This window comes from Streptomyces sp. CG 926 (assembly GCF_003148825.1).
In the GTDB taxonomy this organism is placed as follows: Bacteria; Actinomycetota; Actinomycetes; order Streptomycetales; family Streptomycetaceae; genus Streptomyces.
The window spans coordinates 230,687-288,357 of sequence record NZ_QGGZ01000001.1 but is presented as its reverse complement, the minus strand read 5'-3'; the positions used below and the strand labels follow the sequence as shown (position 1 = coordinate 288,357).

The 57,671-nt window shown below is 72.1% G+C and carries 50 protein-coding genes, 2 tRNA genes and 1 riboswitch (1 of these 53 cut by a window edge); of the genes, 40 read left to right on the top strand and 12 right to left on the bottom strand.

The genetic code is table 11. From position 1 onward, the window contains the following. Positions 1-21 precede the first annotated feature (21 nt). Genes shc through BCL76_RS01100 form a run of 4 tightly spaced genes read left to right on the top strand, consistent with a single transcriptional unit; the run spans position 22 to position 5,496 of the window. Positions 22-2,379: a squalene--hopene cyclase gene (gene shc / locus BCL76_RS01115; RefSeq protein ID WP_258309185.1), complete on the top strand. Its 2,358-nt coding sequence runs from the start codon at positions 22-24 to the stop codon at positions 2,377-2,379. Then, positions 2,379-3,044 carry a phosphorylase family protein gene (locus BCL76_RS01110; RefSeq protein ID WP_109777358.1) on the top strand — a complete coding sequence of 222 codons (666 nt, stop codon included), beginning with the start codon at positions 2,379-2,381 and terminating at the stop codon, positions 3,042-3,044. The genes shc and BCL76_RS01110 overlap by 1 nt, the downstream gene beginning before the upstream one ends. 5 nt (positions 3,045-3,049) lie before the next feature. Next, the gene (gene hpnH, locus BCL76_RS01105) at positions 3,050-4,081 is read left to right on the top strand and encodes an adenosyl-hopene transferase HpnH (protein WP_109777357.1); all 1,032 of its coding nucleotides are present in this window, start codon (positions 3,050-3,052) and stop codon (positions 4,079-4,081) included. Next, positions 4,078-5,496: an aspartate aminotransferase family protein gene (locus BCL76_RS01100; protein ID WP_109777356.1), complete on the top strand. Its 1,419-nt coding sequence runs from the start codon at positions 4,078-4,080 to the stop codon at positions 5,494-5,496. The genes hpnH and BCL76_RS01100 overlap by 4 nt, the downstream gene beginning before the upstream one ends. Before the next feature lie 49 nt (positions 5,497-5,545). Here the strand turns inward: BCL76_RS01100 and BCL76_RS01095 are convergent, their stop codons facing one another. Then, entirely contained in the window at positions 5,546-6,337 is a 792-nt protein-coding gene (locus tag BCL76_RS01095) for a tyrosine-protein phosphatase (protein WP_109777355.1), read from the bottom strand. A 315-nt stretch (positions 6,338-6,652) separates the two neighbouring features. Then, a riboswitch (cyclic di-AMP (ydaO/yuaA leader) is annotated at positions 6,653-6,828 on the top strand. A gap of 2 nt (positions 6,829-6,830) precedes the next feature. Here BCL76_RS01095 and BCL76_RS01090 point away from each other — a divergent pair. From BCL76_RS01090 to BCL76_RS01040, 11 genes are all read left to right on the top strand, one after another. Then, entirely contained in the window at positions 6,831-7,805 is a 975-nt protein-coding gene (locus BCL76_RS01090) for a M23 family metallopeptidase (RefSeq protein ID WP_109777354.1), read from the top strand. Between the two features lie 163 nt (positions 7,806-7,968). Next, complete coding sequence (locus tag BCL76_RS01085; RefSeq protein ID WP_109777353.1) at positions 7,969-8,754, top strand: SGNH/GDSL hydrolase family protein; 786 nt, start codon at positions 7,969-7,971, stop codon at positions 8,752-8,754. Between the two features lie 190 nt (positions 8,755-8,944). Further along, the gene (locus tag BCL76_RS01080) at positions 8,945-10,186 is read left to right on the top strand and encodes an MBL fold metallo-hydrolase (protein ID WP_109777352.1); all 1,242 of its coding nucleotides are present in this window, start codon (positions 8,945-8,947) and stop codon (positions 10,184-10,186) included. A gap of 373 nt (positions 10,187-10,559) precedes the next feature. Further along, positions 10,560-12,440, top strand: a complete 1,881-nt coding sequence (locus tag BCL76_RS01075) for an ATP-binding protein (RefSeq protein WP_109777351.1) — start codon at positions 10,560-10,562, stop codon at positions 12,438-12,440. A 38-nt stretch (positions 12,441-12,478) separates the two neighbouring features. Then, positions 12,479-12,913: a roadblock/LC7 domain-containing protein gene (locus tag BCL76_RS01070; RefSeq protein WP_109777350.1), complete on the top strand. Its 435-nt coding sequence runs from the start codon at positions 12,479-12,481 to the stop codon at positions 12,911-12,913. Continuing rightward, entirely contained in the window at positions 12,910-13,323 is a 414-nt protein-coding gene (locus tag BCL76_RS01065; RefSeq protein WP_109777349.1) for a DUF742 domain-containing protein, read from the top strand. Before BCL76_RS01070 ends, BCL76_RS01065 begins: the two co-directional genes overlap by 4 nt. Further along, the gene (locus BCL76_RS01060; protein ID WP_109777348.1) at positions 13,301-13,957 is read left to right on the top strand and encodes a GTP-binding protein; all 657 of its coding nucleotides are present in this window, start codon (positions 13,301-13,303) and stop codon (positions 13,955-13,957) included. The genes BCL76_RS01065 and BCL76_RS01060 overlap by 23 nt, the downstream gene beginning before the upstream one ends. Next, a complete protein-coding gene (locus BCL76_RS01055; RefSeq protein WP_109777347.1) occupies positions 13,954-14,499 on the top strand; it encodes a GAF domain-containing protein in 546 nt (181 codons plus the stop codon). The genes BCL76_RS01060 and BCL76_RS01055 overlap by 4 nt, the downstream gene beginning before the upstream one ends. Positions 14,500-14,571: 72 nt before the next feature. Then, positions 14,572-14,934, top strand: coding sequence for an MmcQ/YjbR family DNA-binding protein (locus BCL76_RS01050; RefSeq protein ID WP_109777346.1), 363 nt, complete (start codon positions 14,572-14,574; stop codon positions 14,932-14,934). Positions 14,935-15,050: 116 nt separating this feature from the next. After that, positions 15,051-15,124: transfer RNA gene (locus BCL76_RS01045), tRNA-Pro, on the top strand. A 248-nt stretch (positions 15,125-15,372) separates the two neighbouring features. Then, positions 15,373-16,104 (top strand): class I SAM-dependent methyltransferase, encoded by a 732-nt coding sequence (locus tag BCL76_RS01040; RefSeq protein ID WP_309136786.1) that lies wholly within the window; start codon positions 15,373-15,375, stop codon positions 16,102-16,104. Positions 16,105-16,453: 349 nt separating this feature from the next. On the opposite strand, the gene BCL76_RS01035 is transcribed toward BCL76_RS01040, so the two are convergent. Further along, positions 16,454-17,248, bottom strand: a complete 795-nt coding sequence (locus tag BCL76_RS01035) for an IclR family transcriptional regulator (RefSeq protein ID WP_109777344.1) — start codon at positions 17,246-17,248, stop codon at positions 16,454-16,456. A gap of 395 nt (positions 17,249-17,643) precedes the next feature. Here BCL76_RS01035 and BCL76_RS01030 point away from each other — a divergent pair, with 395 nt between their 5' ends. The 4 genes from BCL76_RS01030 to BCL76_RS01015 all read left to right on the top strand — a co-directional run bounded on the left by BCL76_RS01030 (position 17,644) and on the right by BCL76_RS01015 (position 23,282). Beyond that, positions 17,644-19,059: a phenylacetate--CoA ligase family protein gene (locus BCL76_RS01030; RefSeq protein WP_109777343.1), complete on the top strand. Its 1,416-nt coding sequence runs from the start codon at positions 17,644-17,646 to the stop codon at positions 19,057-19,059. Then, complete coding sequence (locus BCL76_RS01025; protein WP_109777342.1) at positions 19,056-19,979, top strand: hypothetical protein; 924 nt, start codon at positions 19,056-19,058, stop codon at positions 19,977-19,979. Before BCL76_RS01030 ends, BCL76_RS01025 begins: the two co-directional genes overlap by 4 nt. Positions 19,980-20,094: 115 nt before the next feature. Beyond that, positions 20,095-21,693 (top strand): phospholipase D family protein, encoded by a 1,599-nt coding sequence (locus BCL76_RS01020; protein WP_109777341.1) that lies wholly within the window; start codon positions 20,095-20,097, stop codon positions 21,691-21,693. Positions 21,694-21,836: 143 nt separating this feature from the next. Beyond that, positions 21,837-23,282, top strand: coding sequence for a glyceraldehyde-3-phosphate dehydrogenase (locus tag BCL76_RS01015; protein WP_109777340.1), 1,446 nt, complete (start codon positions 21,837-21,839; stop codon positions 23,280-23,282). A gap of 4 nt (positions 23,283-23,286) precedes the next feature. Here BCL76_RS01015 and BCL76_RS01010 read toward each other — a convergent pair whose 3' ends face one another. After that, entirely contained in the window at positions 23,287-24,567 is a 1,281-nt protein-coding gene (locus BCL76_RS01010; RefSeq protein ID WP_109778279.1) for an MFS transporter, read from the bottom strand. 100 nt (positions 24,568-24,667) lie between these two features. Between BCL76_RS01010 and BCL76_RS01005 the strand changes: the two genes are divergently transcribed. Continuing rightward, positions 24,668-25,642, top strand: a complete 975-nt coding sequence (locus tag BCL76_RS01005; protein ID WP_109777339.1) for an ArsR/SmtB family transcription factor — start codon at positions 24,668-24,670, stop codon at positions 25,640-25,642. A gap of 47 nt (positions 25,643-25,689) precedes the next feature. On the opposite strand, the gene BCL76_RS01000 is transcribed toward BCL76_RS01005, so the two are convergent. The 3 genes from BCL76_RS01000 to BCL76_RS00990 all read right to left on the bottom strand — a co-directional run bounded on the left by BCL76_RS01000 (position 25,690) and on the right by BCL76_RS00990 (position 28,737). Then, positions 25,690-26,880, bottom strand: coding sequence for an MFS transporter (locus tag BCL76_RS01000; RefSeq protein WP_109777338.1), 1,191 nt, complete (start codon positions 26,878-26,880; stop codon positions 25,690-25,692). A 58-nt stretch (positions 26,881-26,938) separates the two neighbouring features. Continuing rightward, the gene (locus tag BCL76_RS40275; protein WP_109777337.1) at positions 26,939-27,970 is read right to left on the bottom strand and encodes an NUDIX hydrolase; all 1,032 of its coding nucleotides are present in this window, start codon (positions 27,968-27,970) and stop codon (positions 26,939-26,941) included. A 143-nt stretch (positions 27,971-28,113) separates the two neighbouring features. Next, positions 28,114-28,737, bottom strand: a complete 624-nt coding sequence (locus BCL76_RS00990) for a LysE/ArgO family amino acid transporter (protein WP_109777336.1) — start codon at positions 28,735-28,737, stop codon at positions 28,114-28,116. Positions 28,738-28,806: 69 nt separating this feature from the next. Here BCL76_RS00990 and BCL76_RS00985 point away from each other — a divergent pair, with 69 nt between their 5' ends. From BCL76_RS00985 to BCL76_RS00950, 8 genes are all read left to right on the top strand, one after another. Beyond that, entirely contained in the window at positions 28,807-29,715 is a 909-nt protein-coding gene (locus tag BCL76_RS00985; protein ID WP_109777335.1) for a LysR family transcriptional regulator ArgP, read from the top strand. Positions 29,716-29,799: 84 nt separating this feature from the next. Next, positions 29,800-30,192 carry a TOBE domain-containing protein gene (locus tag BCL76_RS00980; protein WP_109777334.1) on the top strand — a complete coding sequence of 131 codons (393 nt, stop codon included), beginning with the start codon at positions 29,800-29,802 and terminating at the stop codon, positions 30,190-30,192. A gap of 147 nt (positions 30,193-30,339) precedes the next feature. Then, positions 30,340-31,422: a magnesium/cobalt transporter CorA gene (corA, locus tag BCL76_RS00975; RefSeq protein WP_109777333.1), complete on the top strand. Its 1,083-nt coding sequence runs from the start codon at positions 30,340-30,342 to the stop codon at positions 31,420-31,422. A gap of 130 nt (positions 31,423-31,552) precedes the next feature. Then, entirely contained in the window at positions 31,553-32,368 is an 816-nt protein-coding gene (locus BCL76_RS00970; RefSeq protein WP_109778278.1) for a chitosanase, read from the top strand. A 315-nt stretch (positions 32,369-32,683) separates the two neighbouring features. Next, positions 32,684-33,037, top strand: coding sequence for a DUF805 domain-containing protein (locus tag BCL76_RS00965; RefSeq protein ID WP_109777332.1), 354 nt, complete (start codon positions 32,684-32,686; stop codon positions 33,035-33,037). Positions 33,038-33,262: 225 nt separating this feature from the next. Next, complete coding sequence (locus BCL76_RS00960; RefSeq protein ID WP_109777331.1) at positions 33,263-35,482, top strand: NADP-dependent isocitrate dehydrogenase; 2,220 nt, start codon at positions 33,263-33,265, stop codon at positions 35,480-35,482. A 191-nt stretch (positions 35,483-35,673) separates the two neighbouring features. Then, a complete protein-coding gene (locus BCL76_RS00955; protein ID WP_109777330.1) occupies positions 35,674-36,207 on the top strand; it encodes a GNAT family N-acetyltransferase in 534 nt (177 codons plus the stop codon). Positions 36,208-36,259: 52 nt separating this feature from the next. After that, complete coding sequence (locus tag BCL76_RS00950; protein WP_109777329.1) at positions 36,260-37,036, top strand: hypothetical protein; 777 nt, start codon at positions 36,260-36,262, stop codon at positions 37,034-37,036. 40 nt (positions 37,037-37,076) lie between these two features. Here the strand turns inward: BCL76_RS00950 and BCL76_RS00945 are convergent, their stop codons facing one another. Beyond that, complete coding sequence (locus BCL76_RS00945; RefSeq protein ID WP_146228288.1) at positions 37,077-37,523, bottom strand: hypothetical protein; 447 nt, start codon at positions 37,521-37,523, stop codon at positions 37,077-37,079. A 449-nt stretch (positions 37,524-37,972) separates the two neighbouring features. On the opposite strand from BCL76_RS00945, the gene BCL76_RS00940 reads away from it, so the two are divergent. After that, on the top strand, positions 37,973-39,640 hold the full coding sequence (locus BCL76_RS00940; RefSeq protein ID WP_258309182.1) for a glycoside hydrolase family 71 protein: 1,668 nt from the start codon (positions 37,973-37,975) through the stop codon (positions 39,638-39,640). A gap of 56 nt (positions 39,641-39,696) precedes the next feature. Here BCL76_RS00940 and BCL76_RS00935 read toward each other — a convergent pair whose 3' ends face one another. Further along, positions 39,697-40,068 (bottom strand): YybH family protein, encoded by a 372-nt coding sequence (locus BCL76_RS00935; protein WP_109777327.1) that lies wholly within the window; start codon positions 40,066-40,068, stop codon positions 39,697-39,699. A 97-nt stretch (positions 40,069-40,165) separates the two neighbouring features. Between BCL76_RS00935 and BCL76_RS00930 the strand changes: the two genes are divergently transcribed. Continuing rightward, positions 40,166-41,116: a LysR family transcriptional regulator gene (locus BCL76_RS00930; protein WP_109777326.1), complete on the top strand. Its 951-nt coding sequence runs from the start codon at positions 40,166-40,168 to the stop codon at positions 41,114-41,116. Beyond that, positions 41,113-42,273 carry an aminotransferase class V-fold PLP-dependent enzyme gene (locus BCL76_RS00925; protein ID WP_258309180.1) on the top strand — a complete coding sequence of 387 codons (1,161 nt, stop codon included), beginning with the start codon at positions 41,113-41,115 and terminating at the stop codon, positions 42,271-42,273. The genes BCL76_RS00930 and BCL76_RS00925 overlap by 4 nt, the downstream gene beginning before the upstream one ends. Here the strand turns inward: BCL76_RS00925 and cobF are convergent. Next, positions 42,260-43,012 (bottom strand): precorrin-6A synthase (deacetylating), encoded by a 753-nt coding sequence (gene cobF, locus BCL76_RS00920; protein WP_109777325.1) that lies wholly within the window; start codon positions 43,010-43,012, stop codon positions 42,260-42,262. The genes BCL76_RS00925 and cobF overlap by 14 nt on opposite strands. Positions 43,013-43,030: 18 nt before the next feature. Between cobF and BCL76_RS00915 the strand changes: the two genes are divergently transcribed. Genes BCL76_RS00915 through BCL76_RS00900 form a run of 4 tightly spaced genes read left to right on the top strand, consistent with a single transcriptional unit; the run spans position 43,031 to position 46,350 of the window. Next, positions 43,031-43,786, top strand: a complete 756-nt coding sequence (locus BCL76_RS00915; protein WP_109778275.1) for a (Fe-S)-binding protein — start codon at positions 43,031-43,033, stop codon at positions 43,784-43,786. Then, positions 43,783-45,315, top strand: a complete 1,533-nt coding sequence (locus BCL76_RS00910) for a lactate utilization protein B (protein WP_375137868.1) — start codon at positions 43,783-43,785, stop codon at positions 45,313-45,315. The genes BCL76_RS00915 and BCL76_RS00910 overlap by 4 nt, the downstream gene beginning before the upstream one ends. Beyond that, on the top strand, positions 45,312-45,953 hold the full coding sequence (locus BCL76_RS00905) for a LutC/YkgG family protein (protein ID WP_109777324.1): 642 nt from the start codon (positions 45,312-45,314) through the stop codon (positions 45,951-45,953). Before BCL76_RS00910 ends, BCL76_RS00905 begins: the two co-directional genes overlap by 4 nt. A 4-nt stretch (positions 45,954-45,957) precedes the next feature. Continuing rightward, entirely contained in the window at positions 45,958-46,350 is a 393-nt protein-coding gene (locus BCL76_RS00900; RefSeq protein ID WP_109777323.1) for a VOC family protein, read from the top strand. Here BCL76_RS00900 and BCL76_RS00895 read toward each other — a convergent pair. Next, complete coding sequence (locus BCL76_RS00895) at positions 46,347-46,820, bottom strand: DUF309 domain-containing protein (RefSeq protein WP_258309179.1); 474 nt, start codon at positions 46,818-46,820, stop codon at positions 46,347-46,349. The genes BCL76_RS00900 and BCL76_RS00895 overlap by 4 nt on opposite strands. Positions 46,821-46,928: 108 nt before the next feature. Between BCL76_RS00895 and BCL76_RS00890 the strand changes: the two genes are divergently transcribed. Beyond that, positions 46,929-47,002: transfer RNA gene (locus BCL76_RS00890), tRNA-Pro, on the top strand. 187 nt (positions 47,003-47,189) lie between these two features. Here BCL76_RS00890 and BCL76_RS00885 read toward each other — a convergent pair. Beyond that, the gene (locus tag BCL76_RS00885; protein ID WP_109777321.1) at positions 47,190-50,873 is read right to left on the bottom strand and encodes an NACHT domain-containing protein; all 3,684 of its coding nucleotides are present in this window, start codon (positions 50,871-50,873) and stop codon (positions 47,190-47,192) included. 529 nt (positions 50,874-51,402) lie between these two features. Between BCL76_RS00885 and BCL76_RS00880 the strand changes: the two genes are divergently transcribed. The 3 genes from BCL76_RS00880 to BCL76_RS00870 all read left to right on the top strand — a co-directional run bounded on the left by BCL76_RS00880 (position 51,403) and on the right by BCL76_RS00870 (position 54,823). Continuing rightward, positions 51,403-52,452 (top strand): PucR family transcriptional regulator, encoded by a 1,050-nt coding sequence (locus BCL76_RS00880; protein ID WP_109777320.1) that lies wholly within the window; start codon positions 51,403-51,405, stop codon positions 52,450-52,452. Between the two features lie 196 nt (positions 52,453-52,648). Further along, positions 52,649-53,158 (top strand): hypothetical protein, encoded by a 510-nt coding sequence (locus BCL76_RS00875; RefSeq protein ID WP_109777319.1) that lies wholly within the window; start codon positions 52,649-52,651, stop codon positions 53,156-53,158. Between the two features lie 141 nt (positions 53,159-53,299). Continuing rightward, positions 53,300-54,823 carry a flotillin family protein gene (locus BCL76_RS00870; RefSeq protein ID WP_109777318.1) on the top strand — a complete coding sequence of 508 codons (1,524 nt, stop codon included), beginning with the start codon at positions 53,300-53,302 and terminating at the stop codon, positions 54,821-54,823. Positions 54,824-54,933: 110 nt separating this feature from the next. On the opposite strand, the gene BCL76_RS00865 is transcribed toward BCL76_RS00870, so the two are convergent. Further along, positions 54,934-56,421 (bottom strand): SulP family inorganic anion transporter, encoded by a 1,488-nt coding sequence (locus tag BCL76_RS00865; protein WP_375137867.1) that lies wholly within the window; start codon positions 56,419-56,421, stop codon positions 54,934-54,936. A gap of 376 nt (positions 56,422-56,797) precedes the next feature. Between BCL76_RS00865 and BCL76_RS00860 the strand changes: the two genes are divergently transcribed. Continuing rightward, positions 56,798-57,671, top strand: the 5' portion of a protein-coding gene (locus tag BCL76_RS00860) for a DUF5933 domain-containing protein (RefSeq protein ID WP_375137882.1). 419 nt of this gene lie beyond the right edge of the window; 874 of the gene's 1,293 nt are visible here — the first part of the coding sequence; it begins with the start codon at positions 56,798-56,800; the stop codon falls past the right edge of the window.

Below are 57,671 nucleotides of genomic sequence, written 5' to 3'. Positions count from 1 at the left end.
ACACTGTTCTAAGGGGAAGCCATGACAGCGACGACCGACGGCAGCGCCGAGGGCGCCGGCGCCGGCAGCGAATCCACCCCGGGCCTCCCGGCGGCCCCCGGCGTGGGGCCCGCCCGCGGCCCGGCCGCCGAAGTGGGGCCCCCGGCCCCGCCCCACGCGGCCCGGCCCCGCGTCGAGTACGGCGACGCGTCGGGCGCGGCCGGCCCGCGCGCCGACTACGGCCCGCCGGGCCCACCCGGAGCGGACGGCGGCCGGGTGCGCGTGGGCAGGGTCGGGGACCGGCCGGGCACGACGCGGGCACCCGGCGCGGCGCCGCCCGGCTTCGGCCCGGAGGCCCGTCCACGGGACGAGCCCGCAGGCCGCGTGCGCGTGAGCGTGCTCGCGGACGTCCCGGCCGGTCCGGGACCGGACCGGGCGGGCACGGCCCGGACCGCCGCGGACCTGCCCGAGCCGCCGGCCGGCACCCGGCCGCTGGTGTACGAGGCCGCCGCGCGCGCCACCCGGAACCTGCTGGACCGCCAGGATCCCGAGGGCTGGTGGAAGGGCGACCTGGAGACCAACGTCACCATGGACGCGGAGGACCTGCTGCTCCGGCAGTTCCTCGGGATCCGGGACGAGGCCACCACCCGGGCGGCCGCCCTCTTCATCCGCGGCGAGCAGCGGGAGGACGGCACCTGGGCCACCTTCCACGGCGGACCGCCCGAACTGTCCGCCACCATCGAGGCCTACGTCGCACTGCGCCTCGCCGGGGACGCGCCGGACGCCCCGCACATGAGCCGCGCCTCGGCCTGGATCCGGGCCCATGGCGGGATCGCCGCCGCCCGCGTCTTCACCCGGATCTGGCTGGCCCTCTTCGGCTGGTGGAACTGGGAGCACCTGCCCGAACTCCCGCCCGAGCTGGTCTTCCTGCCGCCCTGGGTGCCCCTGAACATCTACGACTTCGGCTGCTGGGCCCGCCAGACCATCGTCCCGCTCACCGTGGTCTCCGCGCTGCGCCCGGTCCGCCCGGCCCCCTTCGCCCTCGACGAGCTGCACGCCGACGCGCGCACGCCCCACCCGGTCAGGAGACTCGCCCCGCTGACCAGCTGGGACGGCGCCTTCCAGCGGATGGACAAGGCCCTGCACGTCTACCGCCGGTTCGCCCCGCGCCGGCTGCGCAAGGCCGCGATGGCCACCGCCGGCCGCTGGATCGTCGAACGCCAGGAGAACGACGGCTGCTGGGGCGGGATCCAGCCGCCCGCCGTGTACTCGGTCATCGCCCTGCACCTGCTCGGCTACGACCTCGGACATCCGGTGATGCGCGCCGGACTGGAGTCCCTGGAGCGGTTCGCGGTGTGGCGCGCGGACGGCGCCCGGATGATCGAGGCCTGCCAGTCCCCGGTGTGGGACACCTGCCTCGCCGCGATCGCCCTGGCCGACGCGGGTCTGCGCCCCGACCACCCGGCGCTGGTCAGGGCCGCCGACTGGATGCTCGGCGAGGAGATCGTCCGCACGGGCGACTGGGCCGTACGCCGGCCCGGCCTCGCCCCCGGAGGCTGGGCGTTCGAGTTCCACAACGACACCTACCCCGACATCGACGACACGGCCGAGGTGGTCCTCGCCCTGCGCCGGATCAAGCACCCGGACCCGGCCCGGGTCGAGGGGGCCATCGCCCGCGGGGTGTCCTGGAACCTCGGCATGCAGTCGAGGAACGGGGCGTGGGGCGCCTTCGACGCCGACAACACCAGCCCCCTGCCGAACAAGCTGCCCTTCTGCGACTTCGGCGAGGTCATCGACCCGCCCTCGGCCGACGTCACCGCCCACGTGGTGGAGATGCTCGCCTTCGAGGGCCGGGCGAAGGACGCCCGGACCCGACGCGGCATCGACTGGCTGTTCGCCGAGCAGGAGGCGTTCGGCGGCTGGTTCGGCCGCTGGGGCACCAATTACGTCTACGGGACCGGCTCGGTGGTCCCGGCCCTCGTCGCCGCCGGGATCGCCCCGGGGCATCCCGCGATCCGGCGGGCCGTGCGCTGGCTGGAGTCCGTACAGAACGAGGACGGCGGGTGGGGCGAGGACCAGCGCTCCTACAAGGACCCGTCCTGGGCCGGGAAGGGCGCCTCCACCCCCTCGCAGACCGCCTGGGCGCTGATGGCCCTGCTGTCGGCCGGCGAACGCGAGGGCAAGGCCGTCGAGCGGGGCATCGCCCACCTCGTGGAGACCCAGAAGGAGGACGGCACCTGGGACGAGCCGTACTTCACCGGCACCGGCTTCCCCTGGGACTTCTCCATCAACTACCACCTGTACCGGCAGGTGTTCCCGCTCACCGCGCTCGGCCGCTACCTGTACGGGGAACCGTTCGCCCCGGCCGGAGCGCACCCGGCAGCGGCAGGGGAGGCGTGATGCCCGCCGCCGACGGGGACCGGGGCCGCGGGACCGACCCGCTGCTGGTGGCCTGCGCGCTGCGCATCGAGCAGGTGGCGCTGCGCAGCGCCGGCGGCGGCTCCGGGCGCGGATCGGCCGGCGGGCACGTCCTGCTGCGCACCGGGATGGGCCCGCGCGCGGCCGAGCGGGCGCTGGGCCGCGCACTGGAGCGGCCGGGCATGGACCGGGCCGCCGTCCTCGCGACGGGCTTCTGCGCCGGGCTGGTACCCGGCATGCACCCCGGAGACCTCGTCGTCGCCGAGGAGACCCGGGACCCGCGGGGGATCGTCCCCTGCACCGGCAGCGCCCTGCTCGCGGAGGCACTGGCCCGGGCCGCGCCCGGCCGGACCGTGCACCGTGGCGCGCTGACCGGATCCGACCACGTCGTCCGCGGCCAGGAGCGCGCGCAGCTGCGCGCCACCGGCGCCGTCGCGGTCGACATGGAGTCCGCGGCCACCCTGTGGGCCGCCACCCGGGGAGGTGGACGTCCGGTTGCGGCCGTCCGGGTGATCGTGGACGCTCCGGAGCACGAGCTCGTCCGTATCGGCACGGTTCGCGGGGGAATATCGGCCTTCCGTGTCCTGCGTGCCGTACTGCCCGCGTTTCATGAATGGCACCGTTCGTTGCTGCTCCCCAGGAGGTGAGCCAGATGGCCATGCCGCTGCGCCAGTCCATCAGGGTCGGGACGTATCTTCTCGAACAGAAACTCCGCAAGCGCGAGAAGTTCCCCCTGATCGTCGAGCTGGAACCGCTCTACGCCTGCAACCTGGCCTGTGAGGGGTGCGGGAAGATCCAGCACCCGGCCGGGGTGCTCAAGCAGCGCATGCCGGTCGCCCAGGCGGTCGGCGCCGTGCTGGAGTCCGGTGCGCCCATGGTGTCCATCGCGGGCGGCGAGCCCTTGATGCACCCGCAGATCCACGAGATCGTCCGGCAGTTGGTGGCGAGGCGGAAGTACGTATTCCTCTGCACCAACGCGATGCTGCTGCGCAAGAAGATCGAGAAGTTCACCCCTTCCCCGTATTTCGCCTTCGCCGTGCACATCGACGGTCTGCGCGAGCGCCACGACGAGTCGGTGGCCAAGGAAGGCGTCTTCGACGAGGCGGTCGCCGCCATCAAGGAGGCGAAGAGGCGCGGGTTCCGCGTGACGACCAACTCCACCTTCTTCAACACCGACACCCCGCAGACCATCATCGAGGTACTCAACTACCTCAATGACGACCTCCAGGTCGACGAAATGATGATCTCGCCCGCCTACGCCTACGAGAAGGCACCCGACCAGGAGCACTTCCTCGGCGTCGAACAGACCCGAGAGCTCTTCAGGAAGGCATTCGCGGGAGGCAACCGTCGGCGCTGGCGGCTCAACCACTCCCCGCTCTTCCTGGACTTCCTGGAAGGAAAGGCCGATTTCCCGTGCACGGCCTGGGCCATTCCGAATTACTCCCTCTTCGGCTGGCAGCGCCCCTGCTATCTGATGAGCGACGGATACGTACCGACGTACCGCGAACTCATCAACGACACCGACTGGGACAAGTACGGCCGAGGGAAGGACCCGCGCTGCGCGAACTGCATGGCGCACTGCGGCTACGAGCCCACCGCCGTCCTCGCGACCATGGGCTCCCTCAAGGAATCCCTGCGCGCGGCCCGGGAAGCGGTCGCCGGCAACCGGGACACGTCGGCATGACCGGGCGGCCACGGGAGGAAGGGGGCGGCCGGGGCCAAGGCTTCGACCTCGGCGCCCTGCTGGCCGAACGCGGGTCGGAGCGGTACGAGCTGCACGCCCGGCACCTCAACCACCAGCTGCCCCGCATGCTGCACACCATCGGCTTCGACAAGGTCTACGAGCGGGCCGAGGGCGCCCACTTCTGGGACGCCGAGGGCAACGACTACCTGGACATGCTGGCCGGGTTCGGGGTCATGGGCCTGGGCCGGCACCACCCGGTCGTGCGCCGGGCCCTGCACGACGTCCTGGACGCCCAGCTCGCCGACCTCACCCGCTTCGACTGCCAGCCGCTGCCGGGACTGCTGGCCGAGAAGCTGCTCTCGTACAGCCCGCACCTGGACCGGGTCTTCTTCGGCAACAGCGGCACCGAGGCGGTGGAGACGGCCCTGAAGTTCGCCCGGTACGCCACCGGGCGCCCCAGGATCCTCTACTGCGACCACGCCTTCCACGGGCTGACCGCGGGCTCCCTCTCGGTGAACGGGGAGAGCGGGTTCCGCGACGGCTTCGCACCGCTGCTCCCCGACACGAGGATCACGCTCGGGGACCTCGCGGCCCTGGAGCGGGAGCTGAAGCGCGGGGACGTGGCCGCCCTCGTCGTCGAGCCGATCCAGGGCAAGGGGGTCCTGGCCGCCCCGCCCGGATTCCTGCTCGCCGCCCAGGAGATGCTGCACGGGCGGGGGGCGCTGCTCATCGCGGACGAGGTGCAGACCGGCCTCGGACGTACCGGTGACTTCTACGCCTACCAGCACGAGCCGGGGGTGGAACCGGACCTGGTGTGCGTGGCGAAGGCGCTCTCGGGCGGATACGTCCCCATCGGAGCGACCCTGGGCAAGGACTGGATCTTCAAGAAGGTCTACTCGTCCATGGACCGGGTGCTCGTCCACTCCGCGAGCTTCGGTTCCAACGCCCAGGCCATGGCGGCCGGCCTCGCGGTCCTGTCCGTCATGGAGGACGAGGAGGTCGTGGCGAACGCCCGGGGCATGGGCGACCTGCTGCGCGGGCGCCTCGCCGCCCTGGTGGACGAGTACGAGCTGCTGCACGAGGTGCGGGGGCGCGGGCTGATGATCGGCATCGAGTTCGGCCGGCCGTCCTCGCTGGGCCTGCGCAGCCGGTGGACCATGCTGCAGGCGGCCCGCAAGGGACTCTTCGCGCAGATGGTAGTGGTTCCCCTGCTGCAGAAGCACCGGATCTTGACCCAGGTCTCCGGGGACCACCTGGAGGTGATCAAGCTGATCCCGCCGCTGATCGTGGACGAGGGGGACGTGGACCGGTTCGTGGGCGCCTTCCGTGAGGTCATGGACGAGGCGCACGGCGGGTCCGGGCTGATCTGGGACTTCGGCAGGACACTGGTGAAGCAGGCCGTCGCCACGCGCTGACGGCCCGCCCACCCCGTGGGGGAACCGGTCGGGCCGGTTCCCGTCCGCGTCAGACGAGGAGCCGGTCGCGCAGTCGGTCGAGGGTCTCGGGCGTCAGCCCGAGGCCCTCCGCCAGGTAGCGGTCCACCCCGCCCCACACCTCGTCGATGGTGTCGAAGGCGGCCACCAGGTACTCGGCGCGGGCGTCGAAGAGCGGCGCGAGCAGCTCCATCACCTCGGGGGAGCGGGCACCCGCCGACTCGTCGGTGCGGCGTACGCGATAGCGGCGGTGCGGGGCGTTCGACTCCAGGTAGTCCGTCACGATCGCCGCGCGCTCGACGCCCAGCGCGAGCAGGGTGACGGCGATCGACAGGCCGGCCCGGTCCTTGCCGGCCGCGCAGTGCATGAGCGCGGGGACGCTGTCCTCGGCGAGGGCGTGCACGACCCGGCTGTGCTCGGCGGTGCGCTGCCGGATGATCCCGCGGTACGAGTTCGACATCCGGGCCGCGGCCTTGCCGTCGCCCAGGATCTCGCGCAGCTGGACGAGGTCCCCGTCGCGGACCAGCCGCCAGAACTCCCGGCCGTCGGCCGGGTCCGAGAGCGGGATGTTGACGTTCCGGACGCCGGGCAGCTCGACGTCCGGCCCCTCCAGCGCGTGGTCGGCGACGTTGCGGAAGTCGAAGATGGTGTGGAGCCCGAGCGATGCGAGGAACTCTGCATCGCTTTCGGTGGCATGTGCGAGATGTCCGCTTCGGTACAGTCGTCCCGTCCTGACCGTTCGTCCGTCAGAAGTCGGCAATCCGCCCACATCGCGGAAATTGCGCACTCCGGACAGCTCCGGCTCCTGTATCTGCTGGGTCAAAGCAACTCCTCCGCCACGTGGTGGGTCCTCTGTCCGAATTACACTACTTGGCGCCAACTTGCCATATCCGGAGGCGAGATCGGGTACGCCCCCGTGAGCCAGATCATACGGTGACCGTGAGTGCCTGATCGTCAAAGGTGAATGGCCCCGTCGGAGGGGCTGTTGGCGGTGCGGAATGGACGGAGGGTGACGGTCGTTCCGTCGCTCCCTCATCCCTGTTATTCCGTCAGGGAATTCGCGGCTTGTTCCGTGCGGCCGCAAGGGATTACCTTCGCGATCGATCCGGGTGGACCGCCAAATCCTGCCGCCTCCCGGAAACCGCATCCGACCTATTCGCGCGGCAGGAGCGGGGGAACCAGGTAAGCCGCTGTTCCGGAGATCTTTTCACCGGGACGGCTCGGGGTGAAGTCGTTCATGTTCCGTACATGTACGGCCGGACATCTCCAGTCCGAACCCGACAGCTCACCTCGCAGGCGCCGGAGAGGAATTCGTCATGCCTGCAAAGGGTAAGCACCGCCGTCCCAAGTCCCTTTCCCTTTCCCGCGGTTTCGCCGTCGCCGGAACCGGTGGCGCGGCCCTCGCGCTGCCGCTGATCGGTGCCGCCGGCGCCCACGCGGCCGGCGCCCCGACCGCCGCCCCCGCGGTGACCCCCGCGGTGGCGACGCAGGCTCCCCTCGCTCTCCGTTCGGCGCCCGCCGCCGTGCAGACCGCCCAGACCGTCTACACCGTCGTGCCGGGCGACTACCTCTCCAAGATCGCCGCCGAGCGCCACCTGTCCGGCGGCTGGGAGCAGCTGTACGCCGACAACCGCGAGGCCGTCGGTGGCAACCCGTCGCTGATCCACCCCGGCCTGAAGCTCCACCTCGGCGGTCCCGGCGAGCCGGCTCCGTCCGAGGCCGAGGCCGCCCCGGCCCCCCAGGCGGAGGCCGAGGCCGACGCGAAGCCGGCCGAGCAGGCCGCGCCGAAGCCGGGTCGCGAGCACGCCGAGCAGGCCGCCCCGGCGCAGCCGGAGGCCGCCGCCGAGCCCCAGGCCGAGGCCCCCGCCGCCGCCCCGCGGTCCGCCGCCGGCTTCGTGGCCCCGGTCGGCGGTGGCATCTCCACCCAGTACAAGGTCGCCGGCAGCATGTGGTCCTCCGGCTACCACACCGGCGTCGACTTCATCGCGAGCATGGGCACCACCGTCAAGGCGGTCGGCGCGGGCACCGTGGTCTCCGCCGGCTGGAGCGGCTCGTACGGCAACGAGATCGTCATCCGGCACGCGGACGGCAAGTACTCCCAGTACGCCCACCTCTCCCAGCTCTCCGTCTCCTCCGGCCAGAGCGTCACCGCCGGCCAGGCCATCGGCCTCTCCGGCTCCACCGGCAACTCGACCGGCCCCCACCTGCACTTCGAGATCCGTTCGACCCCGTCCTACGGCTCGGACATGGACCCGATCGCCTACCTCCGCGCCAACGGCGCGAGCCTCTGACGGCACCCGCCGTCGGACCACCGACACGCGTGAGGCCGGGACCCGAGGGGGGTCCCGGCCTCACGTGTACTTATTCCTTATCTCCCGCGTGGTAGAGATCACGGTCCGTCAACCCCTTATTACGTTGGCGTAGGTTGCTTGCGGGAGTGAAGGATGGTCTTTCGTGGCAGCGACGACGACGAAACTCAAGACCATCGGCTCGTACGCGGCGATCGGGGACAGCTTCACCGAGGGTGTGGGGGACCCGGGACCCGGGGATTCTTATCTCGGCTGGGCGGACCGGCTCGCCGTGCTCCTATCCGATCAGCGCGAAGAGCATGACTTCCGGTATGCGAATCTGGCCGTGCGGGGGAAGCTTCTCGACCAGATCGTGGCCGACCAGCTCCCGAGAGCCAAGGCCCTCGCACCGGACCTGGTGACCTTCTGTGCGGGCGGCAACGACATCATCCGGCCCGGGACCGACCCGGACGACGTGGCGGAGCGGTTCGAGGCGGCCGTGGCCGACCTCACCGGGGCCGTCGGACAGGTCATGATCACCACCGGCTTCGACACCCGGGGCGTACCGGTGCTCAAGCACCTGCGCGGCAAGGTGGCGACGTACAGCGCGCACGTCCGCGCCATCGCCGACCGCTACGACTGCCCGGTGCTCGACCTCTGGTCGCTGAAGTCCGTACAGGACCGACGGGCCTGGGACACCGACCGGCTGCACCTCTCGCCCGAGGGACACACCCGGGTCGCGCTGCGCGCCGCCCAGGTGCTCGGGCTGGACGTGCCGGCCGACCCCGACCAGCCGTGGCCGCCGGAGCGGCCGCGCGGCTCGGTGGACGTGACCCGGGACAACATCCAGTGGGCGCGCGAGCACCTCGCGCCGTGGATCGGCCGCCGGCTGCGCGGGGAATCCTCCGGGGACCACGTGGAGGCGAAGCGGCCGGACCTGCTGCCGCTCTAGGTCGGCCGTTCCGGATCCTGCCGGGCGCCGGGCGGTCATGGGCCGGCAAGATCGGCGGGAGACGGCCCGGGAGTGTCCGCGACACTTCCCGGCGGGTGCGGGAGCCGGAAGCGGAATCCTTCGGGGTCGGTGTGCGTTGGGATGGTCGTAGAGCGACGACCGTCCTGACCCCATCCTCCCTGGAGGCGCTTTGACCGGCTCCCGTCCCTTGCGTCCGCGGCTGCGTGCCCTGCGGCCCGAAGCCTTCGGTGCGGACCCGTCCGGTGCCCGGCTGGAGCGGATCCGCCGCTCGCCGAACTTCGCCGACGGCGTCTTCCAGAACCCGGTCGGGGCCCGGAATCGGCCCTCGGGCTCGATGGCGGAGTTCGCCAAGATCTACTTCCACCGGGAGCAGCGGGTGCGGCGCAGCCCCGCGGCGCCGATCCCCGTCCATCCGACGACCCTCGCGGACCTGGCGAAGCCGCCCGCGAGCGGCCTGCGACTGACCTGGATGGGCCACTCCAGCGTGCTCGCGGAGATCGACGGGCGCCGGGTGCTGTTCGACCCGGTGTGGGGCGAGCGGTGCTCCCCCTTCCCCTTCGCCGGACCCAAGCGGCTGCACCCGGTCCCGGTCCCGCTGGCCTCGCTCGGCCGGGTCGACGTCGTGGTCATCTCGCACGACCACTACGACCACCTCGACCTGCCGACGATCAAGGCGCTCGCCGGTACGGACACGGTCTTCGCCGTTCCGCTGGGCGTCGGCGCGCACCTGGAGCGTTGGGGAGTACCGGCCGACCGGCTGCGCGAGCTGGACTGGAACGAGAGCACCAAGGTCGCCGGTCTCACCCTGACGGCCACCCCCGCCCGGCACTTCTGCGGCCGTGGCCTGCGCAACCAGCAGCACACCCTGTGGGCTTCGTGGGTCGTCGCGGGCGACGAGCACCGGATCTACCACAGCGGGGACACCGGCTACTTCCCCGGATTCGAGGAGATCGGCGCCGAGCACGGGCCCTTCGACGCCACCATGATCCAGATCGGTGCGTATTCGGAGTACTGGCCCGACATCCACATGACGCCCGAGGAAGGCATGCGCGCCCACCTCGACCTGCAGGGCGGCACCCCCCACGGCACGATGCTGCCGATCCACTGGGGCACCTTCAACCTGGCCCTGCACCCGTGGGACGAGCCGGGCGAGGGCACGCTGGCCGCGGCCGACGGGGCCGGAGCGGCCGTCGCGCTGCCGATCCCGGGTCAGCCCTTCGAGCCGAACGCCGCCGACGCCCCGCGTCTGCCCTGGTGGCGGCCCTTCGTCGCCGGGACGCCGGCGGGCGGCCGGGTCGACGGCCCCTCGGCCGTACCCACGCCGGCCGCCGGGTCGGTGGCGGGGACGGCGGCCCGGGTGGGATCCGCGGCAGCGGGCGGCCAGGAGAAGCAGGAGTCCGTCGGGTCGTAGCGAACGGGCCCGGACGGAGCTCACGGCCGCCCCGGCACGTCGGGGCGGCCGCCGGTCGTCCGGGTCCGCTGCCCGGGTCCGCTGCCCGGATCCGTTGCCCGGGCCCGCTGCCCGGGTCCGTCGTCCGGACCGGTCGTCCGGGCCCCGCTTCCCGATCGACCCGGCTGCCGTGGGGCGGCGCCGGGGCGCTCCCAGGGCCTGACCGGCGCATTCGGGCTGCTGTACGAGCGCTCCACCGGGAGCGGGAAGCACCCCCGCGAAGTTCGCCAACTGGCAGTCCGGGGTGCTGCGGTGGGGTCTAGCGTGGGTATTCGGTGATCAACACCGGGCCCCGGGAACGCTGGGGGCCGGGCCCCACGTACCGAGGACGCAGATGTCCGGACTCCGCGCCGCCCGCCACGCACCGTCGAGACACGCCGTCACCGGTCCCAGCCGGCAGATACGCCCCCTGCTGGTGCGCGCCGCCGTACTGCCCACGCTCGCCGCCGCGCTCAGCGGAGCCGCCGCGGTGATCTTCACCCTCCAGCTCGGCGGGGGAGCCGGCGACCGCGACGCCCGACTGTGGCCGGTGCTCACCGGCTGCGCCCTCCTCGTGGTGGGCGCCCTTGCCGCGGCCCTGCTCGGGGCCCAGCGCGCCGGTAAGGCCGTACGGGACCGGTGCGAGGCGCTGCGCCGCTCCAGCGTGCGCGGCCGGGGCGAGCTGCGCACGGCCGCCGACCGGCTGGAACGGGGCGAGACCCCGCCCCGGCCGGTGCGGGGCGGACCGAGCACGCCGCCGCCCGGCGGGGACCCGGCCGGGATGGACGAGTTCTGGCTGCTCTCGCAGGAGCTGCGCGGTGCCCGCGAGGAGGCGCACACGACCCTCCTGCGGTTGGCCGGACCGGCCGCCCCGACCGACAGCGAGCGCAAGGTCGAGGTCTTCGTCAACCTCGCGCGCCGGCTCCAGTCCCTCGTGCACCGGGAGATCTCGCTGCTGGACGAGCTGGAGGACACGGTCGAGGACCCGGACCTGCTCAAGGAGCTCTTCCACGTCGACCACCTCGCCACCCGCATCCGCCGCCACGCCGAGAACCTGGCCGTACTGGGCGGCGCCGCCTCCCGCCGCCAGTGGACCAGGCCCATCGACCTGAGCGAGGTGCTCCGCTCCTCGGTCGCGGAGGTCGAGCAGTACACCCGGGTCAAGGTCGTGCCCCCGGCCGGCGGCAGCGTGCGCGGACACGCCGTCGCGGACGTGGTGCACCTGCTGGCCGAACTGGTCGAGAACGCCACGGTCTTCTCCGCGCCCGACACCGATGTGGTGCTGCGTGCCGAGCGGGTCACCGCCGGGATCGCCGTCGAGGTGGAGGACCGGGGGCTGGGCATGCCGGCCGAGGAACAGCACCGGATGAACGCCCTGCTCGCCGACCCGGACCGGATCAGCGTCCGGAACCTGCTGGCGGACGGCCGGATCGGCTTGTTCGTGGTGGCGGCGTTGGCCCGCCGGCACGGGATCGCCGTCGAGCTCAAGTCGAACATCTACGGTGGCGTGCTCGCCGTGCTGGTCCTGCCGCAGGAGCTGCTGGGCGCCGAGGCGCCCACTGCGGCCGACGCGGCGGGGGGCTCGCGGGCCACCTCGTGGGGGAGCGGGCAGGGGGCGGCGACGCCGCCGCTGGAGCCCGTACGGATGCCCCCGCCGGCGCCCCTGCCCGAGGGATGGCAGGCGTCTGGGGGCCCGGGAGCCGCCGCCCCGCACGACCCCGAGCCGCACGCAGCACCGGCGTCCGCACCCGCACCCGCCGCATCCGCACCCGCCGCCGCACCCGCGTCGGCGTCCCCCTCCCCCTCCCCGTCCACCCCCGTGCCCCGCCCCCGGCCGGAGCCCCGGCCGGGGTCCCACCCCGCGCCCCTGCCCGCACCCCGGTCCGCGGAGGCGGACGGCCTCGGAGCGGTGGCCTGGTCGGCGCCCGTAGCCGATCCGCGGGGCGGGCCCGCCCCGGGCCCGTCGACCGGAGCCGTGGCCTGGTCGGCGCCCGAGCCCGAAGCGCAGCCCGCGCCCGGTTCCGTACCCGACGTACTCGACGTACCCGGCGTACCGGACTCGGGTGACCGGCCGCGGCTGCCCCGGCGCCGGGCCCAGGAGCACCTCGCACCCCAGCTCCGCGAGGCCCCCGCCCCCCGGCGGGCCGCGGACCCCGAGCAGCCGGTGCACGACCCGGGCCTGATGGCCGCCTTCCAACGGGGTTTCGGCCTCGCCCAGTCGGAGAACCAGGTATGACCCCGACCCCTCACCTCATCAGCAAGGAGCGCACCCCCATGGGCGGCGAAGTGGCGACGAAGACCGGCAGCCGGCTCTCCGACCTCGATTGGCTGCTCAGCGGCCTGGTGCAGCGCGTGCCGTACACGCGAAGCGCCGTGATCCTCACCGCCGACGGGCTCGTGACCTGCGTGCACGGACTGGACGCCGACAGCGCCGACCACCTGGCCGCCCTCGCCTCAGGGCTGTACTCACTGGGCCGCAGCGCCGGCTCCCGCTTCGCGGACGGCGCCGAGGTACGACAGGTCGTGGTCGAACTCGACACCGCGCTCGTCTTCGTCTCCGCCGCCGGATCCGGTACCTGCCTGGCCGTCCTCGCCGACCGGGAGGCCGACGCCGGGGTGCTCGGCTACGAGATGGCGATGCTGGTCAAGAGCGTGCGTCCGTACCTCGCGGCCCCGCCGCGACGGCCCGCCGCCGACGTGGAGCGATGAGGTCCCGCGGGACGGGGGCGTACGCGAAGGGACGGGACACACCGTGGCTCGACGACACGGCGGGCCGCGTGATGCGCCCGTACACCGCCAGCGGGGGGCGGACCCGGCCGGGCTTCACGCTCGACCTGCTCTCGCTGGTGACCGCGACCGGGGTGAGGCCGCACGTCCCGCTCGGGACCGAGCACACCCTGGCCCTGCGGATGTGCGCGGGCGCCTCCGGTGTCACCGTCGCCGAGGTGGCCGGGCAGTTGCGGCTGCCCGCCGTCGTGGTGAAGGTGCTGCTGTCCGATCTGATGGAACACGGGGCCGTCATGGCGCGGGCACCGCGGTTCCCGGGCGGCGGCTCGTACGCCGCCGACGACCGGTCCCTGCTCCTGGCGGTGCTCGATGGCCTACGTGAACGACTGTGACGCCCCCGCCCCTGCCCCCGGGCGGGCCGCGCATCCGGCCCGGGCCGCCGCGGCGCCGCCCGCGACCTTGAAGATCCTCGTCACGGGCGGGTTCGGGGCGGGCAAGACCACCTTCGTCGGCGCGGTGAGCGAGATCGAACCGCTGAGCACGGAGGAACTCCTCAGCGGGGTCGGCGCGAGCCGCGACCCGCTGCACGGCGTCGAGGAGAAGACCACGACGACGGTCGCGCTCGACTTCGGGCGGATCACTCTGGACGAGCGCCATGTGCTCTACCTCTTCGGCACCCCGGGACAGCACCGGTTCTGGTTCCTCTGGGAGGAACTGTGCGCGGGGGCGCTCGGGGCGGTGGTGCTGGCCGACACCCGCCGCCTGGCCGACTGTTTCCCCGCCGTGGACTTCTTCGAGCGGCGGGGGATCGGCTTCATCGTCGCCGTCAACGAGTTCGACGGCGGTCACCGCTACGGGCCCGACGAGGTCCGCGAGGCGGTAGGGCTCGGGCCCGAGGTGCCCGTCGTACGGTGCGACGCGCGTCTGGCGAGCTCCGGGACGGGGGCGCTGGTCGCCCTCGTCCGCCATCTGCTCTGCATGTCCGCAGTCAGCTCTTCGTCCTCGGAGTCGGGGGAACCGCCATGACGTACTACGAATCGACCGGACACCTGCTGCTCACACCGGTCGACCGGGAGGCACCCGCACGCGCCGTCCGGCTGCGCGAGCTGGGCCTGGGGGAGCGGACGGACACCGAACTGGACGCCTTCGCACGACGCGTCGCCGACGCCCTCGGCGCACCGTACGCGGGGGTCAACTTCGTCGGCGAGGAACGCCAGTTCTTCGCCGGGCTGCACCATGGCGCACAGGCCGCGGCGAGCGGCTACCCGGCGCGGGTACTGGCCCGGGACCACGGCTACTGCCCGCACGTGGTGGTGCGGCGGCGGGCGCTGGTCCTGGAGGACGTACGGGACTTCGCGCGCTTCGCGGGCAACGTGGTGGTGGACGAGAGCGGGGTGCGCTCGTACGTGGGCGCACCGCTGACGGACCGGCGCGGGATCGTCCTGGGCACGGTGTGCGCGGTGGACGTGGTGCCCCGGCGGTGGGGTACGGAGGGACTCGCCACCGTGAAGGCCCTCGCGGCGGAACTGGTGGCCCTGGTGCACGAGCGGGAGGACCGGCGGGGGTGAGCGCGATTGTCGGCGGCGCGCGCTACGGTCGCCGGACGAGGGTTCGGCGGAGGCTGGAGAGGAGCCACGGGGATGGCCACAACCGCGCAGGACGTCCGACTGATCGCACTGTCGCTCCCGGACAGCACGGAGAAGCTCGCCTGGGGCATGCCGACCTTCCGGGTCGGCGGGAAGATCTTCGTCTCGCTGGCCGACGACGACAGCACGATCGGGGTGAAGTGTCCGAAGGAGGACCGGGCGGAGCTGATCGCGGCCGAGCCGGAGAAATTCTTCCTGCGCGCCGGCCACGACGACAACTACGCCTGGATCCGGGTCCGGCTCGCGGCCGTGACGAACGAGGCCGAGCTGCGCTCCATCCTGACCGACTCCTGGCTCCAGGCGGCCCCCAAGCGCCTGATCGCCGCCCATCCGGAGCTGAGCGGCGCCGCGGGCTGAAGGCCGCCACCGGGCCGCGCGGACCCGGAGGCCGAAAGGTGCGCGCAACCACCCCACGAAGTGCGGTATCGTTCTCCTGCGCGTTCAACCAGGGGAAACCCCAGGTCAGCGCGCATCGGGACGTGGCGCAGCTTGGTAGCGCACTTGACTGGGGGTCAAGGGGTCGCAGGTTCAAATCCTGTCGTCCCGACTGTGCTTTGTGCACGTCGGAGGCCGTTCTCTCATCTCTGAGGGAGCGGCCTTTTCGTGTGTCCTGGGGGTGTGGCCGTGGGGGCGCGAGGGAGTCGGGCACGCGCCGGTCCGGCGCCGGTGGGTTCCCTGCGGCCGGGACGCCGGCGCGGCAGGATGGCTCCAGGGGGTGGTCTTCCGGAGAGGCATGGGCCGATGTGGGTGGCTGGTGAGGCGTACGAGCCGTATGTGGGGCGATGGAGCCGCTCGGTGGCACGCCGCTTCGTCAGCCTGCTGGACGCGGCTCCTGGGGGGAGCTGGCGCGACATCGGGTGCGGCACGGGTGCGGTGACGCAGGCCGTGCTGGATCTTGCCGAACCGGAGACCGTCGTCGGCATCGATCCGTCCCCCGGCTACGTGCAGTACGCACGGAGGACCGTCACCGACCCGCGGGCGCACTTCGCCCTGGCCGACGCGGTGAACCTGCCCTTCGCCGACGCCACCGCGTCGGTCGCCGTCAGCGGGCTCGTGCTGAACTTCGTGCCGGACCCGCCCCGCGCGGCGGCCGAGATGGTGCGTGCGGTCCGGCCCGGGGGGCTGGTGGCGGCGTACGTCTGGGACTTCGAGGAGGGCGGTATGGAGACCATCCGCGCATTCTGGGACGCCGCGTCCGCCCTGGATCCGGACGCCCGGGCCCTGGACGAGGCCGTCAGGTTTCCGCTGTGCGGACGGGCGCCGATGAGGGAGCTGCTGGTCGGCGCGGGGCTGGAGGGCGTCGAGGTGGACGCGATCGGTGTCCCCACCCGGTTCTCGGGTTTCGACGACTTCTGGCAGCCGTTCCTGGGCGGGCAGGGGCCGGCGCCGGCCTACGTGGCCTCCCTGCCGCAGGAGCGTCGCGCGGAGCTGCGCGAGCGGTTGCGGTCGACGCTGCCCCGGGCGGCGGACGGCTCGATCGAGCTGCGGGCGCGGGCCTGGGCCGCACGGGGCCGGCGCACGGCATGACCGACGGGCCGCTCCGGAGTGTTCCGAAGCGCCCCATCGATCCCGCCGCAGGCCGGCTCAGGCCCGCTCGGCCCCGCTCGGGCCGCTCAGGCCCAGGTCAGGTGGTCGTGCCGGCGTCCGCCTCCCGTCGCGTGACCGCGCACAGCGCCCGGACCACGGACGGACCGACGGCGATCAGGATCACGGACCACCACGGGTGGACGGCAGCCGCAGGAAATTCGCGATCGCGCCGAGTCCGTCGACGGCGCGGTCACCCTCCGTCGGCATTTCGGCGGCGGACAGGGCCGTTCCGGAGGACTCCGGAACGGCCCCTCGTCGCCCGGGCCCGGCAAGATCCGGAAGAGACGGCCTAGTGCGGACCCGCCAGGACCGGGTGCGGGGCGCGCGGGCCCGGAGGGTGGGACGGCCGCTCGCCGTGGGACCGGGCCGCGGTGGCCGGCCGGCGGGCCAGGTTCGCGCTGATCATCGCCGCGGCGCGGGCCACGGACTCGCCCAGCGATGCGGTCTGCCGTGGGTCGAGGCTGGTCGCCGCCACAGCGGCGACCACCTGCCCCGACGCGGACAGGATCGGCGCCGACACGCACGAGAGGGTGCTCACGCACTGCCCGTACTCGAAGGCGAGCCCCCGCTCCCTGACCTGCGCGACCTCGCGGGCCCACGAGGAGGCCGTCCGCCCCTCGGGCGGGTCGCCCACCGGGGCCGAGGCCGCCAGGATCAGCTCGGCCGCGCTTCCGGGGGGCAGTACGACGCCCGACCTCAGCGGAAGCACGTCGTCCACCTCGCCGCGCAGACCAGCGACCACGATCGTCCGTCCCGCCTCCGCCACCGACAGGCTGAGGCTCAGCCGGCCGTTCGCGGAGGCGAGCTCACGCAGCGGCAGGGCCGATGCCGCGCGCAGCGCCCGCGCCGGGTGCCACGCCTGCCCCAGCCGGAAGGCCCGCGCCCCGAGCCGGTAGCGGCCGGAGCGGCTCTGCACCGCACCCAGCGCGACCAGCTGCCCCAGTAGCCGGTGGGCGGTGGCCTTCGGTAGTTCCGCGTCGGTGGCCAGGCGGGTCAGCCCGACCTCCTCTCCCTCCGCGAGCACCTCCATCAACGCGAAGGCACCTTCCAGTACGCCCCGCCCCTCTGTGCCGGATCTGGCCATGGGCGGTCCCCCTTTCACGCCTGGCCCCATCGGTCGGACGGAACCAGAACTCCCCGTTCGTACCGGCTCGTCGGAGGTATCGCTGGTGCCGTCCCCCGTTCACCGGTCCGTTGAATGGACCAGATCATTGCCCGTGCATTGCGATCGCGCCATTGTCTTCTTGTCCAAGTGACGGAACGTTACGGCGACTTCGCGGGAGCCCGACGGACCGTCCGCCCGGAACGAACAAGGAGGATCCGATGAGTGCGATCAAGACGAGCGCCAAGCAGTTCAAGTACGTCATGGGCGCCATGACGGCGGTCTTCTTCTCCACCTGTTCCGCCAGCTGACGAAGAAGTGAGGGGTGGGGGCGGCGCGTCGCCCCCACCCCTTCGCCACGCCCCAGGGAGGTACGAGTGCTGGAGACCGGTGTCCGCCAGGTACGGGTGGCCATGGCGATGGTGTTCGGCCGGCGGCTGAACGTACGGGCCGTCGAGCGGCTGGTCGCCGACGCCCTGCGCACGTTGGAGGAGTTCGGGTCGCTGGGCGACGACGTCGACGAACTGGCCGACGGGCCGTTCGCCGATCCCGACGAGCGTCGGGACCTGCAGGACCGCGCGCTCCGGCGGACCGTGCGCAGGCTCGCCAAGAGCTCCCCGTTCTACCGGGAGCGGCTCGCAGGCATCGACCTCGACGGCGTCACCGCCCGGACGCTCACCCGGATCCCGGTGACCCGCAAGGCCGACCTCGTCGAACGCCCCGCCGACTTCCTGTGCGGCGCCCCCTACCTGGCGACCCAGACGACCGGCACCACCGGCCGCCCCGTGCAGATCTGGCTCTCCCGCTACGAGATGGAGCTGTGGCCCGCACTGATCGCCCTGTCCCTGGTGTTGCGCGGCGACCTCGGGCCCGGCGACCGGATGCAGATCAACCTCAGCTCCCGGGCGACGGCCGCCGTGCAGGAGGACGTGGAGGTGTGTCGGCTCGCCAACGCCTCCTGCCACGTCGTGGGACAGGTCCCGCCGGACGAGTCCGTCGAGCACCTGCTGGCCGCGGGCGGGGGCACCCGGCCCACCATCCTCACCGGCAACCCCAGCTACCTCGGGCAGATGGTCACCGCCGCCCGGCGACGCGGCCACGGACCGGAGGACTTCGCGCTGCGCGCGATCTACGCCGGCGGGGAGATGCTGTCGCGGAGCCTGTCGGACGCGCTACGCGAGACCTTCGGCGCCAAGACCGTGGGGGACGCCTTCGGCATGACCGAACTGCTCCCGGTCGGCGGCCGCACGTGCAGCGAGCGGCATCTCCACATCGACCCCAACATGGGCTACACCGAGGTCCTCGACCTGGAGACCGGCGAGCCCGCCGGCCCCGGTCGGCTCGGCGAACTCACGATCACCCCCTACTTCCCCTACCGGGAGTGCATGCCGGTCCTGCGCTACAACACCGGTGACGTGGTCCGCACCCTGGAGGGCGAGCCCGCATGCGAACTGGCGGCCGTACCCGCCGTCTCCCACATCCTCGGCAAGGCCGGCGCGCTGCACCGCACCGTCGAGGGCATCGTGACCCCGCGCGACATCGTGGAGGCCTTGGACGGCACCCCCGGCCTGCCGTTCCCGCTGCGCCACCGGGCGGAGGTCGGCGCCGACGGCCGGCTCCACGTGGAGGTCGCCTCCAAGGAGGTCACCGAGGCGGAGGTGACCGAGCGGCTGCGCGCCCGGGCCGTCGATGCCCGCGTCACGGTCCTACCGGTGGACGAGGAGGAGGCCGCGCGCCTCTTCCCCCTCCGCTGCGACCTGCTGGAGCACACCTTCACCCGGAGCCACGCATGAGCGTCTTCTTCCAGCTCGCGGTCACCCTCGCCCTGGCGGTCGGTGTGTGCGCCGGCGCGATCGCGTACTTCCGTGCCGTACGCACGCCGAGACCGCCCGTCGGCGTCTTCAACGGCAGCGACATCTTCATGATGATGGGCTTCGTCCTGGCACTGCCGTACATCTACCTGACGCTGCCGGGAGCGGTCCTGCCGGTGGTGCTCGCCCTCGTCTTCGCGGGCGGGCTGTCCGTCGGCTACCAGCCCGTGATCGGGAACGCTCCACTGCGCCGGTCGCTGATCGCCGTACTGATCGCGAGCGTGCTCGGCTGCCACCTGGCCTTCGGCGAGACCGCGCCGCCGTACTGGGTGGCGAACAGCGTCGTCGTCGTACTGATCGTGGTCTCCGCCACCAACCTCAACGTGCAGGGCGGCATGCGGCTGAAGAACGTCGCGTGGTTCCTGCTCGCGCTCACCGCGTACGACGCCTTCTTCGCCTGGGTCGTCCCGCTCACCCAGGAACTGTCCGACGCCGTCCAGGGGTATCCGTACGCCCCCGCCGCGGGCCTGCGCATCGGCGAGGACCTGGGGGCGGTGGTCGGCATGGGCGATCTGCTGGCGTACGCGCTGTTCACCACCACCGCCTACAAGGCGTACGGGACGCGGGGGCTGCGGACCGGGATCGCGCTGGTCACCCTCTTCGGCGCGGTGACCCCGGTCGCCACCCTGCACCTCCTCGCCGCGATCGGCGATCACGCGCCGACCCTCGTCCCGGCCCAGGTGTTCTTCGGCCCGGCGGCCTTCCTCGGCTACCGCTACCTGCGCCGGAGCGGCCCGGAGCGGCGGATGGCCGACGTGCCGCGCCGCGGGACGGCCACGACCCGTGGGGCCGCCGGCCGGGTGGGCCCGGCCCGTGGAGCCGAGGCCGAACCGGTGCGCTGAGGGGCCGCTTCCGACGGGCCCTTCCGACGGGCCTTCCGAGGGGCCCGGCCGCGCGGACGCGGCTAGCCTGGGACTGCGGTACCCCAGCGCGATCGCGCGATCGGAGGGTCGGGCGATGACCCGTGCCGACTGGCTTCTGGAACCCGGTGAGCGGGGCAACCCGGCGACGCGCCTGGACCGGCGCCGCCCGGACGGCGCGGCCTGGTCCCGCGGGAACCTCGTACGCCCCCTGGTCCACGGAGCCGTCTACTTCGCGGAGCTGCTGGCGGCCGTCCGCGCGATGGGCCCGGGCGATCTGCTGCTGTTCACCGACTGGCGCGGCGACCCCGACGAGCGGCTCGACGGACCCGGCACGGAGATCGGCTCGGTCCTGTGCCGGGCGGCCGAGCGCGGTGTCGTCGTGAAGGGCCTGCTGTGGCGTTCCCATCTGGACGGTCTTCACTTCAGCCAAGAGGAGAACCTTCGCTTCGGCAAGGAGCTAGCGGAGGCCGGAGCCGAGTGCCTGCTCGACATGAGGGTGCGACCGGGCGGCTCCCACCACCAGAAACTCGTGGTGCTGCGCCACCCGGGCCGCCCCGAGCTGGATGTCGCCTACGTCGGCGGCATCGACCTCTGTCGCAACCGCAACGACGACGCGACGCACGCCGGCGACCGCCGGTCACTGCCCTTGGCCCCCGCCTACGGGCCGCACCCGCCGTGGCACGACCTCCAGCTGGCCCTGCGCGGCCCGGTCGTCGGCGACGTCGAGGCCGTCTTCCGCGAGCGGTGGGAGGATCCGGCTCCGCTCAGCCGGAGCCCGCTCACCCGGCTGCGGGAGCGCGCGCACCGTGAGGACACCAGCGCCGACCCGCTGCCGCGACAGACCCCCGACCCGGCGCGGTGCGGCGCGCACACCGTCCAGCTGCTGCGGACCTACCCGAACCGGCTGCTGCGCGGCTACCCCTTCGCCCCCGACGGCGAGCGCAGCATCGCGCGGGGGTACACCAAGGCGCTGCGCCGGGCCCGGGCGCTGATCTACCTGGAGGACCAGTACCTGTGGTCGCCCCGGGTGGTGGACTGCTTCGCCCGGGCACTGCGCAGCCATCCGCGGTTGCGGCTGATCGGGGTCGTCCCCACGATCCCGGAGCAGACCGGTCCGCTGACGCTGCCGATGAACCTGATCGGGCGGGTCAAGGCCCTGGACGAGCTGCGCGAGGCCGGCGGCGACCGGGTCGCGGTGTACGGCCTGGAGAACCGGGCCGGAACCCCCGTCTACGTCCACGCGAAGGCGTGCGTGATCGACGACGTATGGGCCTCCGTCGGCTCGGACAACATCAACCTCCGTTCCTGGACCCATGATTCCGAGCTGAGCTGTGTCGTGTACGACGAGCGCACCGACCCGCGGAGCCCGGCCGATCCCGGCGGTCTCGGCGACGGGGCGCGGGTCTTCGCCCGCGAGCTGCGCCTGGAACTCATGGCCGAGCACACCGATGCCGGGACGACCGACGCACTGTGCGACCCTGTGTCCGCTTTCGAACTCTTCGCGCGGAGCGCCGCCGCGCTGGACGCCTGGTACGAGGGCGGCCGCCACGGCCCGCGGCCACCGGGCCGGCTGCGCCGGTACGCCCGGCCGGAGCTCGGGACGGCGCGGCGGATGCTCGTCACCCCGCTGCACCGGGTGCTCGTGGACCCGGACGGCCGCCCGCTCGGGATGAGGCTCCGCCGAAGGTTCTGAGGCACCTTCCAGCAGCAAACCATTGCTAAAACGTACAAATTGATGTCACATAGTGCCCGTTCCCGACACGGTGGGTACCGCTTAAGTGACCAAAATGGCGGCGGGTTAGCATATGAGCACCGCCTAGCTCGAAAGATAATCCTGTGACTGTCAATGAGGACTCGTTCACCAGCTGGAAGAACCGCGAGGAGATCGCGGAGTCGATGATCCCGATCATCGGGAAGCTGCACCGGGAGCGGGACGTCACGATCCTGCTCCACAGCCGCTCCTTGGTGAACAAGTCGGTGGTCAGCATCCTCAAGACCCACCGATTCGCCCGTCAGATCGCCGGTGAGGAGCTCTCGGTCACCGAGACGCTGCCGTTCCTGGAGATCCTGACCACGCTCGATCTCGGCCCGTCCCAGATCGACATCGGCATGCTCGCCGCGGACTACAAGAGCGACGACCGCGGTCTCTCGGTCGCCGAGTTCACCGCCGACGCCGTCGCCGGCGCCACCGGCGCGAACAAGATCGAGCGTGGCGACGGCCGCGACGTCGTCCTGTACGGCTTCGGCCGCATCGGCCGCCTCGTCGCCCGCCTGCTGATCGAGAAGGCCGGCTCCGGCAACGGCCTGCGCCTGCGTGCCATCGTCGTCCGCCAGGGCGGCGACCAGGACATCGTCAAGCGCGCCTCGCTGCTGCGCCGCGACTCGATCCACGGCCAGTTCCAGGGCACGATCACCGTCGACGAGGCGAACAGCACGATCATCGCCAACGGCAACACCATCAAGGTGATCTACGCGAACGACCCGTCCGAGGTGGACTACACCGAGCACGGCATCAAGGACGCCATCCTCATCGACAACACGGGCAAGTGGCGCGACCGTGAGGGTCTGTCCAAGCACCTGCGCCCCGGCATCGACAAGGTCGTGCTGACGGCTCCGGGCAAGGGCGACGTCCCGAACATCGTCCACGGCGTCAACCACGACACCATCAAGCCGGACGAGCAGATCCTTTCCTGCGCCTCCTGCACCACCAACGCGATCGTCCCGCCGCTCAAGGCCATGGACGACGAGTACGGTGTCCTGCGCGGTCACGTGGAGACCGTCCACTCGTTCACGAACGACCAGAACCTGCTGGACAACTACCACAAGGCCGACCGGCGTGGCCGCTCCGCGCCGCTCAACATGGTCATCACCGAGACCGGCGCCGCCTCGGCCGTCGCCAAGGCGCTGCCCGACCTGAAGGCCCCGATCACCGGCAGCTCGATCCGCGTCCCCGTCCCGGACGTCTCGATCGCCATCCTGAGTCTGCGCCTGGGCCGTGAGACCACCCGTGACGAGGTCCTCGACTACCTCCGCGACGTCTCGCTGCACTCGCCGCTCAAGCGCCAGATCGACTTCACCACGGCTCCCGACGCGGTCTCCATGGACTTCGTCGGTTCGCGCCACTCCTCGATCGTCGACGCGGGCGCCACCAAGGTGGACGGCGACAACGCCATCCTCTACCTCTGGTACGACAACGAGTTCGGCTACTCCTGCCAGGTCATCCGTGTGGTCCAGCACGTGTCCGGCGTCGAGTACCCGACCTACCCGGTTCCGGCGGTCTGATCCGTCAGAACGCTCGCCGTCCGACCGGCTGCTTCGACAGGCGGGGTGACGGCGGGCGGGGCATCGATGCCGACGCGCATCGGTCGCCCCGCCCGCCGTCCCCCGCCTGTCGTGCGTCCCGCCCCCGTCCACGTGACGCCGACAGATGGCGGGCCAGAGCGATCCCGGCCAGGACGGCCACGAGCACGCACACACCCGGCCAGCCGGCGCTGCCGTGGACCCGCACGCCCAGCCAGGATCCGGCGCTGCCGCCCAGGTACGCACAGGTCATGTACGCGGTGTTGAGCCGGCTGCGGGCATCGGGGCGCAGGGCGTACACCCGGGCCTGGTTCGCGAGCATGCCGCACTGCATCGACACGTCGAGCAGCAGCGTGCCGACCGCCAGCGCGGCCGCACCCGCCGGCCCACCACCACCGCCCGCGGCGAGGACCGCGGCCGACAGCAGGACCCCGAGCAGGCAGCCGAGGTTCACCCGGTCCGGTCCCACCCGGTCCACCAGCCGCCCGGCGTACGGGGTGCACAGCATGGTCACCGCGCCCACCAGGGCGAGCACCCCCACCGCATGCGCGCCCAGGCCGTACACCGGGCCGGTGAGCAGCAGCGCCAGGCAGGTCCAGACGGCCGAGAAGGCGCCGAACACCGTCGCCTGGTAGAGGCAGGAGCGGCGCAGTTCCGGCTCGGCGCGCAGCAGGCGCAGCGGCTCGGCCAGCAAGGCCGCGTACCGCTGCCGCGAGGTCGGGACGGTGACCGGCAGGGTACGGGCCAGGACCGCCGCGAGCAGTAGAGCCACGGCCCCGGCCACCAGGTACGGGGCCCGCCACCCCAGCCATTCGCCGAGCGTCCCGCCGAAGGTGCGGGCCAACAACATGCCGCCGGTCGAACCGCTCAGCAGGGTGCCCAGGACGGCTCCCCGGCGGTCGGCGGCCACCAGACCCGCCGCCAGCGGACCGATGACCTGCGCGGCCACGGTGGTCGTGCCGACGACGGCCACCGCGGCGATCAGCGGGGCCAGCCCCGGCGCGCACCCCGCGAGAAGCAGACCGACGCCGGTGAGGGCGAGCAGGGTGACGAGGAACGGGCGGTGCGGCAGCCGGTCGCCGAGCGGCACCAGCAGGAAGATCCCCGCCGTGTAGCCGATCTGGATCGCGCTCACCACCAGGGCGGCGGAGCCGGGCGACTCGTGCAGCGCCGCGCCGACCAAGGGGCTGACGGCCTGCGGGAAGTAGACGGTACCCACGCCGACGGCGCAGGTCAGGGTGAGGAGCAGGAGCAGGCGGCGGCTCATCCCGGACCGCATGTGAACGGTCCGCGTCGCCGGGGGACTTGTCATGGGGGGAGTTCACGGCACGTCCGCCCCCGCGCCAATGGATGTAGCGTATGGCTCAATGATCAGCTTCGAACTCGGCGTCGAGGACCTCGCCGACACCCGATTCGCCCTGTCGCCGCTGTACGAGACCGTGCTCAGCCTGCGCGTGCTGCGCGAGCCGGGCCTCTCCGCCCTCCACCTCCCGTGGCGCCGACAGGTCCTCGGCGCACTCGACGGGCTCGACATCGAACTGCTGATGTCCGTGGTCGCGGTCCGGCGCACCCTGCCCGACTTCCTGACCCCGAGGCCCGCGAGCTTCGCCCCCTCCTTCGAGGAGGAACTGGCCACCGTCCGCCGGACACCCCCCGACCTGGTCCGTCGCGACCTGGTGGCCGCGCACGACCCCGACCCGCTCCCCGCCCCGCTGACCGCCGCCCTCGCCCCCGGGGACGGGCCCGTCCTCGCGCTCCGCGACGCTCTCTGCGTGGTGCTGCACCAGTACTGGGAGGCCGCCGTCCGACCGATGTGGCCGCGGATGCGCCTCCTGCTGGAGGCCGACATGACCTACCGCGCGCGCCGGCTGGCCATGGGCGGGGCCCGCCTGCTCTTCTCCGACATGCACCCGAACCTGCGCTGGCAGGGCGGTGTGCTGCATATCGGGCAGATGCTCAACCGGCACCGCGTGGTGGCGTCCGGCCGTGGGCTGCTCCTCGTACCGTCCGTGTTCGCGCACAAGCCCGCACCGCCGGTCAGCCCCGAGGAAGCACCGACGCTGGCCTACCCGAGCCGCGGTGTGGCGACGCTGTGGGCGCGCGAGCCCGGCGCCGACACCGCCGCCCTGGTGTCCCTGGTCGGCGCGCCCAAGGCGCGGCTGCTCGGTCTGCTCGACGAGCCGCTGCCCACGATCGAGCTCGCCCGGCGCCTCGGGGTCACCGCGAGCGCCGTCTCCCAGCACCTGGGCGTGCTGTACGCCACCGGGCTCGTCTCCCGGGCACGCCACGGACGGCAGGTCCTCTACCGCCGCAGCCCCCTCGGGGACCGGCTGACCGGCTGACCGGCGGTGCGGACCCGGTGTGAGCCGCGGCGGCCGCGGCGCGTGCCTCAGGCGTGGGCCCGCGCGGGTCGGCGCAGCAGGTAGCCGGCCGCGGCCACGACCAGTACGGCCATGCAGGCGATGAACACGAGCCCGGCGCCCTCCAGACCGATCGGGCCCACCAGCAGCCCCACCCCGATCACCGGCAGCGAGATGCCCGTGTACGCCACCACGAACAGCATCGAGATCACCGCCGCCCGCCGGTCCGGCGGCGAGGCCGCGGCCACCGCCGACAGCGCCCCGCGGAACGCCAGCCCCTGCCCGACCCCGCCGACGACGGCGCTCGCCACCACCAGCGCCAGCAGGTCCCACCACAGCGCACCCGCGAGCAGCGCCAGCCCGAGGAGCAGCACGGCGCAGCCCAGTGACAGCGACCGGCCCACCCCGACCCGGCCGACCGCCAGTTGCCCGGCGGTCGAGGCGAAGAAGGCCAGCGCGACGATCAGCCCGCTCACCGCGCGGTTGTGCACGTCCAGGGACTCGGCGAGGAAGGCGGGACTGACCGAGGTGAACACGCCGAACAGCGCGAAGCCGACGAAGGCGGCGATCGCCGCGGGCGCGAACACGGACCGTACCTGCGGCGGCAGGCCGGGCCGCTGCGGTCGCACGGTGCTCAGCGGCCGCCGCTCGCGCACGGTCTCGGGGAGCCGTGCCAGGACGACGGCCGAGCCGGCCACCAGCGCGAGGTGGACGGCGAACGGCAGGTACAGCGGCCAGGCGGCGTACTGCGCGAGCACACCGGCGAGCAGCGGGCCGCAGCCCAGGCCGCCCATGTTGGCGGCCGTCGCCACGAAGGTGGCCCGTGAGGCGCCGCCGCTCGGGGCCAGTTCCATCACGTAGGCCGTGGCGGCCCCGGTGAACAGGCCGGCGGACAGCCCCGACAGCAGCCGGCCCGCGTACAACCAGCCCATGCCGGTGGCGCACAGGAAACAGACGGCGCCGGCCGCCGAGAAGACCAGGCCGGCCAACAGCACGGGCCGCCTGCCGACGGTGTCCGAGGCGTTGCCCGCAAGCAGCAGGACGCCGATCACCCCGAAGGCGTACACGGCGTACACGACGGTCACCATCAGCTCGGAGAACCCGAACTTCTCCTGGTAGAGCCCGTACAGGGGGGTGGGCAGCGTGGTGCCCGCCATGCACACGGCGAACACCGCCCCGCCGAGCAGGCACCGGCGCCACCGCTGACGATCGCCGTCCATGCCGCCGACGGTAACCCCGCGGAAGCGGCCCGGCGCGGCGGCGGCCGGGCCGCACCGGTCAGGGGCGGCCCGCGTGGAGTTCCAGTGGGCCGGCGCCCGTGGCGCGAGCGGTCAGACATGCGGTGATCTGGCGGCGCAGGGCGGGTTTGACCAGATCGCGGAGGTCCGCGGGGGTGACCGTGCGCCACTGGAGCAGCTCGGTGGGGTCCAGCCGGATCCGGGCGAGGGTGGGCGCGTCGAGGACGCCGCCGTCGTAGAGGAAGCGGATACGGGCCGGACGGCCGGGCTTGTGGGCCCAGTTCACGGCGAGCAGCCGGCCCGGGGCGAGGTCCAGGCCCAGCTCCTCGTGGACCTCCCGCCGGGCGGCGGCGCGCGGGATCTCGCCGAGGTCGCTGTCGATGCCGCCGCCCGGCAGGTTCCAGCGGTCGGACCGGCCGTACGCGGGCTGCACCAGCAGGATCCGACCGTCGGGGCCGGTGAACAGCACGCTCGCCGCGGTCACCGCCTTGGGGCGGCTGGCCCGGTGGCTGGCCGGGTCGAGGGTGCCCGAGTGCTCCAGGGCGAGGCGCCGGGCCGGGTCCAGACCGGCTGGGGAGCCCGGGTGGGGGACCCCGTCGACGAGGTGGGCGAAGGACCCGGTGTGCAGTGCGGCCAGCGCGGCGCGCAGCCGGGGCGCGACCGGGGCGGGCAGCAGCGCGCAGGCGGCCTCCGGCGGGAGCCAGCGCGCCTCGGTGCCCTCCCCGGCGGGGAGGGAGAGCGCCGCCGTCTCCAGCGGCGGGAGCGGGCCGACGAGGTGGAGGTGCACGATCAGGGAGCGGTCGGCCGAGCCGGTCGGGTCGCCCGGGTCGGTCGAGCCCGTCGAGCCGGTCGGTCGGGAGTCCACCGCCAGCAGCCGGCCGGCCCGCCGAGCGAGGCCCAGCCCCTCACGCAGTGCGCGGGCCAGCCCTTCCTCCGGGGTCTCGGTGCCCTCGACGATGCCGCCCGGAAGCTTCGGGTCCGTCCGGCCCGGGGCGGTCAGTACGAGGACCCGCCCGCGCGTGTCCAGGACGACCCCGGCGGTGGCCACGAGCGGGGAAGGACGGTCGGGCACGGCGGGCTCCTGGGGATCGGGGTCGGCGGCTCGGGCACCATGCCCCGGCCGCGATGGATACCCGGCGCCGACGTACGGGCTCGGGGTGTGTCTTTCGGATCATGCCGGGCTCGCGGGGCCCGGCATGATCCGAAAGACACACCCTAGGCGCGGGCCAGCAGCAGCCCGCCCATGGTGACCATGGTCGCGGCGACGAGCCCGTCAAGGACCCGCCAGGCGGCCGGACGGGCGAGCAGGCCGCTCAGCAGCCGCGCCCCGTAGCCCAGCCCGGCGAACCAGGTCAGGCTGGCCAGCACCGCCCCGCCGGCGAAGGCCCAGCGCAGGTCCCCGCGGTCGGCGGCGAGGGAGCCGAGGAGCAGCACGGTGTCCAGGTAGACGTGCGGGTTGAGCCAGGTCATGGCCAGTGCGGTCAGTACGGCCCGGCGGGCGGATCCGCTCGTCGTCCCCTCCGTGGTGAGGGCGGCGCCGGGGGTGGGCCGCAGCACCCGGCGGGCGGCGAGGACTCCGTAGCAGATCAGGAACCCGCCCCCGGCCAGTCCGACCACCGTCAGCGCGGCCGGCCAGGCGGTGACGAAGACGCCGACGCCGGCGACGCCGAGGGCGATCAGGACCGCGTCGGAGACTGCGCAGATGGCGACCACGGCGAGCACCGCGTGACGGCGCGCGCCCTGGCGAAGGACGAAGGCGTTCTGCGCGCCGATGGCGACGATGAGGGAGAGTCCGCTGCCGAAGCCGGCCAGGGCCGCGGTGAGGATGCCGTAGTTCATGACATCGACGGTAGGCAGCGAGACCGGTTCAGTACAGCTAAAGATTTTTACGTACCATTAGCGCTCGTGATGGATGAGCTTCCGCTGGACCAGGTACGCACGCTGCTCGCCGTGGTGGACGAGGGCACCTTCGACGCGGCGGCGGCCGCCTTGCACGTGACCCCCTCCGCCGTCAGCCAACGGGTCAAGGCGCTGGAGCAGCGGACCGGGCGCGTGCTGCTGATGCGGACGAAGCCGGTGCGGGCGACCGAATCCGGGGAGGTGGTGGTCCGCTTCGCCCGGCAGCTGGCCCGCCTGGAGCGCGACGCGCGCGCCGAGCTGGGGATGGCCGACGGGATGGGCCCGGTGCGGCTGCCGATCGCGGTGAACGCGGACTCCCTGGCCACCTGGTTCCTGCCGGCGCTGGCCCGGGTGCCGCAGGACCCGCCGGTCTGCATCGAGCTCCACCGCGAGGACGAATCGCACACGACCGCGCTGCTGCGGGAGGGGCAGGTGATGGCCGCGGTGACCTCCTCGCCCGACCCGGTGGCCGGCTGCAGCGTACGGATGCTGGGCCTGGCCCGGTACCTGCCGGTGGCGAGTCCCGCGTTCGCGGCGCGGTACCTGACGGGGGAGCCGGAGCGGGACCTGCGGGAGGCGCCCACGATCGTGTTCGACCGGAAGGACGACCTCCAGGACGCTTTCGTCCGGGCGCTGACGGGGGACCCGGCGGGCGGGGCGGGGCCGGTGCGGCACTACATACCGACGTCGGAGGGGTTCCGTGACGCGGTGGTGGCGGGGCTGGGGTGGGGGCTGGTGCCGGAGCAGCAGTCGAGACCACTGGTGCGGGCGGGGCAGTTGGTGCTGTTGGAGCCGCTGCGGCCGATGGACGTGCCCCTGTACTGGCAGCAGTGGAGGCTCGACTCGCCCGCCCTGTCGACCGTCGCGGAGGTGATCGCGGCGGCGGCCCATGAGTCGCTCCGCAACCCCCCGGCCTGACCCGCCCTGACCCGGCGCGATCCGCAGCGGTCGGGCCCGGCCCGGTCCGGCGTGATCCACTCGACACCCCCTAAGCTGCGGACCATGGAGTCCTACACGATCGGCCAGGCCGCCCGGCTGCTCGGCGTCAGCGTCGACACGGCCCGGCGCTGGGCCGATGCCGAACGGTTCCCCACCCACCGCGAGGGCACCCGGCGGATGGTGGACGGGCCTGACCTGGCCGCCTTCTGCGTCCAGGCCGCTCAGGAGGGCGCCGAGGGCGAGGAGGCCCCGTACACCTCGGCCCGGAACGCCTTTCCCGGCATCGTCACCGGGGTGAAGCTCGGCACGGTCGACGCGCAGGTGGAGATCCAGGCCGGCCCGCACCGCATCGTGTCGCTGCTGACGCGCGAGGCGGTGGAAGAGCTCGGGCTGGAGGTGGGTGCGCGGGCCACGGCGCGGGTGAAGTCGACGAGCGTGTTCATCGACCGGGTCTGAGACGACCGGGTCTGAGACGACCGGGTCTGAGACGACCGGGTCCGAGACGCGCGGCGAAGTCCCCCGGGCGGTGAGCCCGGACGCAGGCGTTCCGGCGGCGATGGCAGACTGGCCGCTGATCCGCCGAAGGGGAGTACGCCGTTGTCCATGTTCAGCAACCTGCGCCGGGTCGTGCGGCGCAGCTACCGGCGGGCCGTCGACCTCAGTCACCCGGCCCGCTCCCCGCTCGGCAGCGCGGTGGTCAACTGCATCGTCTACCGCGACGGCGTACGGCAGGAGGACTGCGCCGAGGCGGAGGAGGCGCTGCGCCGGGTCCGCAAGACCGGTGACGGCTTCGTCTGGATCGGTCTGCACGAGCCGTCGCGGTCCGAGCTGGCGGGGCTGGCCGAGCTGTTCGGCCTGCACCCCATCGCCGTCGAGGACGCCGTGAACGCGCATCAGCGCCCCAAGGTGGAGCGCTACGACGACACGCTGTTCTCCGTCTTCAAGACCGTGCGCTACGTGGAGCACGAGGAGCTGACCGCGACCAGCGAGGTGGTGGAGACCGGCGAGCTGATGGCCTTCACCGGCCAGGACTTCATCATCACCATCCGGCACGGCGGCCGCGGCACCCTGGGGCCGGTCCGTGAGGAGCTGGAGGCCGCACCGGACCAACTGGCCAACGGACCCGCGGCCGTTCTGCACGCCATGGCCGACCATGTGGTCGACGACTACGTGGCCGCGACGGACGCGGTGCAGAACGACATCGACGCCGTCGAGACCGCGGTGTTCAGCGAGGACGGCGGCCGCGGCGACGCGGGGCGGATCTACCAGCTCAAGCGCGAACTCCTGGAACTCCGCCGGGCGGTGGCGCCGCTGAGCCGCCCGCTCCAGCAGCTGGCCACGCAGCCGATACCGGTCATCCCGCCGGAGACGCGCGCGTACTTCCGGAACGTGGCGGACCACCTGACCCGGGCCACGGAACAGATCGGTGCCTACGACAACCTCCTCGACTCCATCCTGCAGGCCCACTTGGCGCAGGTGACCGTCGCCCAGAACGAGGACATGCGCAAGATCACGGCATGGGCGGCCATCGTCGCCGTGCCCACGATGGTCTGTGGGGTCTACGGCATGAACTTCGACCACATGCCCGAGCTGCACTGGACCTACGGCTATCCGCTGGTCCTCGGCGTCATGGCGCTGGCCTGCTTCGTCATCCACCGAGGCTTCAGGCGTAACGGCTGGCTCTGACCGGACGCGGCCATTCCTTGGGCCACGCCCGGGTATTGAGCTGCCCTCAGCTCTGGTAGTAAAGTTTCCTAACGAAGCTGGGACGCCTCAACTACCAGATGGAGGCCTTGTGTTCACCCCCCGCCGCACGATGCTGGCGATCGGAGCGCTGCTCGGCAGTGCCCTGATCGCCGTCCCCGTCACCGCCCACGCCACCGCGGCCCCCGCCCCCACGGCGCAGGCCTCGGTGGCGGCGGCCGTAGGACTCGACGATCCGGCGAAGAAGGAGATCGCCATTAAGATCGTCTCCAGCGCGGAGAACTCCTCGCTGGACTGGAAGGCGCAGTACAAGTACATAGAGGACATAGACGACGGCCGCGGCTACACGGCCGGCATCATCGGATTCTGTTCCGGCACCGGCGACATGCTCGACCTCGTCGAGTACTACACCCAGATCAAGCCGGGCAACGTCCTCGCCAAGTACCTGCCCGCCCTGCGCAAGGTCGACGGCAGCGACTCGCACGCCGGCCTCGATCCGAACTTCACCAAGGACTGGGCGAAGGCGGCCCAGGACGCCGACTTCAAGAAGGCCCAGGACCGCGAGCGCGACCGGGTCTACTTCAACCCGGCCGTGAATCAGGGCAAGGCCGACGGGGTCGGCGTGCTCGGGCAGTTCATGTACTACGACGCCATCGTCATGCACGGCGACGGCGGCGACTCCACCAGCTTCCGCAACATTCGCAAGCGCGCCCTGTCCAAGGCCAAGCCCCCGTCCCAGGGCGGCAACGAGACCGCTTACCTGAACGCCTTCCTCGACGCCCGGGTCTGGGCGATGAAGCAGGAGGAGGCGCACAGCGACACCAGCCGGGTCGACACCGCGCAGCGGGTCTTCCTGAAGAAGGGCAACTTGAACCTCAACACGCCGCTCGACTGGAAGGTCTACGGGGACTCCTTCCACATCGGCTGACGGCGCGCCCCGGACCGGGGCGGGAGTCCTCCTACCCGTCCCGGCCCGCGGTGTCGCGGGGCGATAACGATGTGGGTAACGATCAGAGCAGTCGCGGGGGCGTCAAGTGGGCCTTGTGTGCGGACGTTTCGGGCGTTCAAGGACATGACGTCGCGACTGTGTCCCGAAGTCGTAACTTCGGTGCCGGAAATCGTGCGGTCCAGCCGATTTGACCTCCCCATAAGTGGCTTGACCGCGACGTAAGGGGGGCATAAGTTCTGCCCCGGCTTGCTCCAGCAGGACGGGCCGAACCAACCGTCCTCTGGGGGGACCCTCATGAACTACTACACCGACGTCCTGAAGAAGTACGCCGTCTTCTCCGGCCGCGCGCGCCGCCAGGAGTACTGGATGTTCTTCCTCTTCAACATGGCCGCCGTGATCGTCCTGATGATCCTCGACGGTCTGCTGGGCACCTACCCGCTGCTCGTCGGCCTGTACTTCCTCGGTACCCTCGTGCCGACCCTGGCCGTCACCGTCCGTCGTCTGCACGACCTCGGCAAGTCCGGCGCCTGGTACTTCATCGCCTTCGTGCCGTTCATCGGTGGCATCTGGCTGCTCGTCCTGACCGCCACCGCCGGTCAGCCGCAGCCGAACCAGTACGGTGCGGACCCGAAGGCCTACGCCGCCTGATCCGCCGTACGGGCCTGATCAAGGCCTGAACGCCCGAGCGTCGCCCCCCCTGCCGGTAACGGCCGCGGGCGGCGCTCTCGGCTTTTCCGGGGACCGTCGGGCGCCGCGTGACGTGCGTCTCGCGGACTGACGGCCGGGGGCTGTGCTGACCGGCCCGATCACGAGATATCTTGATGTCGAGCAATGTTGCAGACGAGAGACGCAGACTGTGGAGCGGAGCATCCGGTGACTGACTCGACCATCATCTACACGCACACTGACGAGGCCCCGGCCCTCGCGACGTATTCCTTCCTGCCTGTGATCCAGGCGTACGCGTCGACGGCCGGTGTGAATGTCGAGACCCGTGACATCTCCCTGGCCGGTCGGATCATCGCCGTCTTCCCGGAGTACCTCCAGGAGAGCCAGCGGATCGCCGACGCCCTCGCCGAGCTCGGCGAGCTGGCGAAGACCCCGGAAGCCAACATCATCAAGCTTCCGAACATCTCGGCCTCGATCCCGCAGCTCAAGGCCGCGGTCGCCGAGCTCCAGGGCCAGGGCTACGCCCTCCCGGCCTACCCGGACGACCCGAAGACCGACGAGGAGCGCGACATCCGCGCCCGCTACGACAAGGTCAAGGGCAGCGCCGTCAACCCGGTCCTGCGTGAGGGCAACTCCGACCGCCGCGCCCCCGCCTCGGTCAAGAACTACGCCAAGACGCACCCGCACCGCATGGGCGCCTGGACCACCGAGTCGAAGACGAACGTCGCCACCATGGGCGAGAACGACTTCCGCTCCACGGAGAAGTCGACCGTCATCGCCGAGGCCGGCACCCTGCGCATCGAGCACGTCGCCGCCGACGGCGCCACCACCGTGCTGCGCGAGTCCGTACCGGTCCTCGCCGGTGAGGTCGTGGACGCGTCCGTCCTGCACGTCGATGCCCTGCGCACCTTCCTCAACGACCAGATCGAGCGTGCCAAGGCCGAGGACGTGCTGTTCTCCGTGCACCTCAAGGCCACGATGATGAAGGTCTCCGACCCGATCATCTTCGGCCACGTGGTCCGCGCCTTCCTCCCGAAGACCTTCGCCCGCTACGGCGAGACCCTGGCCGCCGCCGGCCTGTCGCCCAACGACGGCCTCGGCGCCATCCTGAACGGCCTGGGCGCGCTGTCCGACGGCGACGCGATCAAGGCCTCGATCGACGCCGAGATCGCCGAGGGCCCGGCCCTCGCGATGGTCGACTCCGACAAGGGCATCACCAACCTGCACGTGCCGTCCGACGTCATCGTCGACGCCTCGATGCCGGCCATGATCCGCACCTCCGGCCACATGTGGGGCCCGGACGGCGCCGAGGCCGACACCCTCGCCGTCCTCCCGGACAGCAGCTACGCCGGCGTCTACCAGGTCGTCGTCGACGACTGCCGCACCCACGGCGCCTTCGACCCGTCCACCATGGGCTCGGTCCCCAACGTCGGTCTCATGGCCCAGAAGGCCGAGGAGTACGGCAGCCACGACAAGACCTTCGAGATCGCCACCGCGGGCACCGTCCGCCTGGTCGACGCCGCGGGCAACACGGTCCTGGAGCAGGAGGTCGCCGCCGGTGACATCTTCCGCGCCTGCCAGACCAAGGACCTGCCGATCCAGGACTGGGTCAAGCTCGCCGTCACCCGCGCCCGTGCCACCGGCGTCCCGGCCGTCTTCTGGCTGGACGAGAACCGCGCCCACGACGCGCAGCTCATCGCCAAGGTCAAGACGTACCTCGCCGAGCACGACACCGAGGGTCTGACCATCAAGATCCTCTCCCCGGTCGAGGCCACCGCCTTCTCCCTGGAGCGCATCCGCCGCGGCGAGGACACCATCTCGGTGACCGGCAACGTGCTGCGTGACTACCTGACCGACCTCTTCCCCATCCTGGAGCTGGGCACCAGCGCCAAGATGCTGTCGGTCGTCCCGCTGATGAACGGCGGCGGCCTCTTCGAGACGGGCGCCGGCGGCTCCGCCCCGAAGCACGTCCAGCAGCTGGTCAAGGAGAACTACCTGCGCTGGGACAGCCTGGGCGAGTTCTTCGCGCTGGCCGCCAGCTTCGAGCACCTCGCGACCACCACCGGCAACGCCCGCGCCCAGGTGCTGGCCGACACCCTGGACCGCGCGACCGGCACCTTCCTCAACGAGGACAAGTCGCCGAGCCGCAAGCTGGGTGGCATCGACAACCGCGGCAGCCACTTCTACCTCGCCACCTACTGGGCGCAGGAGCTGGCCGAGCAGACCGACGACGCCGAGCTGGCCAAGGCCTTCGAGCCGGTCGCCAAGGCGCTGTCGGAGCAGGAGGAGACCATCGTCGCCGAGCTCGTCGCGGTGCAGGGCTCCCCGGCCGAGATCGGCGGCTACTACCAGCCCGACGCCACGAAGGCTGCGGCGATCATGCGCCCGTCCGCGACCCTCAACGAGGCGCTCGCCCTCCTGGGCTGATGCCGACAGCCGTACCCACGCGTCGTCCGTGACGGCGTGATCCGTTCCGCCCCGGCCGGCCCCGTGCCCGGCCGGGGCGGAGCCGTATCAGGGGTGGTGCTCGGGGCGATGTCCGGCCGGGCGTGCGGCGCCGCGGACGGCGCGTCGAAACTCGATTGCGGCCCGCGCCCGGCGGCGGTCAGGAAGGGCCGGTGATCAGCGGACACCTGGCCGGCCTGCGCGCCCGCCTCCCCGAGGACGTACCCGTTCTGCACGCCGAGCTGTACGACGACGTCGTGACGCGCTCACGGGCCGACTCCCGGCCCTGGAGCCCCCGGTCGGCCACCGGCGGCCACTCCCCGTACGAGGTGGGCGCGCCCACCGAGGACGCGGCCGTCTTCACCGTGGTCGAACTGACCTCCGGGGAGCCCGCCGGAGAGGCCCTGATCTGGGGCATCGACACCCACAACCGCTGCGCCCACCTCGGCATCTCCCTGCGGCCGGGCATGCGCGGGCGCGGGCTGGGCCAGGAGGTCGTCCACCTGCTGTGCCGCTACGGATTCACCGTGCGCGGGCTCGGCCGCCTCCAGTTGGAGACCCTCGCCGACAACGCGGCCATGATCCGCGCCGCGCGTGCCGCAGGCTTCGTGCAGGAGGGCCTGCTCCGCCGCTCGGCGTGGGTGTACGGAGCCTTCCAGGACGAGGTCGTCATGGGACTCCTGGCCGAGGAGTGGGCCCTGCGCTAGCGTTCGGGGTCGGTGCCCCGGGGGGCTTCACCGCGAACGCTCTGGGGGTTCTGTGGCACGTCGTTCCGACACGTCCTGCGGCGGTATCGGCTGCCTGGGGCTGCTGCTCGTGCTGTTCGTCCTGCCCACCGTCGGCTACCTGCTGGCGGTGCCGCTGGCGCTGCCCGATCTGTTGGCGGAGCAGTCGCCGCCGCAGCAGCTGCACGGCTTCGGCCAGTACCTGATCGTCTACGCGATCCCGGCCGTCGTGGCCCTGCTGCTGGCCGTGTTCGCATCGCGCCGCCGGACCGGCGCGTGGTGGCTGGTCCCGGTCCGCGCGGTGGCCCTGCTCGCGCTCGTCGCCGCGGTGCTGTGGTGGACGGAGAGCAGGGTCGGGGAGTATCCGGTGTGGAACGTCCGGGCCACGGCCGAGAGCATGGCCGCCGGTCTGGTGGCGCTCGCCTTCGTGGTGGCGGTCCGCCGGTGGGACGCCTCCCGCGGCGGCACGCGCGTCGCCGGCGCCGCCCACCGCCCGGCGCCGGGGGAGATCTGGCTGGCCATGGTGCCGTTGCGCGAGGACCCGGCGCGGCAGCTGCGCCACTACTGCGTGGTGCTGGCCGTCCATCCCGGCCACGCGGAGGTCGCGCAGATCACCACCAAGGACAAGGACGGGCGCACCGACCACATCCGGATCCCCAACGACGGCTGGGACAAGGCCTCCGGGCGCGCCCACTGGGTGGAGTTCGGTCGGACGCCGCGCCTGGTCGACTACGGGATGTTCCTCAAGTCCCGCCCCCAAGGGCGCTGTCCGGCCCCGGTGTGGCGGCAGCTGAGCCGGCAGCTGGGCTGATCCTGCGAGCGCCGCGAACCGGTGGATCAGAGCCGGTGGATCAGAGCCGGTGGATCCGCTCCTGCTCGAAGGCCAGCGGCGACCGCCCGGCCGCCAGGATCCGCAGCCCCGGTGCCACGGTCAGCAGGTTCCGCAGCCAGGCCAGGGCGTCCGGGCCGAGCTGCTCCGCGCCGTCCAGGACGAGCAGCATGTCCCGTTCGGCCAGCCACGAGGCGGCGTTCGCCGTCCCCCGGGACGGCGCCTGCATGCCGGGTACGGAGCCCAGCTCGGCCGTCAGTTCCCGGACCCCGTAGCCGCCGTGCTGCGGGTTCATGGCGACGACGGCCACCCCGTCGTAGAAGTTGGACGCGATCCGCCGCGCGATCTCCCGCACCAGTAAACTCCGCGGCTCGCGGAAGGCCCCCGCCACGGTCAGGACCCGTCCCCGCCGGACGGCGGTGAGCAGCCGGGACATTTCGGCGGACGTCGCCGGCAGCGTTCCGGACAAGCCTTTTTCCCTCATCGACCCGGCTTCCCCCATGGCCCCGGATTCCCCCATCGCCGCGATGCCCCCATTGCATGCGTGACCACGTGCGGCAAGAGGGTTCGATCGAGCCGCGTGACGACGATTATGCGCCACTTGCGCCGTAAGGCTAGGGGAATGTCGCATTCCGAAGTGCGGGATCGCTACGGCCCAGGTGGGGACTTCGTACGGGCCGCCGGACGGGCGGCGTAGTTCCCGTGGTCCGTGTGACGTACGTACCCGAACTCCTGGTCCTGGGAACGGTTGTCCGGACGCCGGGATTGGGCTCTACTGCTGTGCAGCCCCCCAGTCGGGGCATATTCGCGGGAGGGGCCAGAATGACAGCGGACCGGGGAACGGACCGGCGAGCACGGCATGGAGCGGGCCGGCGTGCGAGCCGGCGGGAACAGGGCGCGGGCCGGGCGGTCGGACCCGTGTCGCACCGGCGCCGGCCGGCCTTCCGGGGGCGCAGGCCGCTGCTCGCCACGCTGCTCTCCGCCTTCTTCCTGTTCGGGGTCAGCGCGGCCACCGGAATCGCCTGGGACCCGTACGACGTGGATTCCGTACAGGGGGCCGCGGCCCCCGGCGCCGACCTCCCTGCGGCCACCGCGACCGGTGGCTCGCCCGGCGGGCCCGGCGAGGCCGCCCCGTCACCCGTCGAGCCCCCGGCGCCCACCGAGGGCGCGGCCGCCAAGGGCAATCCCGAGGGCGCGGTGGACTCCGGGGCCGAACGCCCCACCGGAGCACTCCCCTTCGACATGCCCGCGCCGGCCGCCCTGCGCTCCGGCGGAGCGGGCAAGAAGCTGGTGTTCGCCCACTACTTCACGCCCTACCCGCTCTCCCTCGACAACGCGGCCGCGGACCGGGACTACTACACCCGCAACTACCTGAACCCCGACGGCGAGAGCGGCAAGCACGGCCGCTACGGCGGCCTGCTGCGCGACCGGCCCCTGCCCGTGACCCCCAAGAGCGGCGACTGGGAGTACGCCAACCTCCAGCAGGAGGTGCGCACGGCCCGCGCGGCGGGTATCGACGGCTTCACCCTCGACCTGCTCTCCCTCTCCGGCAAGAACTGGGACCGCAGCAACCTGCTGATGGCGGCCGCCCGTTCGGTGGACCCGGCCTTCAAGATCATGCTGATGCCGGACATGACCTCCCTCAAGACCGACGACCCCGCCGTGCTCGCCGAGGCGATCGCCACCCTCGCCGACGCCTCGGCCGCGCACCGGCTCCCCGACGGCCGCCTCGTGGTCTCCCCGTTCAAGGCGGAAGAGAAGAGCGTCGCCTGGTGGACCCAGGTCATCGCGCTCCTGAAGTCCGAGCACGGCATCCGTACCGCCTTCGTCCCGCTCTTCCTCGACTTCGGCGCCCACAGCGGCGAGTTCGCCCCGATCAGCCACGGCTTCTCCGAGTGGGGCAGCCGCAGCTACGTCGGCCAGGAGAGCTCCACGCGCGACGTCCGGCGGGCCCACGACATGGGCAAGATCTGGATGCAGCCGGTGTCGGTGCAGGACGCGCGCCCCAACCAGGGCATCTACGACGAGGCGGGCAACACCGCGACCCTGCGCGCCACCTGGACACGCGCCATCGAGGACGGCGCGGACTGGGTGCAGCTGACCACCTGGAACGACTACTCGGAGGGCAGCCAGTTCGCGCCCTCCCTGCACAACGGTCACGCGTACCTGGACCTGACCTCGTACTACCTGACCAAGTTCAAGACGGACAGCTGGCCGAGGATCGTCCGGGACACCCTCTACCTCTCCGCGCGCACGCAGTTCGCGGACGCCGACCCGACGGGCGACCAGTCGCTGGTGATGTCGCTCCGCAAGGGGAGCGCCCCGCCCCGGGACAAGGTGGAGGTGCTCAGTTTCCTCACCGGCGCCGGATCCGTCCGCACGACCGTCGGTACCACGAACGGCGACTACGAGGCCCCCGCCGGGATCCACTCGCAGCTGCTGCCGCTGAAGCCGGGCACCAGCTCGGCGCAGGTCGTCCGGGACGGGAAGGGCGGGGTGAAGGTCGACCTGCCGTACCGGGTGGACCACAAGGTGGAGGTGCAGGACCTCCAGTACTACGCGGCGACCAGCGGCCGGGACTCGTAGGCCCGGCCACTCGGCGGTCAGCCGGTCAGCCGGTCAGCCGGTCAGCCGGTCGGCGCTCAGCCGGTCGGCGGGGCGAATTCGGGCTGGTCGAGCAGGCGCAGCCAGCTGCCGTCCGGCTGGCGCCGGACGACCTGCGCACGGGCGCCGGAACCGTCCTTCGGCGGGGTCGAGGTGAGCGCGATGTCCCCGCTGACCAGCGTCGGCAGCGGCGCCTCCGGCTCGAAGACGGGGCGGTGGGCCAGCACCTTCTCCCACAGGGCCAAGATCGCCTCGCGGCCCACCGTCAGCTCCCCGGGCGGGTACGCCATGACCGCGTCCTGTTCGTAGAGCGCGGCGACCCCCGCCGCGTCGCCGGCGTTGGAACGCTCGACGAACAGGCGGGTGATGTCCTCGGGCCGCATCGCCTTCTCGTACACGACTACCTCCATGGGGTGGGTGCGTCCGCTGCGCTTCGTACCTCCAGCCTGATCTTCCGGTGGCCAGAAGTCCAACAGATGGATCTTCTGACCACTAGAATCCACAGTCATGGAACTGAGGCAGCTCGCCTACTTCGTCGCCGTCGCCGAGGAACAGAACTTCACCCGGGCGGCCGAGCGGGTGCACATCAGCCAGTCCGGGGTCAGCGCCCAGATCCGCCAACTGGAACGGGAGCTCGGAGCCGAGCTGTTCGACCGCTCGGCCCGCACCGCCAACCTCACCGCCGCCGGAGCCGCCGCGCTCGCACCCGCCCGGGCCGCGCTCGCCGCGGCCGCGGCGGTGAGCCAGGCGGTGGGGGACGTGGCCGGCGTGATCCGGGGCCGGATCACGGTCGGCATGGTCGTCGGCTGCACCGTCACCCCGCTCTTCGACGCCCTCGCCGCCTTCCACCGGGCCCACCCCGGGTTGGAGATCGCCCTGCTGGAGGACAACTCCGACCGGCTCGTCCAAGGTGTCCGCGCCGGCACGGTCGACGTGGCCCTCATCGGGGCCGCGACCGCCGCCCCGGCCGGACTCGAAGCCCTCACCCTCGTCAGCGAACGGCTCGTCGTCGCGGTCCCGCCCGATCATCCGCTGGCCCACCGGCGCCGGGTCACCCTGCGCGACCTCGTCGACCACCCGGTCATCTGCATGCCGGCCGGCACCGGCCTGCGCACGGTCTTCGACCAGGCCTGCGCCGCGCAGCGGCTCCAGCCGGTGATCGCCCTGCAGGCGGGGGCCGCGGACGCCATGGCCGACCTCGCCGCGCGCGGCCTGGGCGTCGCCGTCCTCAGCGAGTCCATGGCCGAGAGCTACCGCGACCGCCTCAGCGCCCGCGTCATCGACGACATCGACATCCCCGCCCTGCTCTGCCTGGTCTGGCGCGCCGCGCACGGCCCCGCCGTGCGCGAGCTGCTCGGGTACGGGCGCCGGGCCTTCGGCGGCGGCGCTCTACCGAAGCCCGCGGCGGCGGGAGATGATCCGAAGGACAGCCGCGCCGTATCCCCGGAGGAGCAGTGACCGAGCCGATACGTCCCACCGGGTCCGCCCAGGAGTTCCCCGGCGGACCCGCCCTGTTCCGCCTGGACCCCCGCGTCGCCCATCTCAACCACGGCTCCTTCGGGGCGGTGCCCGTCCCCGTCCAGGAGGCCCAGGCCGCGCTCCGCGCCGAGGTCCACGCCGACCCCGACGCCTTCTTCATCGCCGTCCCGGAACGCCTCGCCGAGGCCCGTGGCCGGATCGCCGCGCACCTGGGCGCCGACCCGGACGGGATCGCCTTCATCGCCAACGCCACCGAGGGCGCCAACCTCGCCCTGGACGCGATCCCGTTCGCCGACGGCGACGAGATCCTGGTCACCGACCACGGCTACGGCACCGTCGTCGTGGCCGCCGCCCGCCGCGCCCCCGTCACCACCGTGGCCCTGGACCCCCACCTGCCCGACGAGGACGCCGTACGGGAGACGGTGCTGGCCGCGCTGACACCCCGTACGAGGGTGGCCGTACTCGACCACGTCAGTTCGCCCACCGCCCGGATCATCGCCTCCCCCCGGCTCCTCGCGGACCTGCGCGCACGCGGGGTGACCACCGTCGTCGACGGGGCCCACGCCCTGGGCATGCTCGCCGACCCCCTCGCGGGCGGAGCCGACTTCTGGTTCGGCAACCTCCACAAATGGGGCTACGCGCCCTCCGGCAGCGCCGTCCTGGCCGTCGCCCCGCAGCACCGGAGCCGGATCCGGGCCCTCGTACCGTCCTGGGAGGACCAGCACGGCTTCCCGCGCTCCGTCGAGAACCGCGCCACCGCCGACTACACCGGCTGGCTCGCCGCCCCCGACGGGCTCGACCTCCTCGAACGCCTCGACGCGGCCAAGGTCCGGGCCCACAACAGCGCGCTGGCCGCCCACGGCGCGGCCCTGCTCGCCGAACTCCCCGGGCTCACCCCGCTCCCGCACGGCGAGGCCCTCGCCATGCGCACCCTGCGCCTGCCGTCCGGGGTCGCCGAGACCCCGGACCGGGCCCGCGAGCTGCGTGAGCGGATCGCGGCCGAGCAGGGCGTCCGGGTGCTGATCTGGCCCTGGCCGGGCGGCGGCGGCATCCGCGTCTGCGGCCAGATCTACAACCGCCCCGAGGAGTACGAACGCCTCGCCGCGCTCCTCCCGTCCTACCTCAGCCGCGCCTGAGCAGGTACGTGTCCATGATCCAGCCCTTGCGGGCGCGGGCCTCGGTGCGCAGTTCCTCGATCCGCCCGGCGACCTCCGCGAGCTTGCCCTGCACCAGGATCTCGTCCGGGGTGCCGACGTAGGCCCCCCAGTAGATGTAGAGGTCCTGGTCCAGGTGGGCGGTGAAGGCGTGCCGCGCGTCCAGCATCACCACCACGTCGTCGACGTCCTCTGGCCAGCCCTCGGCCAGCCTGCGCCCGGTGGTGATCTGGACCGGACGCCCGACCCGGTTCAAGTTGGTCCGGTGCCGGGCCAACAGCGCCGAGACGCTGCTGATGCCGGGCACGACCTCATGTTCGAAGGCCACCCGGCCGTGCTCCAGCACCTCGTCGAGGATCGCGAGCGTGGAGTCGTAGAGGGAAGGGTCGCCCCAGACCAGGAACGCCCCGGTCTCGCCGTCCGCCAGATCCTCCGCGATGAAGCGCTCGAAGAGCTCCGCCCGCGCGCTGCGCCAGCCGTCCACCGTCGGGGTGTAGTCGGCGGGCGTCCGGTCGCGATCCGGGTCGCGGCCCTCCACCAGCCGGTGGCCGGGACGGGCGTGCGCGTCGAGCATCGCCCGCCGCAGCCCGGTCAGATCCGCCTTCTCCTCGCCCTTCTCCAGGATGAGGAATGCGTCCGCCGCGCCGATCGCCCTGACCGCCTGGAGGGTCAGATGGTCCGGGTCGCCCGCGCCTATGCCGATCACTGAGAACTTCTTCACCGGGCTATTGTGCCCATCATGCGAGCCGCCCTGTTCGTCACCTGCGTCAACGACGCGTTCTACCCGCGGACCGGCATCGCCGTCGTACGCCTCCTGGAGCGGCTCGGGGTCGGCGTGGACTTCCCGGCGGCCCAGAGCTGCTGCGGCCAGCCGCAGTACAACACCGGCTACCGGTACGAGACGGAACCGCTGATGCGGCGCACCGCGCGGGCCTTCGCCGGACACGAGTACGTGGTCACCCCCTCCGGATCCTGCGCCGCGATGATTCGCGAGCACTATCCGCGCATCGGCCGGAAGGCGGCGGCGGAGGGGCGCGGCGGCGAGCTCGCCGAGGCGGCCGCCGCCCTCGCGCCGCGCGTGTACGAGCTGACCGAGTTCCTGGTCGACGTGCTCGGGGTGACCGACGTCGGCGCGTACTTCCCGCACACCGTCACCTACCACCCCTCCTGTCACGGCCTGCGCGGCCTGGGGCTCGGAGACCGGCCGCGCCGGCTGCTGGCCGCGGTCAAGGGCCTGGACCTTCTCGAGCTGCCGGGCGCCGAGGAGTGCTGCGGCTTCGGCGGTACCTTCGCCGTCAAGAATCCCGACGTCTCGACCGCCATGGGCAGCGACAAGATCACGGCAGCGGTCGGCACCGGCGCCCAGGTGCTGTGCGGCGCCGACAACTCCTGCCTGGCCCACCTGGACGGCCTGCTGCGCCGCGCGGACAGCCCGATGCGGGCCCTGCACCTCGCCGAGATCCTGGCTGCCACCGAGGAGGAACCGCTGCCGTGACGGGCACCTACCTGGGCATGCCGGCCATGCCGCGCGCCATGCCGGTCGCCGAGTCGGCCACGCCCCCCGCCATGGCGGCCGCGCCCCCGTTCCCTGAGGCGGCGCGCGAGGGCGTACACGACGAGGTGCTGCGCGCCAACCTCCGGCACGCCACGCACACCATCCGCGACAAACGCGCGCGGGCCGTCGCCGAACTCGCCGACTGGGACCTGCTGCGCGCCGCCGGTAAGGCCGTCAAGGACCACACGCTGCGCCATCTCGACCGCTACCTGCTGCAGTTGGAGGAGGCGGTCACGGCGGCCGGCGGCACCGTCCACTGGGCCGCCGACGCCGACGAGGCCAACCGGATCGTCACGGAGCTGGTCCGCGCCACCGGCGAACGGGAGGTCGTCAAGGTCAAGTCCATGGCCACCCAGGAGATCGGGCTCAACGAGGCCCTGGAGGCCGCGGGAATCGCCGCGTACGAGACCGACCTCGCCGAACTCATCGTGCAGCTCGGCCACGACCGCCCCTCCCACATCCTGGTCCCGGCCATCCACCGCAACCGGGCCGAGATCCGCGACATCTTCCGCGCCGAGATGGGCGACTGGGGCCGGCCCGCCCCCGCATCCCTCGGCGACGACCCGCGGGAACTCGCCGAGGCGGCACGCCTGCACCTGCGCGAGAAGTTCCTGCGCGCCAAGGTCGCCGTGTCCGGGGCCAACTTCATGATCGCCGAGACCGGCACGATGGTCGTCCTGGAGTCCGAGGGCAACGGCCGGATGTGCCTGACACTGCCCGAGACCCTGATCTCCGTCGTCGGCATCGAGAAGGTCGTGCCCACCTTCCGCGACCTGGAGGTCTTCCTCCAGACGCTGCCGCGCTCCTCGACGGCCGAGCGGATGAACCCGTACACGACGATGTGGACCGGCACCACGGAGGGCGACGGGCCCACCGCCTTCCACCTCGTCCTCCTCGACAACGGCCGCACCGACACCCTCGCCGACGAGACCGGCCGCCAGGCCCTGCGCTGCATCCGCTGCTCCGCCTGCCTCAACGTCTGCCCGGTCTACGAACGCGCCGGCGGCCACGCCTACGGCTCCGTCTACCCGGGCCCCATCGGGGCCATCCTCAGCCCCCAACTGCGCGGCACCGGCAGCGAGATCGACGCCTCCCTGCCCTACGCCTCCACCCTGTGCGGAGCCTGCTACGAGGTCTGCCCGGTCGCCATCGACATCCCCGAGGTCCTCGTCCACCTCCGCGAACGCGTCGCCCAGGGCGGCCCGGTGACCCACGCCGGCATCCGCGTCACCCTGCGCCCGGCCGACGGCCACACCGCCGAACGGGCCGCCATGCGGGCCGCCCGGCTGCTCCTGGACCGTCCGGGGGCCCTGCGCGCGGGGGAGCGCCTGCTGGCCAGGGCCCGGCGGCTGGCCCCACGCCGGCTCCCCGGGGCCGGGCGGGCCTGGACCGACAGCCGCGAACTGCCCGCCGTGCGGGCGGAGTCCTTCCGCGACTGGTGGGCCCGGGAACGGAGCACCCCACGATGAGCAGCAAGGACCGCATCCTGGGCCGGATCCGCCGGGCGCTGCCCGACGGCCCGTCCGTGGAGATCCCGCGCGACTACCTCCCCGTCCACGGCGTCCGCACCCCGGCGCAGCGGGTGGACCTGCTCGCCGCCCACCTCGCCGAGTACCGGGCCGTCGTCCACCGCACCGACGGCGCGGAACTCCCCGCGCTGCTGACGCGGCTGCTCGCCGAGCGGGGTGCCCGGTCGGTGCTCGTCCCGCCCGGCCTGCCCCCGCACTGGCTCGCGCCCGAGGGGCCCACCCGTGTACCCGACCGGGCGGCCTCCACCCCGTACGAACTGGACCGGGTCGACAGCGTGGTCACCGGCTGCGCCCTGGCCGTCGCCGAGACCGGCACGATCGTCCTCGACGGCGGCCCCGACCAGGGCCGGCGCCGCATCACCCTGATCCCGGACCACCACATCTGTGTGATCCGGGTACCGGACCAGGTGGTGGACTCCGTCCCGCAGGCCCTGCCGCTCCTGGACCCGACCCGTCCCTTGACCTGGATCTCCGGCCCCTCCGCCACCAGCGACATCGAACTCGACCGGATGGAGGGCGTCCACGGCCCCCGCCGACTCGACGTAGTCCTGCTGGCGGGGACGCCCGGGACACAATGAGGGCATGGCATCGCACATCGCCCTCACGGCCCTCCTCGTCCACGACTACGACGAGGCCATCGACTTCTACACCCGCGCCCTCGGCTTCGACCTCGCCGAGGACACCGCACGCCCGGACGGCTCCCGCTGGGTCGTGGTCCGCCCGCCCGGCGCCACCGAATCCGCGCTCCTCCTGGCCCGGGCGAAGGACGACGCCCAGCGCTCCCGCGTCGGCGACCAGACCGGCGGCCGCGTCGGCCACTTCCTCTACACCGACGACTTCGCCGGCGACCACGCGCGCATGACCGCGGAGGGAGTCCGCTTCCTGGAGGAGCCGCGCCACGAGGCGTACGGCTCGGTCGCCGTCTTCGAAGACCTGTACGGCAACCGCTGGGACCTCCTCCAGCCGGCGGGCTAACCCCCCAGCCTCGGCGCCTCCCGCGCGGCGTCGACCGCCGGGCCCCCGTCCGCCACCCGACCGGCCAGCTCACCGGCCCACCGGACCAGGCCCGGCACGTCGACCCCGTAGGGGACCCCGTCCAGCCCCTCGATCCCGGCGGCCCCGCGCCGCAGCAGCCGCGCCCCGCCGACCGTGTTGCCGCGTGCGGCGTGCGTCAACCCGACGGCGAGCTGCGCGAGCCCCCGCCAGAGCGGGGCCGCGGCCTCGGGCCCGGACTTCCAGGCGTCCTCGAACACCTCGTGCGCGTGGAACGGCATCCCGGCGTCCAGCAGCCGCTGCGCCTCCCGCACCGTCTCCCCGGGGGAGCGCACCACCCCCTCGGGCTGCCGCTCCACCCCGGCCTCCCCGTAGGCGAGCGGCCGCCCCAGCCCATCCCTGGGCCGCGCACTGCGCGCCCGCCCGTCGACATCCCGATCCCGTGCGTTCACCACCCCATCCTGCCCCGCGCCGATTACCCGTGCATGCACACCCCTCGGCGTGGGGTAATGTTCTGCATGTGCCGCCGAGCAGGGGGAAACCCCAGGTCGCAGGCACAACGGGACGTGGCGCAGCTTGGTAGCGCACTTGACTGGGGGTCAAGGGGTCGCAGGTTCAAATCCTGTCGTCCCGACTCGGAGCTCGCTCCGTAGTCGTAGAGAAGGGCCTTGTTTCACTCAGATGAGACAAGGCCCTTCGTCTTTTCCGAGCTCGCTCGTCGGTTTTGCAAGAGAAGCCGATCGGTGGCTGCCTCGATGAAACCTCGCTGATGAGCAGCTCGCCTCGGGGGACAGTTCCGGCCTCGATGCGCCGGCTCGCACCTAGAACGGGTCCATCTCGCTGCCCTCAGTGGGGCCGCGCCAGACATCTTGGATCGTCCTGAACGAGGCCAGCAGCCCAGCGTCCCGCACCACGGGCCGCAGAACGTCGACATCGCTCGCGCGCATCCTGAGCACGTCCGTCGGCCGTAGAGTCAGGAGGAGTGGCTCCGCATGCGTGTCCAGCCACTCCCGCTCTCCTAGTTCGTGGGCCAGCCGCAGCAGCCCGATGACCATTCCGGGCTCGCGATCGTCCGCGGGCATCGCATCGAGGAGTGCGTGCCCCCGCTCCAGAGCCGAGCTTCGCGGGCCCCGGTCTCGCTCCGCCCAGACCTGGGTGCTCCCCGCCTCCCGCAGTATCTGTAGCAGCCGTTCCCGAGGTTCGTGGAACAGCGCCGCGTACCGGCGAAGGTGTCCGACCAATGCCTTGAACTCTGCATTCCCCTCCTTCGGGTCCACCCGAGCCAACCCGCTGATCACGTACTCCTCCACCACGGGCCACAGCCCACCCCACAGCGCGCCATCGCCCGCGGCACCTGGCCGGATCACCTCGACGAGAAGGGATCGCACGAGCTCTTCCGGCAGTTCGGCGGCGTCATGGACGAGGTGGCGAACGAGGAAATCCGTGACGGGTGGGCGCTCAGGCTCGGGCAGATGTCGCAGCACGTCCAAGACATCGGCGTAGTGGGCGGCAAGTGGCCGGCCCATGTCCCGGCACAGCAGACCCATGAGGGCGTGCGCCCCCGACACGGCTCGCTGCTCCTCGTCGACGCGGTATGTGCGCAGGGTGTTGGGCAAATTTCGCAACAGCGGTGCCAGCGCGTGCAGTACGTGCTGCACGTCCGTGTCGCACATGAAGGACAGCCGCTCGGTCAGATCGGCGGCATTCACGCCTCGCGTGTCGTAGTACGCGGTCGGCCCCAGCACAGTACCGGGCAGGATCCAGGACACGTCGTCCGAGAGTTCGGTGGTCCCCCGAAAGAACAGCTGCAGGTCGCTCGCGGGCTCGGGATTGCCGCCCGTGTGGACACCTACGCTCACCGTGGTGGCCTTCTCCACAGACACAAAGCGAGCGAAGGATTCCCAGGACGCCTCCCCGAACTGGGAACGCCAGAATTGTGCGTATCGCCACCACCGGTCGACCGGGTCCGCGACTTCCAGGAATTCCGAGACCCGGACGCCGTCCTCGACGACAAGGGCAAGCAGGAGGAGGTTCGCCTGGTAGACCGCATCTCGCTCAGTGCGCCGGCGGGCGGCCGGGTGGTATTCGGCATCGGACTGTCCGTCACCGGCCCGGTCGGCCGCGTGGAACAGGATCCGCAGAAGCGCCGGCAAACCGGGGTGACGGAGCGGTCCTGCGGGTCCGGCCAGTTCCCTGAGGGTGTCGAGGACGTGGGCACGGTCGCTGAGGGGGACGAACGACAGCAACGATCGGAACTTGGCGTCGTCGCAGCCTGCCGCCGCCCCCTCCGGTCCGGTGAGCATCCGCCGCAGCTCGTCACACACCGACCGGGCGACCAGGTATTCACCGAACGTCGCATGCAGGAACTCGTACGAGCGCAGGCGTTCCTCCGCGACCACCGCGTGTGCTTCGTGGACGAAGAAGAACCGGCCGAACAGCAGCGCGGAGCCGGTCTCGCCGAGAAGGCCGTCGAGATCGAGATCCGCTTCGTCCGACGTAATGCTTTGTCTGCGGCGGTTGAACATTCCGATGGCGATCGCGCCCAGTCGCCCGAGCTCCCTTTCGACGGCTTCGGCTTCGGCGGAAGGGGACAGCGGGGCGCTGTGTTTGACGACTTGGCGCCGGACGAACTCCACCAGAAGCCGCTCGTAGAGATCGGCGCGGCGGATGTCCCGGTCGCCCAGGCGCCGTAGTGGGTTTCCGGTCGCTTCGTACAGCGCGAGCATGAGCAGGAGCAGCGAATGGCGCGCCAGATCCCGGTACGGGCGCACCAGGTCCCATGTCAGTGGTTCGATGTCATGTGAGTTGAAGTAACGTCGGTTCGTTGCCTGCCAGACTTCCAGCCAACAGACGATGCGCGCGTCGTCGAAGGGCTCGAGCCGTAGGACGGTGGCGGCCGTAGGCGTCAGTACCTGGTCGGCAACGACGGTTCGGCTCGTCACGACGAAGACGACTGGTCGGCCCAGCTCGTATTCGCGCTGTTGGAGTTCCTCGATACTTCCCAGATACCGCAACTGTCTGCCCATGTCGAGCCTGCCCGCGCCCGCTTGGATCAGCTCGTCCAACCCGTCCAGCAGCACCACACGGACGGTCTCGCCGGAGGGCAGGGCGTCCGGCCAAGGAGCCCGATGACCGGTCGACTTGAACAGGGCCCACTCGAGTTGTTCCTGAAGGTCGAGTTCGGCGGGAACGTGCCGGAGCTCGACGTGTAGGCAGGAGAACTCCGATTGCGGTAATCGGGCCGCTATGAGCTTCATGAGCAGCGACTTTCCCGAGCCCGGGTGGCCGAGTACCAGCAGGGGCGCTTGGGTGGCCTGGTGGGTGAGAAGGTGCGCGGCGATGAATCCCGCGATGTCCTCCTGGAGGGGCCGGGCATCCCACCAGGTGTCGGCGGACAGCCGCCAGTCGGCCGGGCGTCCGGCTGTACGGAAGGCCGGGTTCACGTAGCCGGAGGCCAGGGAGGGAATGGATGGCCCCGACCCGTCGGCGGCCGCGATCGGTGTCCGCAGCAGCCCACGTTGCCGCGCCGTGGCCGAGTCGCCGTGCGCGAACTCACCAAGGAGAAAAGCAAGTTCGATGAGACCGACCCGATCTGCGGTGGCCTGCTGCTCCTGCTCATCGGGATCGTACGTCTCGGAGGTGAGGCGAAGCTCCGGACAGCCCCAGGTGACCTCGGCGTGCAGGGCCTCGTACCGGCGCAGGGCCAGGTGCGCGAGTTCCTCCTGCGACGCCCCGCTGAAGCCCCCGAAGGCCATCAGGTCGGCGGAAGCTGCGTAGGCGGTCGCGATCTCGGCACGGAGTTCGGACGGGGGTCGGGCGCGGGTGGATCCGAGCACCACCCGACCGAGCTCTTCGAGCACCTGTGACTGGAGGTCATCCTGCCTTGTCGCCTCAGCGTCGCGTACGGCCCCCAGCCGGCCGACGGCGTCACAGAAGGCGCCCACGAGGAGGACGACGTCCGCCGCGCACAACAGTGCAGTCCTCGCGATGCCGCTGCTCGCGCGGACCCGCGCTCCGAAGCCCGCGAAGAGTTGGCTCAGTTCGGCGGGTGCAGCGCCGATCAGGCTGAGCGGTCCTAGAATCTTGGTGTCCTTGCCGTCGAAACCGCCCCGGCGACCAACCAGGACCTCGACGGCGGATTCGAAGTCGAACGGGACATCCTCAGGCAGCGCGATGGGCAGCCGCTCCTGTGCATGCCTCGGCCGTCGCTGTCGCTCGCCCTCCGCCGTGTTCTGCAGTTCAGCCAGGCGTGAACGCCACCATGCCGGATCCAGGAAGAGGCCCGGCGGGGTGTGACTGCCGGCGCGGCCACGGCAGTGGTTCACGATGGGTAAAATTTCGTCCAGTTGCGGGGCTCTCGTGCGCTGGCCGTTCAGGAGCATGGAGACGGCCGATTCGCTCCGATTCAGCACCCGGGCGAGCTCTGCCTGCGACACACCACAGCCGCGCACGGTGCGGCGGAGAGTGGCGCAGAAGTCCGCCACGGCGCCCGTCGCATCCCCCATCCGGCACCCCCGATTCCGCCAGCTTCAGGCAAACCGTTGCCAGCGTATGTCGTGACCTGCGCCGATTCCACCGCCTTCGGCTTTCTTCAGCGATCAGCTCTACGGGACCGTGGTGATCGCACTCTTGGTCTGCGGCCGCACCCGGTGGCCGTCCGAGGGGAAGGAATCTGGGTGCTCTGGCTGACCTCACACGCGATGCTGCTACTGGCCCTGATGTTCACGGCACTGTTCACCGGCGTGATTCTTCCGGCTGTGTGGTCCTCGCGCCCGGCTCGCCGGCGAGCTGCCGCAGCCGTACTGAACGAGATCCTGATAACGATGCGGCGGCGCCGTTGAGGCCACGGCCCTGACTGGTGGGCGTGGCCTCGCCACCTCAAGGCGCGGCCACGCAGCCGCCTGACGCGTACGCACCAGGCCGATGCGAGGCGTCAGCCGTCCAGGCATTGTCGACGAGGTGAGCTGACGCGCGTGCCACCCTGGTTCCGAGGCGCTGACGGGTGAAAGCGCACGTCGGGACAGGGGGAAGAACGTGGCGGACCAGGAAGCGTCGGAGGCTCGGCTCGGCGGGTATGTCGACATACTGCGCCAGGCGTGTGCCACGGGGCGCCGCCTCACCCGTACCGAGCTCGAGTCCCGCCGTGCCGAAGGGCAGCTGGCGGCGGAGGCGGGCCTGCCGTTGCGCGGGCTGATACGGGACCACCTGGCCGCCGCCCAGAGCGTCCCGACGCGATCGCAGACGCCGTTGCTGGCCGCGGTGGAGCAGGCGGTGGACGCGTTCGTCGAGGGGTACGAACGGTCCCAGCGTCAGGCGGTCCGCCAGGAAGAGGCGGCCCGCCGCGAGTTCATCGACGACCTGCTGTACGGGCGCAGCGGGCTGGGCCTGTTGGCGGAGCGGGCCGAACGGTTCGGGCTGCGCCTGTCGCAGGCCCACGCGGTGGCCGTGGCCGCCGGTCCCGAGTCGTACGGTGACGGCTACCCCGTGGCGCGCCGCATCGAGGAAGCGGTCCTCGGCCGATTCGGAAACCGGCACATCCTGTTGGCCACCAAGGACGGCAGCCTCATCTGCGTGGCGCCCGGCGACCAGCCCGAGGTCCTGGCCTACTTCGCCAAGCAGGCGCACGCGGCCACCGACGGCGGGCGGGTCGCCATCGGCCGCTCCCACCCGGGCCCCGGCGGGGTGGTCCACTCGTACGAGGAGGCCCTCAACGCCCTCGACCTCGGTGAGCGGATGGGGCTGGAGGGGCCGGTGCTGCACGCCTCCGATCTCCTGGTCTACCCGGTCCTCAGCCGCGACCGGCAAGCCATGGCCGACCTCGTGGAGAGCGTCCTGGGCCCGCTCCGGCAGGCACGCGGCGGCCACCAGCCCCTCCTGGACACCCTCACCGCCTACTTCGACAGCGGCTGCGTGGCCACGGAGACCGCCCGCCGGCTCTCGCTCAGCGTGCGCGCCCTGACGTACCGGCTCGGACGCGTCCACACCCTCACCGGCGCGGACCCGGCGGACCCGGCGGACCGCTACACCCTCCAGACCGCGGTGATCGGCTCACGGCTGCTGGGCTGGCCCGACGCCACGGCCTGACCCGGCGTCGGCGTGTAACGGGTACCCCCGATGTTCGATGCCCCGGCGACACCGATCCCGATCGCTGGGGCACACTGCCGAACCGCGGCGTCAAAGAGGCGTAAAGATTGCCGAAGGCAGGCAATGTGCGACACCGCCCTGCTCCGGCACGATGCTCTTGTCCGGCGGTGATACCGGCTGAGCGGGGGAGGTGCTCATGGACTTGTTTCTGGGTCTCGGCATCGGGGGAATCGTCCTGCTGGCCGCCTCGCTGGTGTTCGACGGGGTCCTCGAAGGTGTCTTCGACGGGGCCCTGGGCGGACTGTTCGACGGGTGGCTGTCGCTCCCGGTGATCGCGGGCTTCGTCTCGATGCTCGGTTTCACGGGGGCGATCGTGCTCGGGACCACGGGTCTCGGGCCGGGAGCGGCAGCCGCCGCCGGGGCCGCGGCCGGTGCGGGGGCCGGCTGGTCGACGTACCGGCTGAGCCTGGCCCTCGCCCGGGACGGCAGCGGGGCAGCCCCGCGCCACGGCGAGCTCGTGGGGTCGGCCGGGACCGTGGTCACCGCCATCCCCGCGGGCGGTTACGGCGAGGTCCTGCTGCGGCTGGGCGGTCAGCCGGTCAAGTACGCCGCGACCGCCGACGGTCCGGTCGCCCTCGGCGCCGAGGTGTGGGTGACGGCGACGCCGTCATCGACGTCGGTCGGCGTGCGCGCCGTCGAACGCTGACCCGAGCGTCGGACCGAGCGTCGGGCGGAAGGCCGGACCGAACGCCGCACTGAACGCCCCGCCCGAGCATCGGTCCCGAGCGCCTCATCTTCATGTCCACCACCGATCTGCCCTCGTGAGCGCGGGCAGGGGGGATCCACCATGAGTTCAGTCGTCGTTCCGGTCGTGGGAGTGGTCGTACTCCTCGTGCTGCTCGCACTGGTCGTCGTCACCCGCTACAAGGTCGCCGGGCCCAGTGAGGCCTTCCTCATCACCGGCCGGCGAGGCAAGAAGTCCACCGATCCGGCCACCGGACAGATCTTCACCGACACCAGCGGCCAGAAGGTCGTGGTCGGCGGCGGCGTGTTCGTCGTGCCCTTCCTCCAGCAGCGATACACCCTCGACCTGTCCAGCCGGCACATCCCGATAGCCGTGCGCGGTGCGGTCACGCTGCGCGGCATCAAGGCGAACCTCGAAGGCGTGGCGATCGTCAAGGTCGGCGGCAACGAGGACGCCATCCGCGCCGCCGCCCAGCGTTTCCTCCAGCAGCAGGACGGCATCGTCGGCTTCACCCAGGAAGTGCTCTCCGGTGCGCTGCGGGCCATCGTCGGCCGGATGTCGGTCGAGGACATCATCCGCGACCGGGCCGCCTTCGCCGGGCAGGTGGCGGAGGAGGCCGAGGCCAGTCTCTCCGGGCAGGGCCTGGTCCTGGACGCCTTCCAGATCCAGGACATCACCACCGAGGGCTCCTACCTGGAGGACCTCGGCCGGCCCGAGGCCGCCCGGGCCAAGCAGGAGGCCGACATCGCGGAGGCCAACGCCCGCCGGGCAGCCGAACAGGCCCGGCTGAAGGCCGAGGAGGAGATAGCGGTCGCGCAGCGCACCCTGTACCTCCGCCAGGCCGAGATCAAGGCCGAGACCGACGCCGCCGCCGCCCAGGCGAACGCCGCCGGCCCGCTGGCCGACGCCGACCGGCAGCAGCAGATCCTGGCCGAACAGGAAAAGGTGGCCGAACGGCAGGCCGCGCTGACCGACCGACAGCTCGACACCGAGGTCCGCAAGCCGGCCGACGCCCGCCGATACCAGGCGGAGCAGGAGGCCGAGGCGCTGCGGGTGGCCCGCGTGAAGCAGGCCGAGGCCGAGCGCCTCGCCGCCATCGCCGCGGCCCAGGCGGAGGCCGAGCGGGCCCGTCTGACGGGTGAGGGCGAGAAGCAGCGCCGCTCCGCGCTGGCCGAGGCCGAGGCCATCGAGGGCGCCAAGCGCGGTGAGGCCGAACGCGCCCGCCGTGCGGCCATCGCCGACGCGGTGCGCCTGGAGGGCGACGCGGAAGCGGCGGCGATCGCCGCCAAGGGCGCGGCCGAGGCCGAGGCGATGCAGAAGAAGGCCGACGCCTTCGAGAGCTACGGCGACGCGGCGATGGTCCAGATGCTCGTCGAGGTGCTCCCGCAGGTCGTCGCCAAGGCCGCCGAACCGCTGTCCGCCATCGACAAGATGACCGTCATCTCCACCGACGGCGCGAACCGGCTGTCCCGCACGGTCGCCGAGAACGTCGCCCAAGGTATGGAACTGCTCGGCTCCACCACGGGCGTCGACCTGGCCCAGCTCCTCAAGGGCCTCACGGCGAGCAGGTCGGCGACGGTTCCCGAGCCCGTCCCGGTCGACGGCAAGATCGCGATCAGCGACTGACGTCGGCCGTCGTCCGCACCGGGCACGTCGTCCGGCTCCCGCGGCTCCGCGGCTCCGCGGCTCCGGGGCCCCCGAGGGTTCGGGGCTCCGGGGCCCCCGAGGGTTCGCGGTCAGCCGGCGGCGGCGAGTTCGCCGCTCAGGGTCCGGTGCAGGTGGGCGCTGGGCTCGTTCAGCCCGGTGATCCGGACGCTCTTGCCGCGCTGTGCGTACCGGTGCTCGATCGCGTCCAGCGCGGCGACCGAGGAGGCGTCCCAGATGTGCGTGGCGGACAGGTCGATGACGACCTCGGCGGGGTCGCCGGCGTAGTCGAAGCGGCCCACGAGCTCGTTGGAGGAGGCGAAGAACAGCTCTCCGGTGACGGTGTAGACGACCCGGCCGCCGTCCGGGTCGGTGACCGCCGTGACATCGGCGAGCGTGGCGACCCGCTTGGCGAAGACGACCACCGCCGTGACGGATCCCGCCACGACGCCCACGGCGAGGTTGTGGGTCGCGACCACACAGACCACGGTCAGCACCATGACGGTGATCTCGCCCGCCGGCATCCGCTTGAGCGTCGCGGGCGCGACGGAATGCCAGTCGAAGGTCGCGAAGCAGACCATGACCATGACGGCGACCAGGGCGGCCATCGGGATGTCGGAGACGACCGGGCCGAAGACGATGCACAACACCATCAGGAACACGCCCGCGAGGAAGGTGGACAGCCGGGTCCGGGCGCCGGAGACCTTCACGTTGATCATGGTCTGGCCGATCATCGCGCAGCCGCCCATACCGCCGAGGAAGCCGGTCACGATGTTCGCGACGCCCTGCCCGATGGACTCCCGGGTCTTGGAGGAGCGGGTGTCGGTGATCTCGTCGACCAGCTTCGCCGTCATCAAGGACTCCATCAGCCCGACGAGCGCCATGGCGAAGGCGTACGGGGCGACCGTGGTCAACGTGTCGAGCGTGAACGGTACGTCGGGCAGCCCGGGCCTCGGGAGCGAGGAGGGCAGCGCGCCCTTGTCCCCGACGGTCGGTACCGCGATGCCCGCGGCGACGGTGATCACCGTGAGGATGACGATCGCCACCAGCGGAGCCGGCACGGCGGTGGTGATCCTCGGGAACAGCACCATGAGCGCCAGTCCGGCCGCCAGCAGCGGGTAGACGGCCCACGGTACGTTCCGCAGCTCGGGCACCTGGGCCATGAAGACCAGGATGGCGAGCGAGTTGACGAAGCCGACCATCACCGAGCGCGGGATGAACCGCATCAGCTTGCCCACCCCCAGCGCGCCGAGCGCGATCTGGAACACCCCGGCCAGGATGACCGCCGCGACCAGGTACCCGAACCCGTGCTCCCGGTTCAGCGGCGCGATGACCAGGGCCACCGCACCCGTGGCGGCGGAGATCATCGCGGGCCGTCCGCCGACGACGGAGATGGTGACGGCCATGGTGAACGAGGCGAACAGGCCGATCGCCGGATCCACCCCGGCGATGATCGAGAACGAGATCGCCTCCGGGATCAGCGCCAGTGCGACCACCAGCCCGCCCAACACCTCGGTGCGCAGCACCTTCGGCGAAAGCCAGGACGGGCGGAAGCCGCGCAGTCGCGCGGATATGGACACAGCTGAGTGGGACAAGGGGAGCAGACCTGTCAGGTGGGGCGTACGAGGGAGGGAACGACCCAAGGTACAGCGCGGTCCCGGGTCGCCCGCCCCGCGCCTGTTTCGCGCCCGTCCCGTGCCCGTGGGACGTCGACGCCCGGCCCCGCGGTCGGTGCGGAATCCTCCGCTCAGGTCACGCCGACCACGACAGGTACGCGGGCGGACCGTTCTGCGCACCCACGCTCAATCAAACGTGCCCACTCCGTTAACATGTTCGACCTGACAATATTCACGTTGGACCACGATAAGCGGCCGGAAATTGACATCAACGATATCGCGGGTTCTCTCTCGAACAGGCGACGGCACCAGCCCCGCCGGGCGGCCTCGACCGCGGGCCCTGCTGTGGGCCGTGGTGAGCGTGATCGCCCTCGGATTCCTCGTCGCACTGGAGCTGGCCGCGCGCTGGTACGACGTACCGGGCCCGATCACCGCCCAGGCCCGCGAGGTGATCTTCGCCCCTAAGTCGGGGACCGTCCTGTACGCCAGCATGGCGTTGATGATGGTGGTGCTCACCTGGCGGCAGCGGTTCATCGGGCTCGCCGCCGCGATCGGCATCGACCTCGTCCTCTGGCTCGTACGGTGGGCGGTCGGCGCCCAGATGATGTTCGGCACCGGCGCCCTGTGGGTGACCCTGGCCTGGGCCGTCATCGCCGTCACGCGCCGCACCGGCCGCGAGCGCCTCCTGCTGCTCAAAGGTGTGGGGCTGGCCCTGCTGCTGGTGACCGGCCGCAAGACCGGCTACACCTGGCTGTTCATCACCTCCAAGACCCGCCCGACGGTGCTCGACCAGTACGTGGCGACCGCCGATCACGCCCTGGGCAACCCGTCATGGGTCGCGGGCCGGATCGTCGAGGCCACCGGCACGGTCGGTTTCCGCGTCCTCGAGTTCGTCTACATCCAGCTCGCGGTGGCCGCGGTCGCCGTCGCGCTGTACCAGCTGCGCCACGTGGCGACCCTGCGCCGCTTCCCGAGCCACCATCTGGTGCGCACCTTCCTGGTCATCGGCCTGCTCGGACCGGGCATCTACATGATCTTCCCGGTGGTCGGGCCGATCTTCGCCTACGGCGCCGACGGCGGACAGTGGGCGATGGCCGACCTCTGGCCGAACACACCGCCACCGCTCGGGGCCCCCGGCCCGATGCCCTTCGACGAGTTCACCCCGCGCAACTGCATGCCCAGCCTGCACACCGCCTGGGCCACCGCGATCTTCA

Coding starts and splice junctions, on each gene's coding strand:
- shc (WP_258309185.1), top strand. CDS start 22: ATGACAGCGACGACCGACGGCAGCGCCGAGGGCGCCGGCGCCGGCAGC.
- BCL76_RS01110 (WP_109777358.1), top strand. CDS start 2,379: ATGCCCGCCGCCGACGGGGACCGGGGCCGCGGGACCGACCCGCTGCTG.
- hpnH (WP_109777357.1), top strand. CDS start 3,050: ATGGCCATGCCGCTGCGCCAGTCCATCAGGGTCGGGACGTATCTTCTC.
- BCL76_RS01100 (WP_109777356.1), top strand. CDS start 4,078: ATGACCGGGCGGCCACGGGAGGAAGGGGGCGGCCGGGGCCAAGGCTTC.
- BCL76_RS01090 (WP_109777354.1), top strand. CDS start 6,831: ATGCCTGCAAAGGGTAAGCACCGCCGTCCCAAGTCCCTTTCCCTTTCC.
- BCL76_RS01075 (WP_109777351.1), top strand. CDS start 10,560: ATGTCCGGACTCCGCGCCGCCCGCCACGCACCGTCGAGACACGCCGTC.
- BCL76_RS01070 (WP_109777350.1), top strand. CDS start 12,479: ATGGGCGGCGAAGTGGCGACGAAGACCGGCAGCCGGCTCTCCGACCTC.
- BCL76_RS01065 (WP_109777349.1), top strand. CDS start 12,910: ATGAGGTCCCGCGGGACGGGGGCGTACGCGAAGGGACGGGACACACCG.
- BCL76_RS01060 (WP_109777348.1), top strand. CDS start 13,301: ATGGCCTACGTGAACGACTGTGACGCCCCCGCCCCTGCCCCCGGGCGG.
- BCL76_RS01055 (WP_109777347.1), top strand. CDS start 13,954: ATGACGTACTACGAATCGACCGGACACCTGCTGCTCACACCGGTCGAC.
- BCL76_RS01050 (WP_109777346.1), top strand. CDS start 14,572: ATGGCCACAACCGCGCAGGACGTCCGACTGATCGCACTGTCGCTCCCG.
- BCL76_RS01035 (WP_109777344.1), bottom strand. CDS start 17,248: ATGGCCAGATCCGGCACAGAGGGGCGGGGCGTACTGGAAGGTGCCTTC.
- BCL76_RS01025 (WP_109777342.1), top strand. CDS start 19,056: ATGAGCGTCTTCTTCCAGCTCGCGGTCACCCTCGCCCTGGCGGTCGGT.
- BCL76_RS01020 (WP_109777341.1), top strand. CDS start 20,095: ATGACCCGTGCCGACTGGCTTCTGGAACCCGGTGAGCGGGGCAACCCG.
- BCL76_RS01010 (WP_109778279.1), bottom strand. CDS start 24,567: ATGAGCCGCCGCCTGCTCCTGCTCCTCACCCTGACCTGCGCCGTCGGC.
- BCL76_RS01005 (WP_109777339.1), top strand. CDS start 24,668: ATGATCAGCTTCGAACTCGGCGTCGAGGACCTCGCCGACACCCGATTC.
- BCL76_RS01000 (WP_109777338.1), bottom strand. CDS start 26,880: ATGGACGGCGATCGTCAGCGGTGGCGCCGGTGCCTGCTCGGCGGGGCG.
- BCL76_RS00990 (WP_109777336.1), bottom strand. CDS start 28,737: ATGAACTACGGCATCCTCACCGCGGCCCTGGCCGGCTTCGGCAGCGGA.
- BCL76_RS00985 (WP_109777335.1), top strand. CDS start 28,807: ATGGATGAGCTTCCGCTGGACCAGGTACGCACGCTGCTCGCCGTGGTG.
- BCL76_RS00980 (WP_109777334.1), top strand. CDS start 29,800: ATGGAGTCCTACACGATCGGCCAGGCCGCCCGGCTGCTCGGCGTCAGC.
- corA (WP_109777333.1), top strand. CDS start 30,340: ATGTTCAGCAACCTGCGCCGGGTCGTGCGGCGCAGCTACCGGCGGGCC.
- BCL76_RS00970 (WP_109778278.1), top strand. CDS start 31,553: ATGCTGGCGATCGGAGCGCTGCTCGGCAGTGCCCTGATCGCCGTCCCC.
- BCL76_RS00965 (WP_109777332.1), top strand. CDS start 32,684: ATGAACTACTACACCGACGTCCTGAAGAAGTACGCCGTCTTCTCCGGC.
- BCL76_RS00935 (WP_109777327.1), bottom strand. CDS start 40,068: ATGGAGGTAGTCGTGTACGAGAAGGCGATGCGGCCCGAGGACATCACC.
- BCL76_RS00930 (WP_109777326.1), top strand. CDS start 40,166: ATGGAACTGAGGCAGCTCGCCTACTTCGTCGCCGTCGCCGAGGAACAG.
- BCL76_RS00915 (WP_109778275.1), top strand. CDS start 43,031: ATGCGAGCCGCCCTGTTCGTCACCTGCGTCAACGACGCGTTCTACCCG.
- BCL76_RS00905 (WP_109777324.1), top strand. CDS start 45,312: ATGAGCAGCAAGGACCGCATCCTGGGCCGGATCCGCCGGGCGCTGCCC.
- BCL76_RS00900 (WP_109777323.1), top strand. CDS start 45,958: ATGGCATCGCACATCGCCCTCACGGCCCTCCTCGTCCACGACTACGAC.
- BCL76_RS00885 (WP_109777321.1), bottom strand. CDS start 50,873: ATGGGGGATGCGACGGGCGCCGTGGCGGACTTCTGCGCCACTCTCCGC.
- BCL76_RS00875 (WP_109777319.1), top strand. CDS start 52,649: ATGGACTTGTTTCTGGGTCTCGGCATCGGGGGAATCGTCCTGCTGGCC.
- BCL76_RS00870 (WP_109777318.1), top strand. CDS start 53,300: ATGAGTTCAGTCGTCGTTCCGGTCGTGGGAGTGGTCGTACTCCTCGTG.